This window comes from Pseudomonas sp. R45(2017) (genome assembly GCF_002112305.1).
Taxonomy (GTDB): Bacteria; Pseudomonadota; Gammaproteobacteria; order Pseudomonadales; family Pseudomonadaceae; genus Aquipseudomonas; species Aquipseudomonas paraglycinae.
The window spans coordinates 452,474-505,408 of sequence record NZ_NEHH01000003.1; the positions used below are offsets into that span (position 1 = coordinate 452,474).

Annotated in this window: 65 protein-coding genes and 1 pseudogene (2 of these 66 only partly in view); 32 read left to right on the forward strand and 34 right to left on the reverse strand. The window is 59.9% G+C overall.

The genetic code is table 11. From position 1 onward, the window contains the following. Both CAF74_RS09285 and arcD read right to left on the reverse strand, forming a co-directional pair. On the reverse strand, positions 1-388 hold the 5' portion of the coding sequence (locus CAF74_RS09285) for an Hsp20/alpha crystallin family protein (RefSeq protein ID WP_085746149.1). Its footprint begins 155 nt before the window's first position; 388 of the gene's 543 nt are visible here — the first part of the coding sequence; the start codon lies at positions 386-388; its stop codon lies off the left edge, out of view. An 89-nt stretch (positions 389-477) separates the two neighbouring features. After that, positions 478-1,968 carry an arginine-ornithine antiporter gene (gene arcD, locus CAF74_RS09290; RefSeq protein WP_085746150.1) on the reverse strand — a complete coding sequence of 497 codons (1,491 nt, stop codon included), beginning with the start codon at positions 1,966-1,968 and terminating at the stop codon, positions 478-480. Positions 1,969-2,360: 392 nt separating this feature from the next. Between arcD and CAF74_RS09295 the strand changes: the two genes are divergently transcribed. The 3 genes from CAF74_RS09295 (at position 2,361) to CAF74_RS09305 (ending at position 4,826) form a co-directional block, all read left to right on the forward strand. Continuing rightward, positions 2,361-2,573: a hypothetical protein gene (locus CAF74_RS09295; RefSeq protein WP_085746271.1), complete on the forward strand. Its 213-nt coding sequence runs from the start codon at positions 2,361-2,363 to the stop codon at positions 2,571-2,573. Further along, positions 2,570-3,820 carry a DUF4010 domain-containing protein gene (locus CAF74_RS09300; protein ID WP_085746151.1) on the forward strand — a complete coding sequence of 417 codons (1,251 nt, stop codon included), beginning with the start codon at positions 2,570-2,572 and terminating at the stop codon, positions 3,818-3,820. The genes CAF74_RS09295 and CAF74_RS09300 overlap by 4 nt, the downstream gene beginning before the upstream one ends. A gap of 88 nt (positions 3,821-3,908) precedes the next feature. Further along, positions 3,909-4,826, forward strand: a complete 918-nt coding sequence (locus CAF74_RS09305; RefSeq protein WP_085746152.1) for a universal stress protein — start codon at positions 3,909-3,911, stop codon at positions 4,824-4,826. Between the two features lie 49 nt (positions 4,827-4,875). On the opposite strand, the gene CAF74_RS09310 is transcribed toward CAF74_RS09305, so the two are convergent. Further along, positions 4,876-5,439 (reverse strand): GNAT family N-acetyltransferase, encoded by a 564-nt coding sequence (locus CAF74_RS09310; protein WP_085746153.1) that lies wholly within the window; start codon positions 5,437-5,439, stop codon positions 4,876-4,878. Positions 5,440-5,643: 204 nt separating this feature from the next. On the opposite strand from CAF74_RS09310, the gene CAF74_RS09315 reads away from it, so the two are divergent. The 6 genes from CAF74_RS09315 (at position 5,644) to CAF74_RS09345 (ending at position 10,029) form a co-directional block, all read left to right on the forward strand. After that, positions 5,644-6,591 carry a universal stress protein gene (locus CAF74_RS09315; RefSeq protein WP_085746154.1) on the forward strand — a complete coding sequence of 316 codons (948 nt, stop codon included), beginning with the start codon at positions 5,644-5,646 and terminating at the stop codon, positions 6,589-6,591. Then, the gene (locus tag CAF74_RS09320) at positions 6,588-7,472 is read left to right on the forward strand and encodes a universal stress protein (protein ID WP_085746155.1); all 885 of its coding nucleotides are present in this window, start codon (positions 6,588-6,590) and stop codon (positions 7,470-7,472) included. The genes CAF74_RS09315 and CAF74_RS09320 overlap by 4 nt, the downstream gene beginning before the upstream one ends. Before the next feature lie 89 nt (positions 7,473-7,561). Beyond that, entirely contained in the window at positions 7,562-7,864 is a 303-nt protein-coding gene (locus tag CAF74_RS09325; protein ID WP_085746156.1) for a helix-turn-helix transcriptional regulator, read from the forward strand. A 63-nt stretch (positions 7,865-7,927) separates the two neighbouring features. Next, positions 7,928-8,923, forward strand: coding sequence for a zinc-dependent alcohol dehydrogenase family protein (locus CAF74_RS09330; RefSeq protein ID WP_085746157.1), 996 nt, complete (start codon positions 7,928-7,930; stop codon positions 8,921-8,923). Next, positions 8,920-9,249, forward strand: coding sequence for an antibiotic biosynthesis monooxygenase (locus CAF74_RS09335; protein ID WP_085746158.1), 330 nt, complete (start codon positions 8,920-8,922; stop codon positions 9,247-9,249). The genes CAF74_RS09330 and CAF74_RS09335 overlap by 4 nt, the downstream gene beginning before the upstream one ends. A gap of 417 nt (positions 9,250-9,666) precedes the next feature. Continuing rightward, positions 9,667-10,029, forward strand: coding sequence for a DUF6124 family protein (locus CAF74_RS09345; RefSeq protein WP_085746160.1), 363 nt, complete (start codon positions 9,667-9,669; stop codon positions 10,027-10,029). 67 nt (positions 10,030-10,096) lie between these two features. Here the strand turns inward: CAF74_RS09345 and CAF74_RS09350 are convergent, their stop codons facing one another. Further along, positions 10,097-10,453, reverse strand: coding sequence for a hypothetical protein (locus CAF74_RS09350; protein WP_039767675.1), 357 nt, complete (start codon positions 10,451-10,453; stop codon positions 10,097-10,099). Between the two features lie 172 nt (positions 10,454-10,625). On the opposite strand from CAF74_RS09350, the gene CAF74_RS09355 reads away from it, so the two are divergent. Together CAF74_RS09355 and CAF74_RS09360 are read left to right on the forward strand one after the other, a co-directional pair. Beyond that, complete coding sequence (locus tag CAF74_RS09355; protein WP_085746161.1) at positions 10,626-12,155, forward strand: DUF2235 domain-containing protein; 1,530 nt, start codon at positions 10,626-10,628, stop codon at positions 12,153-12,155. Continuing rightward, positions 12,155-12,811, forward strand: coding sequence for a DUF2931 family protein (locus CAF74_RS09360; protein WP_085746162.1), 657 nt, complete (start codon positions 12,155-12,157; stop codon positions 12,809-12,811). The genes CAF74_RS09355 and CAF74_RS09360 overlap by 1 nt, the downstream gene beginning before the upstream one ends. Positions 12,812-13,320: 509 nt before the next feature. On the opposite strand, the gene CAF74_RS09370 is transcribed toward CAF74_RS09360, so the two are convergent. The 3 genes from CAF74_RS09370 to CAF74_RS09380 form a co-directional block, all read right to left on the reverse strand. Next, positions 13,321-13,938 (reverse strand): LysE family translocator, encoded by a 618-nt coding sequence (locus tag CAF74_RS09370; RefSeq protein ID WP_085746164.1) that lies wholly within the window; start codon positions 13,936-13,938, stop codon positions 13,321-13,323. A 110-nt stretch (positions 13,939-14,048) separates the two neighbouring features. Beyond that, a complete protein-coding gene (locus CAF74_RS09375; RefSeq protein ID WP_085746165.1) occupies positions 14,049-15,152 on the reverse strand; it encodes a DNA alkylation repair protein in 1,104 nt (367 codons plus the stop codon). 2 nt (positions 15,153-15,154) lie between these two features. Then, a complete protein-coding gene (locus CAF74_RS09380) occupies positions 15,155-15,760 on the reverse strand; it encodes a glutathione S-transferase (RefSeq protein WP_085746166.1) in 606 nt (201 codons plus the stop codon). A 409-nt stretch (positions 15,761-16,169) separates the two neighbouring features. Between CAF74_RS09380 and CAF74_RS09385 the strand changes: the two genes are divergently transcribed. From CAF74_RS09385 to CAF74_RS09395, 3 genes are all read left to right on the forward strand, one after another. Continuing rightward, a complete protein-coding gene (locus tag CAF74_RS09385) occupies positions 16,170-16,574 on the forward strand; it encodes a TraR/DksA C4-type zinc finger protein (RefSeq protein WP_039767046.1) in 405 nt (134 codons plus the stop codon). Between the two features lie 609 nt (positions 16,575-17,183). Next, positions 17,184-18,407, forward strand: a complete 1,224-nt coding sequence (locus CAF74_RS09390) for a methyl-accepting chemotaxis protein (RefSeq protein WP_371857331.1) — start codon at positions 17,184-17,186, stop codon at positions 18,405-18,407. A gap of 113 nt (positions 18,408-18,520) precedes the next feature. Further along, positions 18,521-18,724, forward strand: a complete 204-nt coding sequence (locus tag CAF74_RS09395) for a hypothetical protein (protein ID WP_039767042.1) — start codon at positions 18,521-18,523, stop codon at positions 18,722-18,724. Between the two features lie 6 nt (positions 18,725-18,730). Here CAF74_RS09395 and CAF74_RS09400 read toward each other — a convergent pair whose 3' ends face one another. Both CAF74_RS09400 and CAF74_RS09405 read right to left on the reverse strand, forming a co-directional pair. Further along, positions 18,731-18,967, reverse strand: coding sequence for a DUF2789 family protein (locus CAF74_RS09400; protein ID WP_039767041.1), 237 nt, complete (start codon positions 18,965-18,967; stop codon positions 18,731-18,733). Positions 18,968-19,006: 39 nt separating this feature from the next. Then, complete coding sequence (locus CAF74_RS09405) at positions 19,007-19,270, reverse strand: hypothetical protein (protein WP_085746168.1); 264 nt, start codon at positions 19,268-19,270, stop codon at positions 19,007-19,009. 408 nt (positions 19,271-19,678) lie between these two features. On the opposite strand from CAF74_RS09405, the gene CAF74_RS09410 reads away from it, so the two are divergent. The 3 genes from CAF74_RS09410 (at position 19,679) to CAF74_RS09420 (ending at position 21,488) form a co-directional block, all read left to right on the forward strand. Continuing rightward, positions 19,679-20,149: a hypothetical protein gene (locus CAF74_RS09410; protein ID WP_007950541.1), complete on the forward strand. Its 471-nt coding sequence runs from the start codon at positions 19,679-19,681 to the stop codon at positions 20,147-20,149. Further along, positions 20,146-20,343 (forward strand): hypothetical protein, encoded by a 198-nt coding sequence (locus tag CAF74_RS09415; RefSeq protein ID WP_085746169.1) that lies wholly within the window; start codon positions 20,146-20,148, stop codon positions 20,341-20,343. The genes CAF74_RS09410 and CAF74_RS09415 overlap by 4 nt, the downstream gene beginning before the upstream one ends. Positions 20,344-20,471: 128 nt before the next feature. Further along, the gene (locus tag CAF74_RS09420) at positions 20,472-21,488 is read left to right on the forward strand and encodes an ABC transporter substrate-binding protein (RefSeq protein WP_085746170.1); all 1,017 of its coding nucleotides are present in this window, start codon (positions 20,472-20,474) and stop codon (positions 21,486-21,488) included. Between the two features lie 114 nt (positions 21,489-21,602). On the opposite strand, the gene CAF74_RS09425 is transcribed toward CAF74_RS09420, so the two are convergent. Both CAF74_RS09425 and CAF74_RS09430 read right to left on the reverse strand, forming a co-directional pair. Continuing rightward, positions 21,603-23,735 carry a TonB-dependent siderophore receptor gene (locus tag CAF74_RS09425; protein WP_085746171.1) on the reverse strand — a complete coding sequence of 711 codons (2,133 nt, stop codon included), beginning with the start codon at positions 23,733-23,735 and terminating at the stop codon, positions 21,603-21,605. Positions 23,736-23,828: 93 nt separating this feature from the next. After that, positions 23,829-24,215 (reverse strand): DUF2946 domain-containing protein, encoded by a 387-nt coding sequence (locus tag CAF74_RS09430; protein WP_085746172.1) that lies wholly within the window; start codon positions 24,213-24,215, stop codon positions 23,829-23,831. Between the two features lie 94 nt (positions 24,216-24,309). Here CAF74_RS09430 and CAF74_RS09435 point away from each other — a divergent pair, with 94 nt between their 5' ends. Beyond that, entirely contained in the window at positions 24,310-24,750 is a 441-nt protein-coding gene (locus CAF74_RS09435) for a DUF3995 domain-containing protein (RefSeq protein WP_085746173.1), read from the forward strand. Here the strand turns inward: CAF74_RS09435 and CAF74_RS09440 are convergent. The 7 genes from CAF74_RS09440 to CAF74_RS09470 all read right to left on the reverse strand — a co-directional run bounded on the left by CAF74_RS09440 (position 24,747) and on the right by CAF74_RS09470 (position 31,831). Continuing rightward, positions 24,747-25,109, reverse strand: a complete 363-nt coding sequence (locus CAF74_RS09440; protein WP_007950534.1) for a Na+/H+ antiporter subunit G — start codon at positions 25,107-25,109, stop codon at positions 24,747-24,749. The two genes, CAF74_RS09435 and CAF74_RS09440, sit on opposite strands and share 4 nt — an antisense overlap. Continuing rightward, the gene (locus CAF74_RS09445) at positions 25,106-25,384 is read right to left on the reverse strand and encodes a K+/H+ antiporter subunit F (protein ID WP_011334688.1); all 279 of its coding nucleotides are present in this window, start codon (positions 25,382-25,384) and stop codon (positions 25,106-25,108) included. The genes CAF74_RS09440 and CAF74_RS09445 overlap by 4 nt, the downstream gene beginning before the upstream one ends. After that, complete coding sequence (locus CAF74_RS09450) at positions 25,381-25,869, reverse strand: Na+/H+ antiporter subunit E (protein ID WP_085746174.1); 489 nt, start codon at positions 25,867-25,869, stop codon at positions 25,381-25,383. The genes CAF74_RS09445 and CAF74_RS09450 overlap by 4 nt, the downstream gene beginning before the upstream one ends. After that, positions 25,866-27,545: a monovalent cation/H+ antiporter subunit D gene (locus tag CAF74_RS09455; protein WP_085746175.1), complete on the reverse strand. Its 1,680-nt coding sequence runs from the start codon at positions 27,543-27,545 to the stop codon at positions 25,866-25,868. Before CAF74_RS09455 ends, CAF74_RS09450 begins: the two co-directional genes overlap by 4 nt. Then, positions 27,542-27,886 (reverse strand): Na+/H+ antiporter subunit C, encoded by a 345-nt coding sequence (locus tag CAF74_RS09460; RefSeq protein WP_003192163.1) that lies wholly within the window; start codon positions 27,884-27,886, stop codon positions 27,542-27,544. The genes CAF74_RS09455 and CAF74_RS09460 overlap by 4 nt, the downstream gene beginning before the upstream one ends. Then, a complete protein-coding gene (locus CAF74_RS09465; RefSeq protein ID WP_085746176.1) occupies positions 27,886-30,786 on the reverse strand; it encodes a monovalent cation/H+ antiporter subunit A in 2,901 nt (966 codons plus the stop codon). Before CAF74_RS09465 ends, CAF74_RS09460 begins: the two co-directional genes overlap by 1 nt. Before the next feature lie 106 nt (positions 30,787-30,892). Then, positions 30,893-31,831, reverse strand: a complete 939-nt coding sequence (locus CAF74_RS09470) for a DMT family transporter (RefSeq protein WP_085602922.1) — start codon at positions 31,829-31,831, stop codon at positions 30,893-30,895. Positions 31,832-31,916: 85 nt separating this feature from the next. Between CAF74_RS09470 and CAF74_RS09475 the strand changes: the two genes are divergently transcribed. The 3 genes from CAF74_RS09475 (at position 31,917) to CAF74_RS09485 (ending at position 35,575) form a co-directional block, all read left to right on the forward strand. Then, on the forward strand, positions 31,917-32,480 hold the full coding sequence (locus tag CAF74_RS09475; RefSeq protein WP_007950529.1) for a helix-turn-helix domain-containing protein: 564 nt from the start codon (positions 31,917-31,919) through the stop codon (positions 32,478-32,480). A 216-nt stretch (positions 32,481-32,696) separates the two neighbouring features. Then, positions 32,697-34,100: an LLM class flavin-dependent oxidoreductase gene (locus CAF74_RS09480; RefSeq protein ID WP_085746177.1), complete on the forward strand. Its 1,404-nt coding sequence runs from the start codon at positions 32,697-32,699 to the stop codon at positions 34,098-34,100. A gap of 59 nt (positions 34,101-34,159) precedes the next feature. Beyond that, on the forward strand, positions 34,160-35,575 hold the full coding sequence (locus CAF74_RS09485) for an FAD/NAD(P)-binding protein (protein WP_085746178.1): 1,416 nt from the start codon (positions 34,160-34,162) through the stop codon (positions 35,573-35,575). A gap of 64 nt (positions 35,576-35,639) precedes the next feature. Here the strand turns inward: CAF74_RS09485 and CAF74_RS09490 are convergent, their stop codons facing one another. The 5 genes from CAF74_RS09490 to ppnN all read right to left on the reverse strand — a co-directional run bounded on the left by CAF74_RS09490 (position 35,640) and on the right by ppnN (position 39,639). Next, positions 35,640-35,888 carry a hypothetical protein gene (locus CAF74_RS09490; protein WP_039767006.1) on the reverse strand — a complete coding sequence of 83 codons (249 nt, stop codon included), beginning with the start codon at positions 35,886-35,888 and terminating at the stop codon, positions 35,640-35,642. A gap of 108 nt (positions 35,889-35,996) precedes the next feature. Continuing rightward, on the reverse strand, positions 35,997-36,731 hold the full coding sequence (locus tag CAF74_RS09495) for an ABC transporter substrate-binding protein (protein WP_085746179.1): 735 nt from the start codon (positions 36,729-36,731) through the stop codon (positions 35,997-35,999). Positions 36,732-36,892: 161 nt separating this feature from the next. Next, a complete protein-coding gene (locus CAF74_RS09500) occupies positions 36,893-37,315 on the reverse strand; it encodes a hypothetical protein (protein ID WP_085746180.1) in 423 nt (140 codons plus the stop codon). A gap of 151 nt (positions 37,316-37,466) precedes the next feature. Then, the gene (locus tag CAF74_RS09505; protein ID WP_085746181.1) at positions 37,467-38,204 is read right to left on the reverse strand and encodes a response regulator; all 738 of its coding nucleotides are present in this window, start codon (positions 38,202-38,204) and stop codon (positions 37,467-37,469) included. Between the two features lie 61 nt (positions 38,205-38,265). After that, a complete protein-coding gene (ppnN, locus tag CAF74_RS09510; protein WP_039766997.1) occupies positions 38,266-39,639 on the reverse strand; it encodes a nucleotide 5'-monophosphate nucleosidase PpnN in 1,374 nt (457 codons plus the stop codon). Positions 39,640-39,849: 210 nt separating this feature from the next. Here ppnN and CAF74_RS09515 point away from each other — a divergent pair, with 210 nt between their 5' ends. Beyond that, positions 39,850-40,371 carry a DUF3087 domain-containing protein gene (locus tag CAF74_RS09515; RefSeq protein ID WP_085746182.1) on the forward strand — a complete coding sequence of 174 codons (522 nt, stop codon included), beginning with the start codon at positions 39,850-39,852 and terminating at the stop codon, positions 40,369-40,371. Here the strand turns inward: CAF74_RS09515 and CAF74_RS09520 are convergent. After that, positions 40,368-40,754 (reverse strand): DUF2784 domain-containing protein, encoded by a 387-nt coding sequence (locus CAF74_RS09520; protein WP_085746183.1) that lies wholly within the window; start codon positions 40,752-40,754, stop codon positions 40,368-40,370. The two genes, CAF74_RS09515 and CAF74_RS09520, sit on opposite strands and share 4 nt — an antisense overlap. Before the next feature lie 151 nt (positions 40,755-40,905). On the opposite strand from CAF74_RS09520, the gene CAF74_RS09525 reads away from it, so the two are divergent. Genes CAF74_RS09525 through CAF74_RS29245 form a run of 3 tightly spaced genes read left to right on the forward strand, consistent with a single transcriptional unit; the run spans position 40,906 to position 42,102 of the window. After that, the gene (locus tag CAF74_RS09525; RefSeq protein WP_045121617.1) at positions 40,906-41,604 is read left to right on the forward strand and encodes an AzlC family ABC transporter permease; all 699 of its coding nucleotides are present in this window, start codon (positions 40,906-40,908) and stop codon (positions 41,602-41,604) included. Beyond that, positions 41,604-41,915, forward strand: coding sequence for an AzlD domain-containing protein (locus tag CAF74_RS09530; protein WP_164872179.1), 312 nt, complete (start codon positions 41,604-41,606; stop codon positions 41,913-41,915). Before CAF74_RS09525 ends, CAF74_RS09530 begins: the two co-directional genes overlap by 1 nt. A gap of 40 nt (positions 41,916-41,955) precedes the next feature. Then, the gene (locus CAF74_RS29245) at positions 41,956-42,102 is read left to right on the forward strand and encodes a hypothetical protein (RefSeq protein ID WP_165369550.1); all 147 of its coding nucleotides are present in this window, start codon (positions 41,956-41,958) and stop codon (positions 42,100-42,102) included. Positions 42,103-42,148: 46 nt separating this feature from the next. On the opposite strand, the gene CAF74_RS09535 is transcribed toward CAF74_RS29245, so the two are convergent. From CAF74_RS09535 to CAF74_RS09550, 4 genes are all read right to left on the reverse strand, one after another. Then, a complete protein-coding gene (locus CAF74_RS09535) occupies positions 42,149-42,421 on the reverse strand; it encodes a hypothetical protein (RefSeq protein WP_085605099.1) in 273 nt (90 codons plus the stop codon). Positions 42,422-42,689: 268 nt separating this feature from the next. Then, on the reverse strand, positions 42,690-43,370 hold the full coding sequence (locus CAF74_RS09540) for an SOS response-associated peptidase (RefSeq protein WP_085746184.1): 681 nt from the start codon (positions 43,368-43,370) through the stop codon (positions 42,690-42,692). Between the two features lie 53 nt (positions 43,371-43,423). Next, the gene (locus tag CAF74_RS09545) at positions 43,424-44,263 is read right to left on the reverse strand and encodes an ABC transporter permease (protein ID WP_011334671.1); all 840 of its coding nucleotides are present in this window, start codon (positions 44,261-44,263) and stop codon (positions 43,424-43,426) included. Between the two features lie 61 nt (positions 44,264-44,324). Beyond that, positions 44,325-45,311, reverse strand: coding sequence for an aliphatic sulfonate ABC transporter substrate-binding protein (locus CAF74_RS09550; protein ID WP_085746185.1), 987 nt, complete (start codon positions 45,309-45,311; stop codon positions 44,325-44,327). Positions 45,312-45,603: 292 nt separating this feature from the next. On the opposite strand from CAF74_RS09550, the gene CAF74_RS09555 reads away from it, so the two are divergent. The 3 genes from CAF74_RS09555 (at position 45,604) to CAF74_RS09565 (ending at position 47,950) form a co-directional block, all read left to right on the forward strand. Continuing rightward, on the forward strand, positions 45,604-46,551 hold the full coding sequence (locus tag CAF74_RS09555; RefSeq protein ID WP_085746186.1) for an ABC transporter substrate-binding protein: 948 nt from the start codon (positions 45,604-45,606) through the stop codon (positions 46,549-46,551). Between the two features lie 134 nt (positions 46,552-46,685). Then, entirely contained in the window at positions 46,686-47,585 is a 900-nt protein-coding gene (locus CAF74_RS09560) for a polysaccharide deacetylase family protein (RefSeq protein ID WP_085746187.1), read from the forward strand. A 122-nt stretch (positions 47,586-47,707) separates the two neighbouring features. Further along, positions 47,708-47,950, forward strand: a complete 243-nt coding sequence (locus tag CAF74_RS09565; RefSeq protein WP_085746188.1) for a DUF1652 domain-containing protein — start codon at positions 47,708-47,710, stop codon at positions 47,948-47,950. A 3-nt stretch (positions 47,951-47,953) separates the two neighbouring features. Here CAF74_RS09565 and CAF74_RS09570 read toward each other — a convergent pair whose 3' ends face one another. Continuing rightward, positions 47,954-48,316: an NUDIX hydrolase gene (locus tag CAF74_RS09570; RefSeq protein ID WP_085602944.1), complete on the reverse strand. Its 363-nt coding sequence runs from the start codon at positions 48,314-48,316 to the stop codon at positions 47,954-47,956. 197 nt (positions 48,317-48,513) lie between these two features. Here CAF74_RS09570 and CAF74_RS09575 point away from each other — a divergent pair, with 197 nt between their 5' ends. Further along, positions 48,514-48,702: a DUF2188 domain-containing protein gene (locus tag CAF74_RS09575; RefSeq protein WP_085602946.1), complete on the forward strand. Its 189-nt coding sequence runs from the start codon at positions 48,514-48,516 to the stop codon at positions 48,700-48,702. Positions 48,703-48,761: 59 nt separating this feature from the next. Here CAF74_RS09575 and CAF74_RS09580 read toward each other — a convergent pair whose 3' ends face one another. Beyond that, positions 48,762-49,001, reverse strand: coding sequence for a hypothetical protein (locus CAF74_RS09580; protein ID WP_007950501.1), 240 nt, complete (start codon positions 48,999-49,001; stop codon positions 48,762-48,764). Positions 49,002-49,177: 176 nt separating this feature from the next. On the opposite strand from CAF74_RS09580, the gene CAF74_RS09585 reads away from it, so the two are divergent. Further along, a complete protein-coding gene (locus CAF74_RS09585; protein WP_041475321.1) occupies positions 49,178-49,513 on the forward strand; it encodes a hypothetical protein in 336 nt (111 codons plus the stop codon). 64 nt (positions 49,514-49,577) lie between these two features. Here CAF74_RS09585 and CAF74_RS09590 read toward each other — a convergent pair. Continuing rightward, a pseudogene (locus CAF74_RS09590) lies at positions 49,578-50,036 on the reverse strand (Rrf2 family transcriptional regulator); the annotation flags it as partial. A gap of 98 nt (positions 50,037-50,134) precedes the next feature. On the opposite strand from CAF74_RS09590, the gene CAF74_RS09595 reads away from it, so the two are divergent. Further along, entirely contained in the window at positions 50,135-51,340 is a 1,206-nt protein-coding gene (locus CAF74_RS09595) for an NAD(P)/FAD-dependent oxidoreductase (protein ID WP_085746190.1), read from the forward strand. A gap of 55 nt (positions 51,341-51,395) precedes the next feature. Here CAF74_RS09595 and CAF74_RS09600 read toward each other — a convergent pair whose 3' ends face one another. The 3 genes from CAF74_RS09600 to CAF74_RS09610 are packed head-to-tail and all read right to left on the reverse strand — an operon-like array spanning position 51,396 to position 52,676. Continuing rightward, positions 51,396-51,674, reverse strand: a complete 279-nt coding sequence (locus CAF74_RS09600; protein WP_085746191.1) for a Rho-binding antiterminator — start codon at positions 51,672-51,674, stop codon at positions 51,396-51,398. A gap of 4 nt (positions 51,675-51,678) precedes the next feature. Further along, positions 51,679-51,936: a DUF2024 family protein gene (locus CAF74_RS09605; RefSeq protein ID WP_085746192.1), complete on the reverse strand. Its 258-nt coding sequence runs from the start codon at positions 51,934-51,936 to the stop codon at positions 51,679-51,681. Beyond that, positions 51,936-52,676, reverse strand: coding sequence for a hypothetical protein (locus CAF74_RS09610; protein WP_085746193.1), 741 nt, complete (start codon positions 52,674-52,676; stop codon positions 51,936-51,938). The genes CAF74_RS09605 and CAF74_RS09610 overlap by 1 nt, the downstream gene beginning before the upstream one ends. 115 nt (positions 52,677-52,791) lie before the next feature. Here CAF74_RS09610 and CAF74_RS09615 point away from each other — a divergent pair, with 115 nt between their 5' ends. Beyond that, positions 52,792-52,935 carry the 5' portion of a MarR family winged helix-turn-helix transcriptional regulator gene (locus CAF74_RS09615; RefSeq protein ID WP_085746194.1) on the forward strand. Its footprint extends 423 nt past the window's final position, so only the first 144 of its 567 coding nucleotides appear in the window; its start codon is at positions 52,792-52,794; the stop codon falls past the right edge of the window.

The window sequence follows — 52,935 nt, forward strand, 5'->3', positions numbered from 1 at the left end:
GACGCTCGCTGAGGTGATAGCCCTTCCTTTTTTCCTCCTTGTCCTCTTTCTTCTCCCCCTTGATGATCAGGTTGCCGTTGGACAGCTTGAGCTCGATGTTCTTTTGATCCATGCCGGGCAACTCGGCCGTGATCTCGAAACTCTTGTCCTTTTCGGTGATGTCCACGGCAGGCAGGCCGTGGCTGCTCAGTTCGCGCCGCCAGAAGGGTTCGACATCGAACAGTCCACGGCTGAACGGCGACAGCGCCGAACCGCGATTGAAATCTTCGAACAGGCGATCAACCTGTTGCCGGAGTTTTTCCAGAGGGCGCCACGGGTCTGATGGCAGGGGCAGCTGGCTCGATTTGTCCTCGGGATGGATCGGCATTTTTTTCACGGAATTGCTCATTTTGACGACTCCTCTCAGATGAAGGGCAGGCTGCAAATGTCCTGTACGCGAGTCCACCCTGGAAAAAAAATACGGCGCGGGCACTGGCCTCAAAGCGTCAGTGCCCCGGTCCACAGCATCCAGCCGGCGAAGGCCGCCGCCGTCCAGATGATGATCAGCAGTCCCGTTTCGGGGCCGTTGAGCGGTTGTCCCTGGCGCGATTTCATGCTGGCCAGGTAAATCAATGAGCCTGGGGCATAGAGCAAAGCGCTGAGCAGCATGTATTTCGGCCCGGCGGCGTACAGCAGCCACACGCAGTACAGGGTGGCGATCAGGGCAATGGCCACGTCGCGTATTTGCAGGCCCAGATGTCCCTCGTAGGTCTGCCCTTGCCAGGCCAGCTTCAGCGCATAAAGGCCGCTGAACAAGTACGGCAGCAGAATCATCGAGGTGGCCAGGGAAATCAGCGCCAGGTAGCTGGCGCTTGAATACAAAGTCAGCAACAGAAACAGTTGAATGCAGCCATTGGTGATCCACAGGGCGTGATTCGGCACGCCACGGCTGTTTTCCTCGGCCAGTGCGCCCGGCATGACGTTTTCCCTGGCTGGCGTGAATACCGATTCCGCCGCCAGCAGTGTCCAGGCGAGCAGGGCTCCGCCCACCGAGATGATCAAGCCGATGCTGATCAGAACGGCTCCCCAAGGTCCTGTCGCAGCTTCAAGCACACCGGCCATGGATGGATTTTTCAGGGCTGCCAGATCCGGTTGCCTGAGAATGCCCAGCGACAACAGAGACACAGCAATCAGCAGCAACAGGGTGATGACAAAACCAATAACCGTGGCGCGTCCGACATTGGCCCTTTCTGCCGCCCGGGCGGAAAACACGTTGGCGCCTTCGATGCCGATGAATACCCAGACCGTCACCAGCATTGTGCTTTTGACCTGGTCAAGGGTGCTGCCCAGCGCCGGCGAACCCCAGAAGTCGACGCTGAAGGTTTGACGTTGAAATGCCGCGATCACCAGGCCGATAAACAACAGCAACGGCACGATTTTGGCCACGGTAGTCAGCGCGTTGGCGCGTGCTGCCGTGCGCATCCCGCTGAGGATCATCCAGTGCAGCGACCACAACACCACAGACGCCCCGACAATCGCCGCCGTGTTGTTGCCTTCGCCGAACAGTGGAAAGAAGTAACTTAACGCGGCAAACAGAATCACCAGGTAGCTGACGTTGCCGATCCATGCGCTGATCCAGTAGCCCCAGGCCGAATTGAACCCGAGGTATTCGCCGCCCAATGCCCGGCCGTAGGCAAATACGCCGTTATCCAGCGCCGGTTGACGGTTGGACAGTGTCTGGTAAACCAATGCCAGCGAGAGCATGCCGACACCGGTGATCAACCAGCCAATCAGAATCGCCCCGGCGCCCGCACTGGCCGCCATGTTCTGCGGCAGGCTGAAAATGCCGCTGCCGATCATCGAGCCGACCACCAGCGCAATCAGCAGGCTCAGGGACAGCCGTTTGCTCTCGACTTTTTGCAAACGGCCCGTCATCGGTTGACCGGTGGGAGGAACAGTTGAATGCGTGCCTTGCAGGTGCGTAGCCATGGGAGCCTCCGGGAAACGAGGTGGTATGCACTCACCGAATGCGTTGGCGTGAATGCTGACTCTAATTTCTGCGGGAACACTCAGACGCCGTTTGATCTAGATCAGAAAGAACAAACACCGTGTTTTTGCCTGGGCGCCGCCACGATGTGAGCGCTGACACAGGGATTACCCTGACCGTTTGCGGCGTGGATTGTTGATCATTATCAAGTGTCGGACACGTAGCCCGGCGCAGTCTGGTTCAGCGCCCACCCCGGTACATGACTGCAATGTTCAGCCTGACGCTGAGGCGCAATAGCATCGGCGACAGCCTATTCATGGCGAGCTCACGACACTGCTTCGAAGGACGTAACGGTGACTGCATGACGGATTGCTTTCGGCGATTGGAGGTGATGATGAACATTGAAATCAGTGGACCGAGCGACGATCAATGGATCGTGCGAATGGATGCATTCGTGGTCAGGTTTGACAGCAAGGTCGCTGCGCAATCTTTTGTCGATCAGCTCAAGGCACGGATCGATGCGCCTCATGTGTGGCCAACGATTGTCGATACAGCGCCGGTTGCACGACCCAGGGTCACGCGCGCCGGTGACCCCGTCGCGCTATGAACGACGCACTGGGTCTGGCGGGGGCCGCCGCAGCGCTGGGTATCGGCATGCTGGTCGGTCTGGAGCGCGAGCGGCATAAAGGGCGCGGCGACAGCCGTGCCTGTGCCGGGTTGCGCACGTTCGCGATCACGGCGCTGCTGGGTTACGTCGCGATGCAAGTGGGCGGCGCACTGCTGTTGGGTATTGTGGGCGGCTGTCTGGCGCTGCTGATCAGCGTGGCTTACTGGCGCAGCCTGAGCACTGATCCGGGGCTGACCAGCGAAGTGGCCTTGCTCACGGTGCTGGTACTGGGCGCGCTATGCGGCACAGCGCCGGAACTGGCAATCGCCATTGGCGTGGTCATGGCGGGGCTGCTGGCTTACCGGCAGAAACTCCATCACTTCGCCCGCAGCCAGTTGAGCGAAGCGGAGATGCGCGATGGGTTGGTGCTGCTGATCGCAGCATTGGTGGTGTTGCCGCTGACGCCTGACCGGTTCATCGGTCCCTACTCGGCACTCAACCTGCGCACCCTCTGTACATTGACCGTGTTGCTGATGGCCGTCGGCGCCATCGGGCATATCGCCGTGCGCACGCTGGGTGTGCGCTACGGCTACGCGGTCAGTGCCATCGCGTCCGGTTTCGCCTCCAGCACCATGACGATTGCGGCGATGGGGCATATCGCCCGCAAAGACCCGGAGCACCTCAAGGTATTGAGTGCGGCGGCCCTGCTGTCGAACCTGGCCACGGCGGCGCAGGTCGCGCTGATCCTCGGCGCGGTCGACACCGCGCTGTTGCCGCACCTGTGGGGGCCGTTGCTGGCCGGGTTTGGCGTAACGCTGCTGTTCAGCCTGGGCCTGCTGTTCCCCAGGCTCGCGGTCGCTGCGAACCAACCGATCAAGGTCGGCGGGGCGTTCAATCTCAAGCTCGCGCTGGCGGTCACGTTGACCATGGCCGGCGTGACGTTTTTGTCTTCGTTGATGCTCGATCACTTTGGCGAGGCGGGCGTGATGCTGACTGCCGTGCTAAGCGGATTCGCCGATGCCCATTCTTCCACGGCTTCAATCGCCACGCTCGCCAAGGGTGGCCTGTTGGCTTACAGCGCCATTGCGCCACCCGTGTTGCTGGCGGTCAGCAGTAACGCGTTGAGCAAGTGCCTGGTGGCCTGGATCAGTGGCGGACGACGCTTCGCCGCGTATGTCATACCCGGTCAGATTCTGCTGACCGCTGCCATGTGGGCCGGTCTGCTGGTGGATCGAGCGACGATTTGACCGGACACTGACAAAAATCAAAGTGGTGGTCGGTAAAAGGGGCAGCCTGAGACTCATTCCCTGCCATCGCTCAATGCCGAGGTGCACCATGTCACAGGAACCCCGCCTGCTGCTGATCGCTCCGCCCACCATGAACCACACGCCGGCATTCGATCGTGCCTTGGCATTGGCGCAGGCGCTGCAAAGACCGCTGCATATCGTGGCATTCGATTATTTACAGGCGCTGGCAGTGGCCGGGCTGTTTGCCCCCGAACAGGTGGCCGTGGCCCGTGAAGCCTACCTGGAGAAGCATCGCCACTGGCTTGAAGAACAGGCGACCCGGATGTGTGGACACGGGATCGTTGTCACGAGCGAAGTGGTCTGGGTCCAGGACCCTTACGCGGAGATTCTGCAATTCATCAATGAGATACCGTTGGTGGTGATCATCAAGGATGCTCATGAAGAGTCGGCCTTGAAACGGGTGTTCTTTACTCCGCTGGACTGGCAACTGCTGCGCGATTGCCCGATCCCGGTACACCTCGTGACAAACGCCTTGAACCCTCGCCCCCGTCATGTTCTGGCGATCATCGACGTGCTGCGCAGCGAAGATCAGGATCTGGTGTTCAACGACCAGATTATCGATGCCGCATCGAAGCTGGCCGAGGTGTGCAATGCCCGGCTGCAGTTGTTGCACGTTTACGATTGGACCGCCGCCTATGCGCAGGACTTCGGGTTTGGTGCGTTGCCGCTGGCCACCGGTATCTACGAGGCACTGGGCACGGCGCAGCATGAGGCGTTTGCCGCGATGGCCGAGCGTCATGGCGTGTCGAAGGAGTGTCGTCATTTCATCGAAGGTGCGCCGGTACCGGCCATTTGCCGATTCGTCGAAGAGCAAAATGTCGACATGATCGTGGCGGGTACGGTGCAGCACCTGGGTCTGACCAAACTGCTGGGCACCACCGCCGAACAACTCTTGCACCGGGCACCGTGCAGTGTGTTGGCGGTCAAGCCGGGCAGGGGACTCTAGCGTCGGAGCACCGGCGATCGCCCGTACGGACGTTCGCCGGCGGCAGAGGCTACAAGTACAGGCTGTGAATGACCTGGCGGGGATCGTCAGGGTCATTGTGCCGTTCAAACCCCAGCGTCCGGGCCAGGTCACGCATCGGGGCATTGCTGGCAGCATCGACCGAATACATCCGATGCATTCCATTCTTGCGTGCCGCCGAGATCAGGTGCTCCATCAACAGGGTCCCCAGTCCCAGGTGCGTCCATTCATCGGCGACGGTAACGGCGCATTCGCACTCGTGTTCACCCGTGGCGGCATAGCGGCTTACGCCGATCTCGATCAATTGGCCGTTGTCGTGCACCAGCGCCACGTAGGCCAGGCGCAGGCGATTATCGGTGTCCATCAATTGATCCAGCATCGTGCCCGACGGTTCGTTGATCTGCGCCAGAAAGCGCATGTGTCGCGACTCCGGAGACAAGCGTTTGATGAACGCATATTCGCGTTCCCGATCCTTTTCCGAAAGGGGCCGGATCAGCACATGGCGACCGTCCCTGAGTGCTTCGATCCAGTGTTGCCCGGCGATCGAGGCATAGGCATTGGCGGCTCGTTCGTTGTGGTCTTTGACGGTGAGCATGAGGAGACCCTCCTTGCGGTTTTAAAGACGGGTGCGGGACACAGCGCCCTGCAGTCGCTTTCTTTCTACGCCGCTCAATGGGCAGGAATCTGATCTGGGTCAGAGACCGGCGATGTTGAATGGTCCGAAGTTGATGTAAATCAACTGTGCACCAGTCGCGCAGGCTCAGTCTCAAAGACTGCGGTTGTCTTGCGGAGGTGTGTAATGGGGCAATATCAACGTTTGCTGCTGGTCGCCGACCAGACCCTGCATCAGACGCCCGCCATGCTGCGCGCGGTGGCGCTGGCCAAGGCGAGCGGGGCGGCGCTGGACGTTCGGGTCTTCGCTGAACCGGCACCCGTGGTTCACCTGTGGGAGGACAAAATCGATGAGGTCGGGTATCAGCGCTATCTGCGCCACCACCGTCGCTGGGTAGCCGATCAGCTTGAGCTACTCTCGGAACAGGGACTGAAGGTGACGGTGAACGTGGTGTTCACCACCCACGCGCTGCTGGATATCCTGCGGGCTGTCGCAGACCTCAAACCTGATTTGCTGATCAAGGATGTGACGCTCGAACCCCTCCTGAAGCGGGTTTTCATAACGCCGCTGGATTGCCATTTGCTGCGCGAATGTCCGGTGCCTGTGCATCTGGTCAACGAGGTCCGTTACAGCCTGCCGCATCGGATCGTGGCGGCCGTGGATCCGTTCGATCCCGAGACCCAGATCAGCGGTCTGAATGACACCATCATTCAGACTGCCAACGCGCTGGCCGCGCAATGTGACGCGCCCATGCACCTGCTCTACGCTTATGACCTGTCACCGGCCTTCAATGGCGACGCGCCGCTGGTCGGTGCCGGATGGGGAGTGGATTTTGTCGAGGAGCTGCGGCAGTCCCTGCATCAGGCGTTCATCAATCTGGCCGATCGCTACGGGATCCCGCCTGAGCGACGCCATTTTGTAATGGGCCTGCCAGTGCCTGTCATCAGCGAGTTTGTCGAGCAATACGTGGCGGATGTGGTCGTGATGGGCACGGTGCACCGCGCAGGTATTGATCGGTTGATGGGCAGCAATACTGAACGGGCGCTGTATTCGGTACCCGGCAGCATCCTGGCGGTGGGGCCGGTCGTTCGAACCGAAGTGCAAAGTCCTGGATCTGACGAGAGGTCTCTATGAGCCAGTATCAACGGTTATTGCTGATCATCAATCCGCTCCTGCGCGAGTCCGCTGCGATCAACCATGCCGCGGCGCTGGCCAAGGCCAGTGGCGCGCGCTTGCACATATTGGCGCTGATTCCCTCGCTCGACGGTTTGTCGCTGCTGGAAACAGGCAACCGGTCACAGGCACGCGAAGCATTTCTTGAGGAACACCGGCAGACGCTGGAAGCCCGGGCGGTCAATCTGCGCGGCAGGCGGATCGAGGTGACCACCGAAGTGGACTGGGCCGCTGATGTGGAGCAGCGCATCCTTGATCACGTCAAAGCGTATGGGCCCGATCTGCTGATCAAGGAAATCGAACAGGTGTCGGCCCTCAGGCGCGCGTTTTACACGCCGCTGGACTGGCAATTGCTGCGCGATTGTCCGGTACCTGTGTATCTGGTGGGCGGAAGCGGCTATGTATTGCCTCGTAAAGTGCTGGCGGCGGTCGAGGTATCGGATACCGAGTCCGCCGACAACTCGTTGAACGAGCAGATCATCCGGCAGGCCAGTGCCCTGGCCATTCAGTGCGACGCCGAGTTGCACTTGCTCTATGCCTGCGATATTTCCGCCGCGTACCTGGCGGACATGGGAGGATCGCCCTTGGCCGAGCTGACTCGGTCACTGCGCGAGGACCTGCAAAAATCGTTTCTTCGACTGGCCGGGCAGTTCGGTGTGGCCTCCAGTCAGCGCCACTTCGTTGAAGGCCGGCCAGTCACTGTGCTGAGCGAGTTCGCCGACGAGCAGCATGTCGATGTCATCGTGATGGGAAGAGTTCGCAACCGGGGCTTGAGCAAATGGTTGGGCAGTACCACCGAGCACATTCTTTACCAGGTACCTTGCTGCGTTCTGGCGGTTTGACGAGCGTTGCCGGGCTCTCGGCAGGCGAGATGCTTTCCGTTGGTCAATCAGCGTATTGACATATCGAACAATCTCGATATTCTCGCCGCATGGACCTGATCGAAGTATTCAAAGCACTCTCAAACCCGGTACGGCTTGAAATCCTGAAAGGCTTGAAAGACCCCGTAAAGAACTTCCCTCCGCAGGAAGAGGGCGACGTTCACACGGTGGGCGTGTGTGTGAGCAGTATTCAAGAGGGCATCGGACTCTCGCAGTCAACGGTGTCCGGTTATCTTGCAACGCTGCAGCGTGTGGGCCTGGTTGAAGTCAGGCGCATCGGTCAGTGGACCTACTACAAGCGCAATGAAGCCAACATCAGCGCCTTGGCCGAGGTCATAGGGAAAGAGCTGTAAAAAAATTTACCGCATGATATCGAGATATCTCGATATCCCTTATTATCGATACGAGGATTCAACATGAAAGCGATGCTGCTTGAATCATTTGGCAACCCGGAATCGTTCACACTTTGCGACGTACCCAAGCCCGTGCCGAAAGCGGGGCAAGTGCTGGTCCGGGTACACGCCACCTCGATCAATCCATTGGATTATCAAGTCCGACGCGGCGACTATCAGGATCTGGTGCAACTGCCAGCCATCACCGGACATGACGTCTCCGGCGTAGTCGAGGCGGTTGGCCCCGGCGTGACGGCTTTCGCGCCGGGCGACGAAGTCTGGTACACGCCGCAAATCTTCGACGGCCCCGGCAGCTATGCCGAGTATCACGTAGCATCCGCCAGCATCATCGGCAAAAAGCCTTCCTCGCTGAGCCACCTCGAAGCGGCCAGCTTGAGCCTGGTGGGCGGGACGGCGTGGGAAGCCCTGATCGTGCGGGCGGCGCTCAGAGTGGGGGAGAGCATCTTGATCCACGGTGGCGCAGGCGGCGTCGGACACGTCGCCATCCAGCTCGCCAAAGCGATGGGCGCCAAGGTGTTCACGACCGCGCGTGCAGCAAACGCCGAGTTCGTCCGCCGCATGGGCGCCGATGTGATCATCGACTACGAAAAAGAAGACTACGTCGAAGCCATCCTGCGAGAAACCAATGGCCTCGGAGTAGACGTGGTATTCGACACCATCGGCGGCGACACACTCGCGCGCAGCCCCGACGCCCTCGCACAACTTGGCCGCGTGGTCTCGATCGTCGACATCGCCAAACCACAAAACCTCGTTCAGGCGTGGGGCAAGAACGCGAGCTATCACTTCGTTTTCACCCGCCAGAACCGCGGCAAGCTCGATGAATTGAGTGCCCTGGTGGAACGCGGTCAACTGCGGCCACATGTTGGCGCGGTGTATTCGCTTGCGGAGATTGCGCTGGCCCATGCTCGGTTGGAAAGTCCCAACAATGGTCTTCAAGGGAAGATTGCGATTGCTGTTGTGCCGGCGCCTCGTTCGGGTTCTGTGGGGGATGCGTCATGATTTATGAGATCGCTTTGTTGCCTGTTCACGCAGAACGTGTTGATGAGTTCCGACGTGCATTTGCCGAGGTTGCACCTTTGCTCCGCCGCGCGAATGGGTATGGCGGGCACATGCTTGCGCAGGGGATTGAAACGCCGGAGCGGTTCAATTTGATCGTGCGGTGGGAGTCTCTTGAGGCTCATACGGAGTTTGAGGCGGGGGAGGATCACAGGGTCTTTATGTTGGGGCTGGAGGGGTATTTTTCGGAGGCGCCGCAGGTTTATCACATTGAGGGGGCGGCTTTTACTGCGGGTGGAGATGATGGGGCTCTTTGGCCCGGAAACTGAAACTTGCGTTTGTGATGAGGGCGCCGGACTGGGTGACAGTCCGGCTTTTGTCCGGAATTAAACGCTCTGCGCTTTGGTTGTTTAAATCAGTCCTGCTGTCACACCCGGATGCCCACAGCGCCTTGCGCCGTCCCCTACACCTAAGACAGAATCCGCCGGCTTGTGCGTCTGGCCCCCCGACCGTAACTTGATTCCCGTCACTGCCCATCAGTGATCGGGTCTGCAAGCCCGCCGGAAAACCAGTCGCACAGCCTGCCAAAAGGACGCTCGTTCGCGCCCGCGCAATGGCGGCTTTGTGCGGGAGACCCTCGGGTCTGCCGGGTGCCTGGTTTCCCGGTCTTGCAGACCCGCACATGGCTGCCACCCATCATCTGCAAGTGATGCTGGTAGCTCCTAATCAAAATCAGGAGTTTCACCATGATCAAACCGACACCGAACCCCCCGGAAACCGATCCGGTTTCACCCTACAGATTCCCCGACTCCCGAACCCTGAACGAAGCCGCCGAACGCGCGCTCGATCATTACCTCACTCCGCAGCAACGGATTATGGGGAGTCACCACAAGCACGACCCGATGTACTTGGCGAATCCGGCGTACGACACCGAATCACTGCTCGCCAATGCCAGCGAATCCCTAGGCTCGGCCAGCGAAATGCTCAACAACTTTGCGGCCACGCTGGAGCCCGCTCACCGTAAGACTGCGATAGGGATTGCGCAGATTGTGATGCTCGGAGAATTGGCGGTGAATCAGGCGTTGGATAACGTCGAACTGAAGACTTAAGGCTGTCCTTCAGTAAAAAGGGAGCAGATTCACTACCTGAATCTGCTCCCTTTTTTGTTCGTTAAGCTCAGCCGTTGGCGTTTGCTCTCTTTTCCGCCGTCACGATGCAAGCCTTGTAGAAATTGGAATGGAAATCGCTGATCGCTTTCTGCTGCAAGCTCTCGCTTGAGTATTGAGGAATCTCGTACGCCTCGCGGATCAGCGACTTGAACACCTCACCTACATACTCGTTCTGCTTACCTGCCGCTTCGGCCAGTTCCAACACCGAAGCCATGGGCACGCCTTGCTGCCTGGTTTTCATGACCTGTTTGGCCGAGTTTTCTATTCGTTGGCACTCTTCGAGCTCTTCCTGCGGTACGGGAGAGGCAAGGGCGGAAAAACTGATGGCGAAGGTTACTGCTGCTGCCAGACATTGTTTGTGCACGAGGTGTCGTCCCTGGTTTTGAGGCTGAACCATATCATTCGTGGCTCGGCGCCACCATTGCAGGCAAGGAGTAAGAGGGCCAGGTGCTGGCATGCGGCCACGCCTTGCGCCCCCCGATTTCCGCTGTCACCCTTCGGCCCGTTCTTCAAGGATCAGAAGAAGGAATCAAGGATTGAGTGGCTACATCCCCAACCCGCCTAAAAACTATCGCAACAAAGGAACCGACCCCGTCGATATTCATGCCCAGCGTTGGGCTGAGTATGAGAAACACGGGAAGGAACCGGCATCTGCACGTGAAAAAATTGGCATAGCCCTGCGGATCGGAGTGTTCTTCGATGGTACGGGGAATAATGCGAATAACGCGGCGGCCGGGCTTCTGTGTGGTGCTCATCATCCGATTGCTGCTCAAGACATTGATGCGAGTTGCAAGCCGTATATGGGTGATCCGGATAGTAGTTATGGCAACGATGTCAGCAATATCAAAAAGCTGAGTGAGCTGTATGACGCGGTTCCTGTAGCGCAAGGGGGACGAGCCTCCCGCGTTGTCTACGTCGAGGGCATCGGTACGCGATCTGGCGAAAAAGACAGCACACTCGGTGCTGGTACCGGGCGCGGAGAAACAGGTGTCGCAGGGCGAGTCGAGTCCGTGTTTCCCATGATCCAACAAGCGATCAATCGAGTCCTGGAAGATAACCCGGACAGTGAAATCACCTCACTGACGTTCGATACGTTTGGTTTCAGTCGTGGCGCCGCAGCCGCACGGCATTTCGCCAACGAAATTGTTCGCACCAGTCGCGGCCCTCTTGGTCATGTACTGCGAAATCTACCGAGAGCATTCGGTCCTAGATTCAATGACCAGTATAAAAGCGACATCAATATGGGGTTTATCGGCTTATTCGATACAGTGCCCTCGATTGCTGGTTGGTCGAATTTGGGAAACATCAAAAGTCCAATTGCGACGGGTATCAAGCTTTACCTTGATCGTCGTTTTTTCAGTGATGTCGCTCAGTTGGTTGCTCGTGATGAATGCAGAGCCAACTTCGCACTCAGTCGCGTCAAACCTGATCATCTGGAGATTATTCTGCCTGGAGTGCATTCCGACATCGGCGGAGGGTATCTGGAGGAAGCGCAGGAGTGTGTTCTTGTTAGCCCAATGCAAACACTGATCGTGCCACTGAACACCGACGTCGTGACTAGCTCGATCTACAGCGATGCGGTTAATGTTAGAAACCAGTGGTTATCCAAGGGATGGCCTGCAGACATGCTTGAGATTGTGACTCCAGAAGCGCTTCTGGTGCCGAATAGTCCGCAAGATCGGCTGAGTCCAAGCGCTAAACGTGTTTACGCAGCTGTACAGCTCAAGCGTCCGGTGAGTGGCGTGCTATCCAGGGTTTACCTGAGAGTGATGCATCATCTGGCAAAAGAGAAAGGCGCTCGATTCAACGATATTCCTGACACTCCGGATTTGGCCGTCCCCGCAGAACTTCAAGCTTTGTGTGATCGGTTCGTTGCGGGTGACTACAGCACCACGCCTGAAGAGGAGCAGTTGCTGAAACTCAAGTACATTCATATGTCCGCAAACTGGAACCATCCACTCGGCCGCAGAGATGGCAGCGGACTAAATGCGGTATACATCAACGCCCCGACCGCCGATGCCATCCGCGTGCTACACCCACACGTACCTGATTGGACGCTTTGGTAATGAGAGTTTTTGTAACCCTGTTTTGTGCTTTGTTCATGACTGGCTGTCAGTCTGCGGACCCGCTGTCTGCCAAAAACGACCCTAAGTCCGAGTCGTGGGAGCTCGCGTTTACTGAGCCTTACTATATGAAGGTGTGGGTGGAGGACAGTGCCGTCGAAGATATAAACGGCAAGCTGTTCAAGCGTACGGGAGGAGGTACAGCTGCTGGCGGGGAGCCTGAAGACGGTAAAGAATCTGCACGAGGCTGGCACGCATTGGGCGCTGCTGCAAAGCCAGTGATTGGTGCCGATCTCCCCAAACGCATTTACGTGCGTTGGCAATCGATTGTCGAACCTCAGACCTATAGTGTTTGGTTGGATGTGCCTGAAGAGGCCAGGCAATTAATGAGGACGTCGGTCAATCAGCGTTGTCCGGAAACTCCGAAGGAGCAAGCGAGTTATTCCGCTTCTATCTACCTGGGGCTGGCTCCCGGTGGGGTTGTACAAGTCTGGGTCAGGGACTCGTGTCACCATCCAGTGAAAGTGGCCAGGGCCAACGCCGAAATCGAACCGTTAGGTCCGAGTCAGGGTAAGAACCAAGGGCGTTACGCTTATCCGGTTAGTGAAAAGTCCAAGCGTTATATCGAAAAATTCGGCATTCCGTATGGCAGCTGGTAAATCTTGGAAAACGGGAGCGAGTCGGAAAAAAATAGGGCGGCTCTTTTGATAACTAGATGCGTCCCATTTTTTGCATTTCTTTGAAACGATCCTTCTATGGTGATCGAATACTGGATGCCACTTTGAAGATAATAAAAACTACTCGCTTTGATGACGTCGACCACGACCTCGGGTATGAGTATCGTGGTTATAACTACGAAATACAGAGCGAAGAGGATACGTTTCTGATCAGAATTTACGATGACGAACCCGGACAGGCAACGGTGGTACGTCCGGCTTCGATGTGTAAAAACAAGAACCTCAGAAAGCTTGTCGAAATCTTACAGTCCGAGCTGGGAGTGTCCAGGGTCTCGCTTTACAAGGGGGATATAGGTTCTTACGCCGAGATCAATCTTGATAGTTTGACATTCCTTCCAGCCTGAAGCCTGCCGCGAGAAAATGCCACGTGTGTTTACAGGATCTGGGCCAAAAGCAGTCCGAAAGTAAATATATCCGCATCCCTCCCTGACTCATTGAACAAGCTGCCGGATCCCCAGAGACAAAATCAAACCACCGCATAATTGATCAATAGCTTTTTTCCTCCTTCGATACGCTGACGCGATGTCAGGTTGCGAAAGAGCGATTGCGACCATTCCATACCAAGTCATTGAAACCACCACTACGACTGCCAGCATCGACAAAAACGTGCTTGTTGACACGTGGGCGGGGGCTGCCGCTGAGAAAATAGCGGCGTAGAAGGCCATGGATTTTGGGTTGCCGATGTTCGTGATGACTCCCTGAATGAACGACTGCCGAAAGTTTCCGACGGCAGCATCATTATTGGGGGCAAGCGCGGTCTTTCCGGCATTTAGCAACAGTCGGAGTCCAAACCACATCAGATAGGCGGCCCCCAGAACTTTTACGATCAGCGCCGCCCAAGGAAACGCAGCAAATACAACGCCGATACCTGCTATTGCACAGGTGGCCCAGAGTAAGTTGACCAATACAATGCCTGCCACCAAGGCCAAGGCTTCTGGCCGCGACGCAGCTACCGCTTTGTGGACTACCGCAACGAAATTGGGTCCTGGAATAACGACACCGGCCAGGTAAACCAAAAAAACTGTCAAAACAGCGGGACCATCGATCATGTGCGTTCCTTTGCGAGCTCAGTAGTTGGAGAGGTTATCATTCGGTTCAAGATCCAACGTACCTGCTACTTTCGGTTGTCATCCGATGAGCAGACCATTTTTGACGCTTATTAAGTGATGATGTCAACGGCAGTACTCCCCAACCGCTCCCCATTAACAACCACATGCACCGTATGTACCCCCGCATAGTGCTTGCGCGTAGTGAAATCCTTAATCACCTGTCGCCGCGCCACAACCTCACTCCCAAACCCCGCCAACTCCAACGTCTTCAACTTGAAAACCTTGGCCGAAGTCCCGCCATTCGCCTTCACATAGTCAATCGCATAATCAATCACCAACCGCTGTTCAACTGGCACCAACGATCGCACGGTAAACGACAGAGTGATCGTATCCCCAAGCCGCACAACCGCCGGCTCCACCTTCACATCCAGCAATTCAACCTCAGCCTTCGCCCCAGCGCCTATAACCGTGAGCGCCCGAGAATCCCCCTGTTTGATCAAACTCCGCAACGCATGTTTGGCAATCCACGCCGTGTGCTTGTTCTCCAGCGACCACCCCTCAACCGTGTCCAGCACCCACTCCGGATGTTCTTTCGTCACGTCGTTCAAATGATTCGCCACGGATTTGCGCACGTACAAACTTTCATCGGCCTTCAACCGATCAAGAATCCCGGCGGCCAGGCGTGGATCAGCCTGCACTGGTTCCAGTCGAAACGACCACGGCAGGCGAGGGCGGCTGCCTTCGCTGGCGAGTCTTCGGACGTGGTGGTTTTCGTCTCGGGTCCAGTCGTGCATCAGTTCCAGCGAGCGTTCCAGGTCGCTGCGCAGGAAGTGGCGGATGGCGAATTCGGAGGAACCGAAGGTGGTGAAGTATTTCAGGGCCTCCATGGAAGCGTCGAACGCGTGCGCGCCGTAGCACGCGACGTAGTGCGGCAGGCACATGCTGACGAAGCCGCTGTTCAGTCGCGGGGCAAGTTCGCGCAGGACAGCGAGGGAATCTGCGTAATCCAGCGGTAGCACGTGATGCAGGCTTTCGCTGACGCGGGCCATGCGCTGCATGACGGAGAGGTCGGCGAGGCCGTCGTTGGCGTGCTTGAGAAACGCCTTGGCCTTGAACGCCGGGTACACGGCGCTCATTTCTGTGGCGATGTGTTGCAGGCGTTCGGCGTTGAAGATTTCTTTGAGGGCCGGGGCGGCGGTTTCGGTGGCGCTCATGGTCAGGTCATCGGGGTGTCGATGAACGCCTGGGTGCTTTCGGCGTACGCGGTGTATTGGGCGATGCGCGGGAAGTGATCGGCGTCGATCTGGTCGGGGACGACGAGGCCGGTGAAGCTCCAGGCGACGGCGAGAGTGATGCCGTCCTGCTGGAGAGGGCCGTCGGTGGGCAGTGGGTGTTTTTCGAGTTCATGTTCAAGGGCGGTGAAGGCGGCGGCGAGTTGGCCTTCGACGCGTTTGACCCACGGCTGGTATTGAATGTCGGCCGGGCGCAGGTTGCGTTCGTAGTAGAGCTGCACGGCTTTTTCGCAGGCGGCGAGGCCGAGACCGATCAGGCGCAAGGCTTTGGCGCGTTGCGGCAGGTCGGCGGGCAGCAGGGTTTTGCCGGACAGGGCTTCGAGATAGTCGAGGATCAGGGTCGAGTCGATCAGCACTTCGCCGTCATCAAGGATCAGGGTCGGCGCCTTGACCACCGGGTTGATCTGCTGGAAACGTTCGAAGTGGCGGAACACCGAGACCGGGTCGTGTTCCATTTCGACCCCCAGGCATTTGGCAGAGATCGCCACGCGGCGCACGTAAGGGGAGTCCAGCATGCCGATCAGTTTCATGACGCGTTCCTTCAAGTCGAACCGGGGAGGGCATAACGTAGCCGAGGTTGGGGGGATTTGTCAGTCTTTGCGAGGGGAGGGTTTTGCGTTCAGTGACCGTAACGAATTGCGACAAAGCGCCGCTCGTCCGACGTTTGTCTTCTATATACAGCCGCTCGACTGAATTTCTTGCTATAAACGCACTCCGATGAGCGCTGTGAAGCCTGTGTCAGAGCAGTTTCCGGGCCTTGTCGGACAAATTCCCGGTATTTACAGTTGCTGAGGCCTCAAACGGGCCTTAGACTGCCGCCCCTTCGTAAATTGAGTGCCGGGTGGCGTTTGCAATAAACGATGCCTTTCCGATGACCGCAGGCGGTTCGCCGGAACGCTCCCTAATTCGCCTTAATGCACGTTTTTTATAGAGATATCAATGACAAAGGACAAGTTGCTGGCCATGCCGGCAGATGACTACATGAATGCCGAGCAACACGCTTTCTTTCAAGAGCTGTTGCAGAACATGAAAGTCGAAACCCATGAGCGCATTGAGCAGAACCGTATTGCCATCGAAAGCCTGGACACCCCGGCTGACCCGGCGGACGCCGCATCGGTGGAAGAAGAGCGCACCTGGCTGGTAAACGCGATCGATCGCGACCAGCGCATGCTGCCGCAACTCGAGCAGGCCCTTGAGCGTATCAAGGAAGACAGCTTCGGCTGGTGCGACGACAGCGGCGAGCCGATCGGCCTGAAACGCCTGCTGATCAGCCCGACCACCAAGTACTGCATCGAAGCTCAAGAGCGTCACGAGCAGATCGACAAGCACCAGCGTCAGGCCTGATTCCTGAGGCGACCCCTTCAATGCGGGTCGTCGCGAAAAGATCGCAGCCTTTTGCAGTTTCTACATGAACTGCAAAAGGCTGCGATCTTTGCTTTTTCTCGTCTGCCGGAAAGTCTCCCCGCCATTCCATTGACCTGCCACAGACCCACGACTAACGGACCATGGATAATGGCGTTGTAGTGGCGTTTAATGCAGTCACAACAATGAGAACAAGCGTGGGGTAACGAAATGACGAGAGATGGATCTCTGGTTGCGGCTCTGCCTGCACCAGTTGTTTTGCCGAAGAGTCGCTGGCTGACGCCGACCCTGCAAAGCATCGCCCTGATGCTGTTGCTGGCCGGGATGAGCCTGGGTGAATGGCCCTTGTACATCGGCATGCCGCTGGCGGTGCTGATTGTCTGGCTGCCGCGCCTGCGTTCCCGGGCGGTCCCCGATGCGCAACCGGTCGACAGCAGCAACGCGATGTCCGAGCTGACTCGCGACCTTTCCTACACAACCAGTCATAACGCGCTGTCAGCCGCCGGCGTTGCGTTTTCCGTCAAAGAGCTGGCCGGCAAGCTGCAATCGCAACTCGACGCCGCCGCGCAGATCGTTAATAACGCTGAAGTCATGATCGCCACTGAGCAAGCCACTTCGCAGCTCAGCCGTGAAGCCTTGGGCGCTGCCAGCGAAGCCCATCACAGCAGCGCAGCAGGGCGCACCGAACTGGTGGACTCGATCACGCGCATGCATCAACTCAGCCAGCGCGCCAATGCCAGCCGCGAACTGATCGAAGCCTTGAGCCAGCGCAGTGATGACATCCAGCGCGTGACGCTGGTGATTCAGTCGATTGCCAGTCAGACCAATCTCCTGGCATTGAACGCCGCCATCGAAGCGGCCCGGGCCGGCGAGCACGGTCGCGGTTTTGCGGTGGTCGCGGACGAAGTACGCGGTCTGGCGGCCCGTACTGCGACGGCCACCGGCGAAGTGGGCGAGATGGTCGCCGACATCCAGCAACGCACGGCGCAGGTGGTGGAGCAGATCCGCCAGCTCTCCGACGATTTGCACACGGGCGTCGAGCAAGTCGAACACACCGGTCAGCACCTGGAAAACATCGCGCGACTGGCTGCCGGCGTAGAAACCCAAGTCGGCGAAATCGCCCGAGGCGCGGAAACCAATCGTGAACAGCTCGACAGCCTGTTCACTGCCATCGAACAGATGCGCAGTGATCTGGCGATCAGCGACCAACAGACCCGACGCTTGGCCGAGGCCGCCGTGCAGATGGAAGGGCAGGCAGAAACCATCAGCGAACGCCTGGCCGAAGTCGGGCTGGACGACTATCACCAGCGCATCTACGACCTCGCCCGCGAAGGGGCCAGCCAGATTGCCGCGCGGTTCGAGGCCGATGTCGAGCAGGGACGCATTAGTCTTGAAGACCTGTTCGACCGCCAATATCAACCGATTCCCGACACCCAGCCCGCCAAGTTCCAGACTCGTTTCGATCGCTACACCGATCAGGTGCTGCCGGCCATTCAGGAACCGTTACTGCCGCGTCACGAAGGTCTGGTGTTCGCCATCGCCTGCACGCAGCAGGGTTATGTGCCGACCCACAATCAGGCATTCAGCCAACCGCTGACCGGTAATGTGCAGGTCGATACCGTCAACAATCGCACCAAACGCAAATTTGCCGACCGCACCGGAATCCGTTGCGGCAGCCACCAGCAACCGGTGCTGTTGCAGACTTACACCCGCGATACCGGCGAGTTGATGCACGACCTGTCGGTGCCGATCATGGTCAAGGGCCGGCATTGGGGCGGGTTGCGTCTGGGCTACAAACCCGAAAATCCGCGCTGAGGCATTGTTGCCGGAACTGCAATTAATCTGTGCAGCGGCGTTGCTGTTTCCTCTTGATCCAAATCATTAACATGCCCACATAGTTAGGTTGCTAATGAAGTTGGGAGGTCAACATGCAATGCAGAGTCGATGTCGCGGTGATGATCGGCAGCGGCGTACCTGCCGGGCTGCGCGCGATGGGACAAAGTGTCTGCTGGGTGGTGCTGCTCAATGGTGAACGCCGCGGCACCGCTTTCGCGAGTCGTAATGAAGCGGAAGAGTGCAGGGCCGCATGGCTTGCGCAATTGAGCGCTGAAACCGGTGACAGCCTGCACTGATCAAGATTACTTGCCCCGGTGCAGGCGCACATTCAGCTCATCGACCATGATGGCTTCCTCGCCATCGGCCCGTAGCCACTCCTTGAGCATCTGCGCCTGCTGCGGGCTCCAGAAGTCGGCGTCGATCAGCTTGGTATCGGCGTCCAGCGGATGGGCTTCGATGAAGTCGTCGATCGCCGTTTCCTCCGAAGGCAGCCCTAATTGATCGAACAGAGTTGTCAGGTTGTAAGCAGGCAGTTCCATGGTGTACTCCTTGAAGGATGGCGGGGTCGGTCACTCTCTTTATCTGAGGTGCTCGTCGGCCAGGAGTTCGATCCGCGATTCCAGTGAACGGGCGAGGGCGCAGGCGGCGTTGTGATCCTCGCGGAAACCTCTGACAAGCCCCGTCGACTTTTCCCTGATATGGAAAAAGCCATTGCCCGCCGGGATCACCTGAAACAACGGTGCCTGACCGCAAGACTCGATTGTAGGAACAGTCTCAAAGCCTGGAGTGTTCAGGACAAAGGCAGGTTCGTGAGTCACGGCAAAATGCGTCATAGTGCACATATGAAGTCCTTTTCATGGATTGACCCGCATTTACAGGGTGTTGCGGGTAGTCGTGAACAGCATCGCTGCTCTAGAATCGCCAACACCTGTTGACGGCATGGCACTATCTAAAGCAATTTTTTGCGTGCGATATGTCGGAAAAGTGATTTTCTTGGTGAGTTTTTTCCCTAAAGTTCGTAGTCAGTTTTCTCTGGCTGAACGTGACGCGTTTTCCTTCAACATTTGGAGAACGTCTTTGCAGGTTTCGTGAGTGGCATTCCAGTAGTCTTGTGCAACTCGCGTTGAATGAGCACTTCGCTCGCTCAGGCGTATATTCGAGTCATCGCGCAACACCTTCGGCCTGGCCGATTTTTTCTGCCGTGCGCGCTTTTCGCGTACGGCACTCTTTTCAAGTGTGGGGATGTTTCTTTGGCAGTCAGTAACCTCGATATGCATGCTTTGTTCGTGCTGGGTGATTTGCGGGCAAAGCTGGTCAAGCAGTTTCAATCGCGTTTTGTTTACATCACCGAGCAAAACGCCGAAGGCATTTACGTTGCCGAGATCGACACCGAAAGCGCATTGGTGGTCGATGACAAACCTGGCCTCAAGCTCAAGGTCGGTGATCATTTCAGCGCGTCGGTGCTGCCGAGCCGTGAAGGCGGCAAGATGGACATCCGCTTTCGCGAAATCAAAATGACTGTGTACGGCTTGGGCGACTACGCGTTCGTCACCACGGCCGACGGCCATGCCATTGTGTTCAAGGAAGGCCACAGCGCGGTCACCGTGTTCGCCGCCAATGAACAACTGCAGGAAGGCCTGACCAAGACCCTGAAAGCCGTCACCGCCAAAGCCGCCAAGTGGCGCAAGGGCGAACTGGTGACCTTCAAGGCCAGCGAGTGAGCCGCGCCGATTTCCATTTGCAGAACCTCGACAGCGCCCGTGAAGAAGCACGTCGATTGTTCACTGCAAAGGCCGAAATGAAGAGCGCCTGGCTGGGGTGGGTCGCCTCGCAGATCTACGCCTTGCAGCCTGCGGAATACGCCAGCATGGTCAGACGCGAGCTGAAGAACCTGCAGGAAATTTCTGAAAAGTAGCCTCATCCGTGTCATGCCCCTGAAAAAGCAGGAACCTCGTCTACAGTCAGTTGACTGAGTATTCAGAGGCTTGCGGTCTTCTGTCAGGCCATCCTGCTATTGCTGTGAACAGCACGAGGTGCAAAAGCATGAACGGATTTCGACGGTTGCTGGCCGCTGGCCTGACCTCCTTCGGCTTGATGACGGCGGTGCCTGCGGTGAGCGCGGCACAGGCGCCGATCCACTTTGCCGACCTGAACTGGGAAAGCGGCAGCCTGATCACCGACGTCCTGCGGATCATCGTCGAGAAGGGTTACGGCCTGCCGACCGATACCTTGCCGGGCACCACCATCACCCTTGAGACTGCGCTGGCCAACAATGACATTCAGGTCATCGGCGAAGAGTGGGCCGGGCGCAGTCCGGTATGGGTCAAGGCCGAGGCCGAAGGCAAGGTCGTCAGCCTGGGCGACACGGTCAAAGGCGCCACCGAAGGCTGGTGGGTGCCGGAGTACGTGATCAAGGGCGATCCGGCCAAAGGCATCAAGCCATTGGCGCCGGAGCTGCGCAGTGTCAGCGATCTAAAGAAGTACAAGGACGTGTTCAAGGATCCGGAAACCCCGAGCAAGGGACGGTTCCTCAACAGCCCGATCGGCTGGACATCGGAGGTGGTCAACAAGCAGAAGCTCACGGCTTATGGCTTGCAGGATGATTTCGTCAATTTCCGCAGCGGCTCCGGTGCGGCACTGGATGCGGAAATCAGCTCATCGATCCGTCGGGGCAAACCGGTGCTGTTCTATTACTGGTCGCCGACCCCTCTGCTCGGTAAGTTCAAGCTGATCCAGCTGGAAGAGCCGCCTTTTGATGCCGAGGCCTGGAAAACCCTGACCGACGCCGATAACCCCAATCCGAAACCGACCCGTTCACTGGCCTCTAAGCTGTCGATCGGGGTGTCCACGCCGTTCCAGAAGCAGTATCCGCAGATTGCCGAGTTTTTCAGCAAGGTCGATTTTCCGATTGATGACCTGAACAAGGCGCTGGCCGAAATGAGCGAGAAACACACGGCGCCCCGGGATGCGGCGGTGGCGTTCATGAAGGCGCATCCGGATGTGTGGCAGGCGTGGTTGCCGAAGGATGTGGCAGATAAGGTTTCAGCTGATTTGAAATAGAGGCCGTAACGACGGGCCTTATCGCGGGCAAGCCCGCTCCCACAGGTTTTTCGGTGTGCTCTGAGCTTTGAAAACACATCGATTCCTGTGGGAGCGGGTTTGCCCGCGAAGCTTTTAGAAGCGGGTTTGCACAGCCAGCTCAAAGGTGCGCGGTGAGCCGAGGTAATACGCCGGCGATACATGGGCGAACTCGGCATACACCTCATTCGTCAGGTTGCGCACCCGCCCGGTCACGGTGGTGTGCGAATCCACCTGGTAGCTGAGGAAGCTGCCAAACAGCGTGTACGACGGCACGGTCATGGTGTTGGCCGTGTCGGCGAACACCGATGCCACATACCGAGCATCGACCCCGCCTTGCCATTGCGGCGAGAAATCGTAGGTCAGCCACAGATTGCCGACCCGGTCCGGCACGTTGGTCGGTGTGTTGCCTTTGCGGGAAACCACTACGCCGGCGGCGTTCTTTTCGTTGAACTCATCGTATTGCGCATCGACCCAGGCGAAGTTGCCTTCGGCCAGCAGCTTGTCGGTGATCCTGAGCGAGCTGGCAATCTCGATGCCCTTCGAAGTCTGTTGGCCGACCGGAATGCTGCTAGTCGGGTCCATCGGATCCGTCACCGCGAAGTCCTTGCGCTCGATGGTGTAGGCGGCCACTGTCGCCGAGCCGCGCCCGTTCAGGTAGTCGAACTTGCTGCCGATTTCCCATTGCTTGCCGGTCGAGACATCGAAGTCCTGGGTGCCATTGGGTTGCTCGGCGGCGTTGCTGTATTGCACGTACACATTGGCTGACGGAATGAACTGGTATGTCAGGCCGATGCGCCCGGTGACCGGTTCCCAGCTACGTTTGAGATGGCGCGGGTTACTCGCGGTCACCGTGCGATGGTTGGTCACGTCGAGGTCGATATCGTCGTACCGCAGGCCAGTAAGCAGCGAGAGCTTGTCAGTCAGTGCCAGGCGGTTTTCGGCAAACAGCGCTTTGGTGGTGATTTCGTTGGTCTTGTCGCTGACGAAACCCGGCATCGTTCCGGGAATGTCATAGAAATGCCCCGGTCGGTAGTTGTTCGGGTTCACCGTGCTGGCGCCTTTGACGTTCAGCGGCGAGTTGGTGGTCTGGTTGACCTTGTACTCGAATCCGCCGGACCAGGTGGTGTCGAGGCCGAACAGGCTGTTGTCGTGGCGCAGTTCGAACTGGTTGCCGTTCTGCTCGCCCTGGTGTCGCACCTGATACGCAGTGGAGCGGTTCACGGCGCTGTTGTCGGCGTTGTATTGATAGGTTTCCAGGTTGCGGTAATCGCGCTGGCTGTCGAGGTGATAGAGGGTGTTGCGCAGGGTGGTGCTGTCGTTGATCCGGTAGTCGATGATCGAGCGCACCCAGATGGTCCGCTGCTCGTAGCGGCCGTCCTCGACGTTGTAGTTGTTGAAGCGGTTGTGCTTGCCGATTTTCAACTCGCCGGCCTTGGGGTTGAGCACCGGCGTGCCCCAGTACGGGCTGTCCTCGTGTTCGTCCTGATATTCCAGGGCCAGGGTGTGCGACAGGTTCGGCGTCAGGTCGCTGAGCAGCGAGAACGCCACGCTCCAGGCATCGCGCTCTTGGCGGTCGATGTAGCCGTTGCTGGTGTTGTGGCTGACGTCGAGACGCGCGTAATGCTGCACCTCGGCGCCGGGTTCGGTCAGCGCGTGGTTGAGGCCGAATGCGGTTTCGGTAGTGTCGTAGGTGCCGTAGCTGACCCGACCTTCGATGGCTTGCTCGTCGCGCGTGGCCAGTTTGGTCACGTAGTTCAGCGAGCCACCGACCGAGCCTGCGCCGTTGATCAGCGACGAGGGGCCGCCGACCAATTCCACCCGATCATAAATCCATGAATCTACGGGGCGAGCCAGGCCGCCGGAAACGTTCACGCCATTGAACATCTGGGTGATCTGGCTGCTGGTAAAACCGCGATAGGAGACGAACCCGCCAAAGCCCGGCGGCGCACTGGCGTTCACCCCCGGCAAGGTGTTGGCCGCGTCCTGAAAGTTTTGTGAACCGTGACGCTCGATGTCATTGCGGTTGGCGATCGCCACCGAGGCCGGAGTGTCGCGTACGCTCAAACCAAGGCGCGAGGCCATGCCGCTGGACTGGTCGAGGCTCAGGCCCGGTTCGACGCCGGACTCGCCGTCAATGGTGATCGGCGCCAGATCCACGGTGGATTGCGCCCAGACGTTGACGGACAGGCAGCCGCAAAGGCTCGCCAGCAAGGTAAGTTGTTTCATCGATTGAATCCTGAATACTTGTCTAGGAGTCAGCGCACAGGCGAACGCCGCGCGTTGGCGCAGTAGGCTGACAAATCAAAAAGGCAAGGACACTCAGGCGAGGGGCGGGGCGCGAGGGTTGGCCGAAGGCCAGATAAAGCGGGCAGGGAGGTCGGCGCTGACGATGACCGGCAGCGGCGGGCTGTGTTGTTCCGGCAGGATCGCCAGGGTCAGGCTGGAGTTGAATGCCGGACCCATGCCACCGGTAGAGCACAGCGGGCAGCCGAAGGCCTTGGCCAGAGTCGGCAGTTTTTCTTCGGCGGGACTCGAGGCGAGCGGCGCTTGGGTGCTCGGGTCGACGGCGCAGAACTGGCCGCCGATACCGTTGAGCTGCATGCCGACCATTTGTCCGTGACCGATGCTGCAGGCGAACACGTTGAACAGGACGCAGCAATAGAGCATCCAGGCCAGCAGTGAGCGATCGGTACGGGTGAATTTCATGGGGCGGCACTTTACCGCACCGCCGACCGGTCGTGCACATGGAAAAATGCCGACTAGGATGTTTTGTTCAAATCCCTTTAAAGGATTCTCGACCATGACCTTTGTGTTGGCTCAATGGCTGGTGGCGATATTTGCGGTGATCAGCCTGATGCATGTGTATTGGGCGATGGGTGGGCAGTGGGCGGCCGTGGCGGTGGTGCCGCAGGTTCCGGTTGACAACGGCGGACTGACGCTCAGGCCGGCGTTCAAGCCGTCAGGCTGGATCACGCTGGTGGTGGCGGCAGCCCTGCTACTGATTGCCGCACTGGTGTGCATGCGAGTGGGGTGGTGGCTGCCCGCCGTGCATCACTGGGCGCTGCAATGGGTGATCAGCGCGATTGCGCTGCTGATGTTTGCGCGGGCAATCGGCGATTCGGAGCTGGTGGGGTTTTTCAAGGAAGTGAAGGGGTCGCGATTTGCCCGGCTCGACACTTGGGTTTACTCGCCGCTGTGTCTGATATTGGGAGCCGGGCTGTTGGCTGTCGCCTGGATCTAACTGCCGGTTTCAGTACGCCGGCTGCTGACCTCGGCCGGCACGTCATCCCCGGCCATGCGCTTGCGGAACAATGCCGCCCGCGCCAGCAGCAGGGTGGTCACTGGCACGGTGATCGAAAGCAGAATCGGGATCAGCCATGCGTGCAGCACCGGCCCGGATTTGAGCGCGGAAAAACAGATGATCGACGCCAGCGCCACGCACCACGCGCCCAACGTCGAGGCCAGCGCCGGCGGGTGCATGCGCTGGAAGTAATCTTTCATCCGCAGCAGGCCGGTCGCGCCGATCAGGGCGAACACGCCGCTGAGGACCAGCAGGATCGCCACCGGGATTTCCACCCAGAGAGACAGTTCAGCGTTCATTCGATCACCTCGCCACGCAGGAGGAACTTCGCCAAAGCAAACGAGCCGACGAAGCCGAACAGCGCGATCAGCAGCGCCGCTTCGAAGTAGGTGTCACTGGCATAACGAATCCCCAGGGTCAGCATCATCAGCATGGCGACGATGTACAGGTAATCCAGTGCCAGTACCCGGTCTTGCGCCGACGGGCCTTTGAACAGGCGTACCAGCGTGAGGACCATGGCCAGTGAAAACAGGAACAGCGTCAGCAGAATCGCGTTCGACAGCAGCGGGCTCATTCGAAAATCTCCATCAACGGCCGCTCGTAAGTGACCTTGAAGTGCTGGATGAATTGCGCCTCGTCATCCAGATTCCAGACGTGCAGCAACAGAACGCTGCGATCCAGCGCCAGCTCCGACCACACCGTGCCGGGCACGACCGTACAGATCATCGACAGCGCCGCCAGACCGTTGGCATCGCGAAGGTCCAGCGGCACCTTGATGAAGCGTGAACGAAGCGGCCGACGACCGGCGTTGAGAACGCCCCAAGCCACTTGCAGGTTCGAGACGATCACATCGCGCCCGACCAGCAGAAACAATCGCAGGATCGTGCCCGGGCGGCGGATGTGAATCCGTTGCGGGCGCAGCTTGCGCATCATCAGTGGAGCGCTGAAACCGAGTACGGCACCCAGCAGCAGATTGCCCGGGCTGACCGACAGGTTCAGCACCAGCCAGAGCAACCACAGCGCAAGCGACAGCCAAGGAGCAGGAAACAGACGTTTCATGGTTGCACCTCCAGCAGCGCAGCCTTGGCTTCCGGGCTGGGTATGGCGCGGGTGCCGAGCACCGCCATCACGTATTGCTGCGGATTGTTCAGGGCATCTGCGGCTGCCTGGGTGTAACGCAGCAGCGGTTCAGCCTTGAAGGTCAGCGCGATGCTCAGGCCGAGCAGCAGGAAAATCGGCGTGCATTCCAGTTTGCGCAGCAGCGGCGACGGTCGCTCTTCAGGCGACCAGAAGCGCTGGATGCCCAGGCGCGAGAACGCCATCAGCGAGCCGAGTCCGGTGAGGATCAGCAGGGCCAGCAACGCCCATGCGGCATTCGAGATCGATTCGCCGGCGCCGAGGCCCAGCGGGTTGAGCAGGGCGCCGATCAGGCTCAGCTTGCCGATGAAACCGGACAGCGGCGGCATGCCAATGATCAGCAGCGCGCAGGCAATGAAGCTCAGGCCGAGGAAGGCCATGGTCCACGGGATCACCTGACCGACCACGGCTTTCTGATCGTCGTCGAGGTTGATGCCCTTCACCGGACGCTGCCACTCCTGCGGACGCGGCAGCAGTTCGTTTTCGTCTTCCAGCGGCACTTCGATGGCGGTGCGCGAACGTTCGATCAACTCGGCCAGCAGGAACAGCGCGCTCAGCGCCAGGGTCGAGCTGACCAGATAGAACAGCGCGGCGCCAATCAGGTTCGGCTGGGCAAAACCCACGGCCGACAGCAGGATCCCCGCCGACACCAGAATGCTTAGGCTAGCCATGCGTTCCAGGCGTTGCGCGGCAATGATTGCCACGCCCGCACCGGCCATGGTCGCCATGCCGCCGTAGATCAGCCAGTCACCGCCGAAGTAAGCCGAAGCGCCCGCTTGGCCCGAGAACAGCAGCGTCCACAGACGTAGCAAGGTGTAGACGCCGACCTTGGTCATGATCGCGAACATCGCCGCCACCGGCGCGCTGGCCGACGAGTAGGCCGGCACCAGCCAGAAATTCAGCGGCCACATGCCGGCCTTGGCCAGGAACGCCACGGCCAGAATCCCCGCGCCGGCGTGCAGCAGGCCACGGTCGGCCTCCGGCACCAGCGGGATCTTCAGGGCCAGATCCGCCATGTTCAGCGTGCCGGTCACACCGTAGATCAGCGCCGCGCCGATCAGGAACAGCGACGACGCCAGCAGGTTGATCGAGATGTAATGCAGCCCCGACGACACCCGCGCCCGGCCCGAACCATGAAGCAACAGGCCGTAGGACGCCGCGAGCAGCACTTCGAAGAATACGAACAGGTTGAACAGGTCCGCCGTCAGGAATGCGCCGTAAAGGCCCATCAACTGAATCTGGAACAAGGCGTGAAAGCTCGACCCGGCGCCGTCCCAGCGGGCCATGGCGAACAGCAGGGCGCTGACGCCGATGATCCCGGTCAGCACCAGCATCAATGCCGACAGACGATCGACCACCAGCACGATGCCGAACGGCACCTGCCAGTTGCCCGGCAGATAAACCCCAATCGAGCCGGGCACGCCGGTGGTCTGGGTCCATTGCAGCAACATCACTGAAATGCCGAGGCCGAGGAGGCTGGAGAACAGGTTGATTTTCGCCTTCAGTGGTCGGTGCTTCTCGCCGAGCATCAGCATGATGGCGGCGGTCAGCAGCGGCAGCAGGATCGGTGCGGCGATCAGGTGAGTCATCGCCGTCATTCCTTGGGCTCCCTTCCGTCAACGTGGTCGGTGCCGGTCAGGCCCCGTGAGGCCAGCAGCACCACCAGAAACAAAGCGGTCATGGCGAAGCTGATGACGATGGCCGTCAGCACCAGCGCCTGGGGCAGCGGGTCGGTGTAATTGAGCAGATCCTGCGGCACGCCGTCCTTGATGATCGGCTCCTTGCCGATGAACAGGCTGCCCATGCTGAAGATGAACAGGTTGACGCCGTAGGACAGCAGGCACAGGCCCATCACCACCTGGAACGTCCGTGGCCGCAGAATCAGCCAGACCCCGGAGGCGGCGAGCACGCCGATGGCGATTGCGATGACTTCTTCCATCAGACGGCTCCTTTGGCGGCAGCGGTTTTGTGGCCCCGGACCGATTGGTGGGCGAGGGCGGTGAGGATCAGCAAGGTCGAGCCGACCACCACGGCGTAGACGCCGATATCGAAGAACAGCGCGCTGGCGATATGGATGTCACCGAGCAGCGGCAAGCTGAAATGCCAGGTGTGGGTGGTGAGGAATGGATACCCGACCGCCATCGCCCCGAGCCCGGTGACGGTGGCGAACAGCAGGCCGGTGCCCATCCAGCGCAGTGGGCGCAGGCTCATTTGCGCCTCGACCCACTGGGTGCCGGCGACCATGTATTGCAGGATGAACGCCACCGACATCACCAGACCGGCGACGAAACCGCCGCCCGGCTGGTTATGCCCGCGCATGAACAGGTAGAACGACACCACCAGCGCAATCGGCAGCAGCAGGCGCACCAGTACCGCCGGCACCATCATGAAACCGAGCGCGGTGTCGCTGGCCGAACGCGGGTTGACCAGATCGGTGACCACGTCGGGGGCGAGCAGGCGCTGCTGAGCCGGCAGTTGCAGGCTTTCTTTCGGCGGGCGGAAGCGACGCAGCAGGGCGAATACGGTCAGCGCTACGGCGGCGAGCACCGTGATTTCGCCAAGGGTGTCGAAACCACGGAAATCCACCAGCATCACGTTGACCACGTTGCTTCCGCCGCCCTCGGGCAGGGCGCGGCTCAGGTAGAACGAAGAAATGTCGTTCGGCGTCTGGCGGGTCAGCATCGCGTAGGACAGCAACGCCATGCCGCCACCGACGGCAATCGACAGCAGCAAGTCGCGCAGACGCCGGACCCGCGCCTTGCGCAGGCTGCTTGGCAGTGGCGAAACCTCTTCGATCCGCCGTGGCAGCCAGCGCAGGCCGAGCAGGATCAACACGGTGGTCACCACTTCGACCACCAGTTGCGTCAGGGCCAGATCCGGCGCCGAGAACCAGACGAAGGTCACGCACGTCATTAGCCCGCAGACGCTGACCATGGTCAGGGCCGCGAGACGGTGATACTTGGCCTGCCACGCGGCGCCGAGGGCGCAGGCGATTGCCAGCAGCCACAGGGTCACGAACACGATCGAGCCAGGGATCTTCGGCCGGTCGCCCCAGCTCAGGCTGCTGTGCAGCATTGGGATCAGGCCGGCCAGCACTGCCGCCAACACCATCAGGAACAGCTGGGTTTGCAGACGCTTGGTGCCGATGCGCCGCTCCAGCCGCCGGGCCAGGCGCATCATCGCCACCAGACTGCGCTCGAACATTCGCTTGCCGTTGAGGCGGCCCGCCAGCGGCGGACACTTGAAGCGGCCGCGCTTGAGCTGGTTGCGCAGTAGCAGATACAGCACGATGCCGCCGGACATGGCGATCAGGCTCATGATCATCGGTGCATTGAGGCCGTGCCAGATCGCCAGGCTGTATTCCGGCAGCACGCCACCCACCACCGGCAAGGCGGCAGCGGCCAGCAACGGGCCTACAATTTGGGCCGGGAAAATCCCCACCAGCAAACAGGTGAAGACCAGCACCTCAACTGGCGCGCGCATCCAGCGTGGCGGTTCGTGCGGGGTGTGCGGCAGGTCGGTGGCGGTCGGGCCGAAGAACACATCAACAGTGAAGCGCAGTGAATAGGCCACGCTGAACGTGCCGGCAATCGTCGCGACGATAGGCAACGCGGCTTCGACCCACGCCGTGGCGTTGATGAACACGGTTTCGGCGAAGAACATTTCTTTCGACAGGAAACCGTTGAGCAGCGGCACCCCGGCCATGGATGCACTGGCCACCATCGCCAGGGTGGCGGTGAACGGAATCAGTTTGAACAGGCCGTTGAGTTTGCGGATGTCGCGGGTGCCGCTTTCGTGGTCGATGATCCCCGCGGCCATGAACAGCGAAGCCTTGAAGGTCGCGTGGTTGAGAATGTGGAACACCGCCGCCACGGCGGCCAGCGGGCTGTTCAGGCCGAGCAGCAGCGTGATCAGGCCGAGATGGCTGATGGTCGAGTAGGCCAGCAGTCCTTTGAGATCGTTCTGGAACATCGCGCAGTACGCGCCGAGCAATAGCGTGGCGGCACCGGCGCCGCTGACGATGTAGAACCATTCTTCGCTGCCGGACAGCGACGGCCACAGCCGGGCCAGCAGGAAAACCCCTGCCTTGACCATGGTCGCCGAATGGAGGTACGCCGAAACCGGTGTGGGCGCCGCCATCGCGTGCGGCAGCCAGAAGTGGAAGGGGAACTGGGCGCTTTTGCTGAGGGCGCCGATAAGAATGAGGGGAAGCAGGATAGGGTAGAGTGCATGTGCGCGAATCAGATCGCCGGCGGCCAGGACCTTGTCCAGGTCATAGCTGCCGACCACATGGCCGAGAATCATGACCCCCGCCAGCAGACACAACCCCCCCGCACCGGTGACCATCAACGCCATGTACGCACCACGGCGCGCGTCGTGGCGGTGGTGCCAATAGCCGATCAACAGGAACGAGAAGAGGCTGGTCAGCTCCCAGAAGAACACGATCTGGATCAGGTTGCCGGAGATCACCAGCCCCAGCATGGCGCCCATGAACGCCAGAAAGAACGCAAAGAAACGCGGCACCGGATCGTCCGGCGACATGTAATAACGGGCATATAAGGAAACGAGGGTGCCGATGCCCAGCACCAGCATCGAGAACAGCCAGGCGAAGCCGTCCATGCGCAGGACGAAGTTCAGGCCCAGGCTGGGCAGCCACGTGAATTCTTCGCGGATCACGCCGCCGTGGGCGATCTGCGGGTATAGCAGCGCGACCGAGACAGTCCCGACCAGTGCGACCAGACCTGCCAGCAGGGATTCGGCGTTACGTGCGTTGTGCGGCAGCACGGCTGCCAGACAGCTGCCCAGAAAAGGCAGAAGCAGTAGAACTATCAGGGACATAGGCTTCTAATCTGCGGAAGTTTGTGAAGCATCATACGTGCCAGCTCCCGGATCGCCAAACGCGAGGATGTCTCTGAATCCTACAAAGTAGCCGTAAAACCCGCGTTTAGCCTTCGGTCTCGTGCTCCAATTCTTCCGTGACCGTTTGTGTCTCTTTGCCTTTGGTCTTCAATTCACTGACGATCACTGCCGCCACGATCAGCCCCGCACCCACCAATGCAATCGCTGGCAAACGCTCCCCCGCGATGCGCCCGACGATTCCGGCCCACACCGGCTCACCGGCGTAGATCAAGGTCGCTCGGGTCGGCGAAACACTTTTCTGCGCCCAGTTCATCGCCACCTGAATCGCCGCACTCATCGCGCCCAGGCCCAGAGCCGTACTCAGCAACAGCCACGAGAAGTCCGGAATCGCCTCGCCGGTCGGTACCACCATCAAAAACGACAGCACCGAAGTCGTCGCCAATTGCACAACGGTTACGCGACGCACATCGACCTGCCCGGCATAGTTGCTGATCAGGATGATTTCGGCTGCTATCGCGATGGCGCTGATCAGCGTGGCGATTTCACCGGGGCTGAAATTCAGCGAAGCACCGGACGGCCCGGAAAGCAGCATCAGCCCGGTAAACGCCAGCATGATGCCAATGCTCGGCATCAAACCCGGGCGCCGGCCGAGAACCAGCCATTGCAGCAGAGGCACGAACGGCACGTACAGCGCGGTGATGAACGCCGACTGGCTGCTTGGAATGCTCTGCAAACCGACAGTCTGCAAACCGTAACCGAGCAGGATCGCAACGCCGATAAAGGCACCGGCCTTGAGTTCGAACAGGGTCAGCTCACGCAGGTGCTTCCAGGAGAACAGCGCAACGATGCCCGCGGCGGCAGCAAAGCGCAGGCCGACGAAAAACATCGGACCGCTGACGGTCATCGCGTGCTGCACCAGCAGGAAGGTGCCGCCCCAAAGCATGGTGATCAGCACCAGCACGCACTCGGCTTTGCTGAACCGGGAAAACCGCAGGGGAGTTTGAGGGGAGTTGGCTGACGTCATGACCTTGCGCACTTTTAAGGAGGGGACGCACAATGCGCCAAATGTTGCGCAGTATACTGCCCAACCCCAGCCAGTGAGCAATATAGTGCACAAAGATTCCGTTCAGCGGGCTTCGGTCCTGCAACACGTCAGCCAGAACGTCCGACGCCTGCGCCACGCCGCCGACATGAGCCAGACGGCCCTCGCGGAAAAGTCCGGGGTCAGCCGGCGGATGCTGGTGGCCATCGAGGCCGGCGAGAAGAATGTCAGCCTGACCACCCTCGACCGCGTCGCCGAAGCCCTCGAGGTGGCCTTCAGCGATCTGATCCAGGCGCCGGATAACCGCGATCCCGGCCGTATCAACGAACTGGCCTGGGCCGGCAGCATCCCCGGCAGCAAAGCCGTTTTGCTATCCAAGGCCAACGCCACCCGAGCGGTGGAACAGTGGGAGTGGTGCCTGCAACCGGGTGAGGTCTATCCCTCGCAACCGGACGCCGAAGGCTGGAGCGAACAGATTTTCGTGTTCGAAGGCTGCCTGACGCTGATGCTCGGCGATCAACCTCAGCGCATCGCCGCTGGGGAGTTTTTCATGTTCGCCAGCAACCAGCCGCACACCTATCGCAATGACGGGGAAGTCGCGGCGCGGTTCGTGCGCAATGTGGTGATCTGACTGTTGCAGGGCCGACAGCGGATAAACAGATTGCTCCATCCTGCGTGCAGACTGCTTTAGGTTGTTATCTCAATCTATTGATAAATAAAGAAAATATATTCAGGCATGACTCCTGCTATGGGTTCTGGATCCTCATCCGGAAACCACGGAGTCGCCTCACATGATCGCTTCAAATCAAACCGCTAAACGCCTCCTGAACATCGGGAGTAACGTCTGATGCCCCGCGAAATCCGTCTCAACGCCTTCGACATGAACTGCGTCGGTCATCAGTCGCCGGGCCTGTGGGCTCACCCTCGGGATCGCTCCTGGCAGTACAAGGATCTGGAGTACTGGACCGATCTGGCGAAAATCCTTGAGCGCGGCAAGTTCGACGGTTTGTTTATCGCCGATGTGCTGGGCATCTACGACGTGTACAACGGTAATGGCGAGGCAGCCATCCGGCAGGCGGCGCAGGTGCCGGTCAACGATCCGTTGCAACTGATCCCGCCGATGGCGCTGGTCACCGAGTACCTGGGGTTTGGTCTGACCGCTTCGTTGTCCTTCGAGCATCCGTATCCATTCGCACGACGCCTGTCGACCCTCGATCACCTGACCAAGGGCCGTGCCGGATGGAACATCGTCACCTCTTATCTGGAGAGCGGCGCGAAGAACATCGGCCAGCAAGCCCAGACCGAACATGACGCACGCTACGACTTCGCCGAAGAATACCTCGAGGTCTGCTACAAACTCTGGGAAGGCAGTTGGGAAGAGGGCGCGATTCTGCGCGATCGCGAACGGCGGATCTTCAGTGACCCGAGCAAAATTCACGAGATTCGCCACCACGGGAAACACTTTCAGGTGCCGGGCATTCACCTTTGCGAACCGTCGCCGCAGCGCACGCCGGTTCTCTATCAGGCGGGTGCTTCCAGCCGGGGCAAGCAGTTTGCCGCCGAGCATGCCGAATGCGTTTTTGTCGCTGCCCCGTCGAAAGTGCTGCTGAAGAAAACTGTGGCCGACATCCGCCGCCGCGCCGCCGAGGCCGGGCGCGATCCGTCGAAGATCCTGATCTTCAACCTGCAAACCGTGATCCTCGGCGAAACCGACGCCAAGGCCAAAGCCAAATTCGAAGAATACAAATCCTGGGTCAGCTACGAAGGCGCGATGGCGCTGATTTCCGGCTGGACCGGCATCGACTTCAGCCGCTTCAAACCGGACGAACCGCTCAGGCATGTGCACACCAACGCGATTCAATCGGCGGTCGAGGCGTTTTCCACGGCGGATCCGAACAAGGTCTGGACCCCCAACGAACTGGCCGACTGGGTCGGCATCGGCGGGTTCGGCCCGTTGTTCGTCGGCAGCCCGGAAACGGTGGCGGACCTGTTGCAGGAATGGGTCGACGAAACCGACGTCGACGGCTTCAACCTGGCCTACGCGCTGACCCACGAAACCTTCATCGACGCCGTGGAATTGCTGGTGCCGGAGTTGCAGAAGCGCGGTGTCTACAAGACCGAGTACGCGCCGGGGACCTTGCGCGAGAAGCTGTTTGGCGAAGGGCCGAGACTGCCGGAGGTTCATCCGGGCAGCGGCTATCGAAACCTCGGCGAGCTGCATCGGCAGGAGAAAAAAGTCGCGTCCGTCTAGACGCCTTCGCAGCGTCTGAATGACACTGCCTTGAGCAAACCCTCTGCAGCGAGAACGGCATGACTCAAACCGATACGACCGCACTGCGTCACGCCGACATCCTGATTGTCGGCGGCGGCCTCAGCGGCACGATGCTGGCGGTGCAATTGCTGCGTTTGCCGGGGCGCAGAAAGATTCTGGTGATCGAGCCCCGGGCCGAGCTGGGCCGGGGCGAAGCGTACAGTGCGGTGGAACTGGGCCACACGCTTAACGGCAACGCGGCGCGGATGAGCGTCGATCCGGACAATGCCGATGACCTGACCCAGTGGCTGACCGCTCACATCGCCGGTGGCGGCTGGCCGGAGTCGGATCAGCAACATGTGCCGGTCAGCGAACTGTTTCCACCTCGGGGGCTGTTTGGCATGTATGTGCAACAGCGTCTCGCCGAAGCGCAGCAGGTTGGCGCGCAACACGGTTCTACGGTCGAGCATGTGCGCGCCGAAGTGGTCGATGTTCAGGCCTCCAGTGATTCCGTGCAGCTCACCTTGAGTAACGGTCAGCAATTGCTCGGGGCTTTTGCCGTGTTGGCGACCGGGATGTTCCCGGCTGCCCGCACCCCGCAAAAGGAGTCCAGCGGCCTCAACGCGGCGGCACTCGATCCGTGGGATGTCGCGGCCATGCGCCAGCTCGATCCGCAATCGACGGTGCTGATCATCGGCTCGGGCCTGACCATGGTCGATGCCGTGGTGTCGCTGGAGCAGGCCGGGCATCGCGGGCCGATCGAGGTGTTTTCCCGGCACGGGTTGTTGCCCCATGTGCGTCGGCAACCGCCCGCGTGGGTGGACTTCCTCGCCGAGGATCACAGCATTCGCACACCACGCCAGTTACTGCGCGAATTGCGCCGGCATTGCCGCGACGCCATCGCACAGGGCATCGACTGGCAGGCGCCGCTTGACACCGTGCGTGCGCACATCGGCCGGTTATGGAGTCAGGCCAGCGATGTGCAGCGCCGGCAATTCGTGCGGCATGTGCGGCCGTGGTGGGAAAGTCATCACCATCGTTCGCCGCCGCTGAGTGCGGAACTGGTCGAGCGTCTGCACCGGGAAGGGCGATTGCGCATTCATGCGGCGTCTTACAAGGGTCTTGAGCCTGCATCGGGCGACGGCGTGAGTATCCTCATTCGCCCTCGCGGTGAGGCCGAAACCCGCGTAGTGCAGGGCGCGGCGTTGATCAATTCCAGCGGCATCGAATACGACTGGCGCCGGGTCGCGCGACCTTTGCCGCAGCAGTTGCTGGCGCGCGGTCTGGTTCGTCCAGGGCCGCTGGCACTGGGGATCGCGGCAGAGGTGGACGGTGCGGTGCTGGATGTCGAGGGCCGGGTCTCGAACCGCCTGTTTGCCATGGGCCCGCCGTTGCGTGGCATGTGGTGGGAAAGCACCGCCGTCACCGATGTGGCGTTGCAGGCCAAGGCACTGGCCGCGCGACTGGTTCGCTGATGCCCAAATGCAAGAAACCCCGCTTCGGCGGGGTTTCCTGTTTCTGGCAGCTCAAACCGATCACTCAGTAGCGCTGATATTTGGAACCGAATTCCGGGCGATTTTCCGCGACGTACAGTTTGGTCTGTTCGGCGTTCTGTTGCAGTTTGAGGCCTTGGTGTTCGGCGTCGTTGCTGACGGTGTCGACGTTCAGGGTGCCGGACTGGCCGACGGTCGCCGCCGCGACAACCGGGGTGCTGGCGTGTGGGGCGGCGATGGCGGAGGTGGCGCCAATCAGAGAAACAATGAAGCCGAGTGCGATGATGTCTTTCATGATGTTGCTCCAGAGAGTGGGGAGAAGATGGGGCCCACTGTAGTGCTGGAGGGGTTTGATGTGAAAACACCCTTGCGCATAGTTGTTATCGAAGGTGTTGATGCGCGATCAGCGCGGTAGGGTATTGCTCAGCCAGCGCTGGCGCAGTTGCTCCAGACGACCGTCGGCCCGCAATGTATCCAGCGCCTGCTGCCAGCGTGCGACCTGTTCCGGATCGGTCTGCGGCGAAAAGGCAATGTAGGTGTTCTGTTTCATCAACGGGATCTGGTACTGCAAGCGTCCCGGCTCCATGCCTTGTTCGCGGGCGAGGGCGGCTTTGGACCAGGTATCGGAGACCACGAAATCGGTACGCCCCAGGCTGAACAGTCGCATCATCTGCTCCGGGGTTTCCACGCCGTAGAGGTTGTTCAGGTCTTGCCCTTGCAGATAGCTGTAGACCAGCCATTTGCGCGGTACGGTGATCCGGCCCAGGTGATCGGCTTCACGCAGGCTGTGCACGGGAGGCTGGAGATTGTCGCGGGCGTATAGCGCGGTTTCGACTTCGATCAGCGGCCCGACCCATTGATAGCGATCGTCGCGCGCATCGGTACGCAGCACGGTGAATACGCCGGTGTCGGGCGTGTCGCTGGCCATGCGCAGGGCGCGCAGCAGCGGGACTTGTTGCAGATGGATGCGGTCGCCGGTCTGGGTCGCCAGAGCCTGCACCACGTCCACACCGAATCCTGCGAGCTGATTGCCTTGCATGAAATGCAGGGGCGGGTGGTTGTCGGTGAGCAGTTGCAGATCCGCCGCAGTGGCCGTCAGGGCCAGCATTGACAGCAGACAGGCGGCAAATCGTTTCATGGATCGTCCCTGAACAAAACAATCGCGCAGCTTAGTACGAGCCATGACGGCTGTCGTGGGGAAACAGCGGGGCTTTTGTGTCAGAGAACAAGGCTTATCGGTAGTGATCGCTGCGGGGGCAGAGCGCCCCCGGCAGGAATCGACAACGGCGGTACAAACGATCAGTAACGCTGGTACTTGGAGCCGAACTCGGGACGGTTCTCGGCGACCAGTACGCTGCGGGCCGAACGTTCGCGCAGTTCCTGTAAGCGATCGGCACCCCCTTCGGCGACGCGTTCGCGCAGCTCTTGCAAGCGGTCCGCACCGCCCTCGGCGACGCGCTCACGCAGTTCCTGCAAACGATCCGCGCCGCCTTCAGCCACGCGTTCGCGCAGTTCCTGCAAGCGATCCGCGCCGCCTTCAGCCACGCGTTCGCGCAGTTCCTGCAAGCGATCCGCGCCACCTTCGGCTACGCGATCCTTCTGCAGGTTTTCCGAGCCGTATTCGGCAACCAGCGGCTGGGAGCTGGCGGACGCCAGGTCGGCCAGGGCCAAACCGCTGAACAGGCTGATTGCGAGTACCAGGGATTTCGAGGACTTGAACATGGTGCTTCTCCTTGCGTTTGAGATGAGTGAACCAGTGCTTTCTGGTGGGTTCATTCAAACGCGAGGGTGTATCGCTGATATGTGGTGTTGCGGCCCGAAAACGCGGATTACGTATCTGCGCGGCGAATTTATACAGAGCGATACAAATCCGTCAGGATTCGGCGAGCATCTCCACGGCGAAGGAGAAAACATAACCCTCGTTGCGCACGGTCTTGATGTAGGTCGGCTCGCGGGAGTCGTCCAGCAGACGCTGGCGCAGGCGGCTGACCAGCAAATCGATGGAGCGGTCGAACAGGTCCGCGTCGCGACCCTGGGTCAAATTCAACAACTGATCGCGGCTGAGCACCCGTTGCGGATGATCGAGAAACACCCGGAGCAGGCGATATTCGGCGCCGCTTAGGGCGACCATGGTGTCGTCTTCATCGAGCAGGTGTCGGGCGGTGGTGTCCAGGCGCCAGCGGCCGAACGCGAGCAGGCGTCCGGTTTCGGTGATCAGCAGATTGGGCGGCAGCATTCGCGTGCGGCGCAGCACGGCGTTGATCCGCGCCAGCAATTCGCGGGCAGCGAAGGGTTTGGTCAGGTAATCGTCGGCACCCATTTCCAGGCCGAGGATGCGGTCGGTCTGGTCGTCGCGGGCGGTGAGCATCAGGATCGGGATCGCCTTGTGCTTGCCGGCGCGCAGTTCGCGGCACAGCACCAGCCCGTCATCGCCGGGGAGCATGATGTCGAGCATGATCAGGTCGACCGTGTTGGCTTCCAGAAAACTGCGCATCTGCCGGCCATCGGCGACCACGGTGCTGCGCAGGCCGTTCTTGGTCAGGTAATTGCCGACCAGCTCGCGGATCTCGCGGTCATCGTCGACGATCAGGATGTGGTTGATGTGATCCATGGTTCGCTCTTTTTATAAGGAGTGCCCGAAGCGTTGCGCTTCGGGCACTGGTCGCTTCTAGTCAGGACACCACGCGATAGCACGGCACATACGCCGCGCCACCCGGCAGTTTCATCCGGTGCTGGGCGACGAAGGCTTTGAGCAGCAGATCGAGGGGCTGCATGATCGCGGCGTCGCCACGGATCTGATACGGCCCGTGTTCCTCGATCAGGCGGATGCCCTTGTCCTTGACGTTGCCGGCGACGATCCCGGAGAACGCGCGGCGCAGGTTGGCCGCCAGTTCATGGGGCGGCTGATCGCGGTGCAGCTTGAGGTTGGCCATGTTTTCGTGGGTCGGATCGAACGGGCGCTGGAAGCCTTCGTCGATCTTCAGCAGCCAGTTGAAGTGGAACGCGTCGGCGCGTTCGCGGCGGAACTGCTTCACGGCCTTGAGGCCCGCCGTCATCTGCCGCGCCACTTCGGCCGGGTTGTCGATGATGATTTCGTAGTGCTTCTTCGCCGCTTCGCCGAGGGTGGCGGTGACGAAGGCGTCCAGTTGTTCCAGGTACGGCGCGGCGTGTTTCGGCCCGGTCAAAATCACCGGGAACGGCAGGCCGGCGTTGTCCGGGTGCATCAGGATGCCCAGCAGGTACAGGAATTCTTCGGCGGTGCCGGCGCCGCCCGGGAAGATGATGATGCCGTGGCCGACGCGGACGAAGGCTTCCAGGCGTTTTTCGATGTCCGGCAGGATCACCAGCTCGTTGACGATCGGGTTCGGCGCTTCGGCAGCGATGATGCCCGGCTCGGTCAGGCCCAGATAGCGGCCGCCATGAATGCGCTGTTTGGCGTGGGCGATGGTCGCGCCTTTCATCGGGCCTTTCATCACGCCCGGGCCGCAGCCGGTGCAGATGTCGAGGCTGCGCAGGCCCAGTTCGTGGCCGACCTTCTTGGTGTATTTGTATTCTTCGGTGTTGATCGAGTGGCCGCCCCAGCACACGACGATTTTCGGCTCGACGCCCGGACGCAGGGTGCGCGCGTTGCGCAGCAGGTGGAAGACGTAGTCGCTGATGCCTTGGGAGGTGCTGAGGTCGATGCTCAGGGCATCGAGTTCGTTTTCGGTGTAGACGATATCGCGCAGGGCGCTGAACAGCATTTCCCGGGTGCTGGCGATCATTTCGCCGTCGACGAAGGCGTCGGCCGGGGCGTTCAACAGCTCCAGGCGCACACCGCGATCCTGCTGGTGGATACGGATTTCGAAGTCTTTGTAGGCTTCAAGAATGGTTTTTGCGTTGTCGACATGGGCGCCAGTATTGAGGATGGCCAGGGCGCACTGGCGAAAGAGGGTGTAGGTGCTGCCGGTTCCGGCCTGGCTCAGTTGCTGAACTTCACGTTGGGAAAGGGTTTCGAGGCTGCCTTTTGGGCTGACCGAGGCATTGATTACGTGTCGTTGGGTCATGCAGTGATCCTTAAAACGATGTCATTGCCGGCATGGTCAATGGCATCCGAATAGTGTGTATCCATGAATGAAGATGGCACGATCTGCGTGGTATCGCCATGTCCCCGTTGGACGTAGAAAAGATGAAAAGGCGCTCCAGCATAGCTAAATCCGCCTCAGAGGCGATAATGCGCAGCCTCTTTTTAACTCAAGCCATGGAAGCCTGTCGCGATGTTCGAGATTCAACCGATCGATGCCATCACTTATCGCCAGCAGACCCGGCGCAGCACGCTGATCATCGCGGTGCTGTTCCTGGTGCTGGCGATGGCGTTTTCGACGGCGGCGGTGGCGCTGTTCGGCGAGCCGGGCGGGGATAACCTGCGGTTCAATGTCGGCGGGGTGTTTGGCGCATTTCTGCTGACGGCGGCGTTGCTGCGCGGGCGTTTCTGGAATCAGACCTGGATGGCCCCGGCGGTGTACGGCTGGCGGCTCAAGCGCAGCCTGATGAGCGTCACCAACGTGATGCATCAGGTGACGGCAGCGGTGGAGAAGGGTGATCCGGTGGCGATGAAGGTGCTGCGTTTCTATCACCTGGGGCTGACCCAGATGCATGAACTGGACGGTAACTCCAGCGATCACGCGCAATTGCACCGGGAAGTCGAAACACACAAGACGCGGATGGAGGCGCTCGGTCTGGATACCGATCAGACGCGCCTCGATCCGGCCTGGCTGGAAACCTTGAAAGCGCGTTAAAACGGAATGCGCGCGCCGCGCCGCAGTTTCAAGCGGCGAATCAGGCGCCCGTAGACCAGCAGGTTGACCACCAGCACCACGCTGCCCAGCACCAACTGAATCTGCGGGGTCAGCCCGGCCGGGTAGATGATCGGCCAGATGTAATGTTCGATGAAGCCACCCGCGTATTCGGTTTGCCCGGCAGCGTGGCGCATCAGGTTTTCCCAATAGGTCAGCGGACAGGTCAGGTGCAACACCTCGACCGCCACGCCCCAGGCCGCCGCCGGCAAATGCAGCCACATCAGCCGCGGCCACTTGAGCACCAGCAGCCCGCCGAACAGCACAAACAGAATGAACAGCAAATGAAACAGCACCAGCCCGTCGGCGGCTATTCGATACAGCATGTCGTCTCCCTGACGCGTGTGTGAATGGTTGCCATGTTACGCCGGTAAATGACTGACGGAAGGATTTGCGCCAACTGCGCAAGATTGTTCAAGCCATGAACGGGCGTTTGCTGGCAGAGTCCGGGGCCTTGTCTCACGGTTGAAGCGTGTTATGTCTGACTCATTAATGCCGCGCAGTGCCTTCCTTCGCGGAGCCGCGGCGATCATGCCGTTATCGCTGGCGACCGCGCCGTGGGGGCTGCTGGCCGGCTCCATGGCGATCGAAGCCAACCTCACACCGCTGCAAGGGCAGGGCCTGTCGAGCATCGTGTTCGCCGGCGCTGCGCAATTGGTGGCGATCGGCATGCTCAAGGGCGGCGCGGGGATTTTCTCGATTCTGCTGACCACGCTGCTGCTGACTTCGCAGCATCTGCTTTATGGAATGAGCATGCGCCACGTGATTTCGCCGTTGCCGGGGCGCTGGCGTATCGGTCTGGGCTTTTTGCTCACTGATGAACTGTTCGCTCTGACCAGTCAGCATGATCGTCAGCAGTTCAACCGCTGGTACGCCTTGGGCGTGGGTCTGACGTTTTACATCGCCTGGAACCTCTTCACCCTGGCCGGCATCGTGCTCGGCAGCAGCATTCCGGGGCTTGAGCATCTGGGGCTGGACTTCTCGATTGCCGCGACCTTCATTGCCCTGATCACCCCGGTGGTGCGCAATGTGCCGACGGTGGTCTGCGTGGCGGTGTCGCTGTTCTGCTCGGTGCTGTTCAGCTACTGGCAATGGGGTTCGGCGCTGGTGCTGTCGGGCCTGGCCGGCATGACCGCCGGGTTTATCTGCAACAAGCTGTATCGGGAGCGCACATGATGGTCTGGGCAGTGATTTTCGGCATGGGGATTCTGGTGTTCCTCAACCGTTACGTGTTTCTCGAACCGCGCCTGCCGGTGCGTTTGAGCAGTAACGCGCGGCAGTTTCTCGGGTTTGCCGTGCCGGGCATGTTGACCGCGATTTGCGGACCGATTGTGTTCATGCCGGACAAACAACTGAATCTGCAGTGGGATAACCCTTATCTGCTGAGTTCATTAGTGGCAATCGGCCTGGTGATCTACACGCGTAATACATTGCTTAGCATGCTATTGAGCATGGCGTTCTTCTTTCTATTGCGCTGGTGGCTTTAAGTTCTACGCTTAATGGATGAATTCCATTAGCGAGGTGAACATGGCAACCGAGCAGAAACGTCCCGAAAAAGATGACGAGCCGAGCGAAGAAGAGATCGAGCGGGAGAAACACAAGGAGCAGACCTGGAAGCATGACGACAGCCGCGAGTTGTCCGACCGTGATCAGGAACGCCCGCTGAAACCCTGAACGCCACAACGAAAAAGCCCCGCGATTGCGGGGCTTTTTCGTTTCATCAAAGATCGTCCAGCTGCGTGAAATCGGGGTGGGAGGCCCGATAACCCAAGGTCTTGTCGATCCAGGCATTCAGCTCGTTGACCATCACCGGCGGGTGGCAGGGATAGTTTTCGAGGGTGGCGCGCAGGATGCGGTCTATATCGGGTACGTCACGCAGGTTTCGAGTCTTTATGTAGTGGCCGATAAAACAGTCGAGTTGAAAGCGTTCTGTCGTGGACAGATGAATACACTCCAGGCCTGTGACCTGTTTGATTGCAAAATCGTCGCGCAACTTAGTTCTCTGCAAGGCTTGTTAAGTTTGTGGGGTATTCCTGGTTTTGCTGACTCTTTGGTCAACTGGTATGCCAAAAGGAAATGCGGCGCGCATGCTATCCGTAGTGTTTGTAAATGTATGTATGACGGTTGAAATGTCAGACAGGCGGTTAGTTCAATCAAACGACTGTTTATGTTGAATGTTTCGCGTTTGAAACACCGGGTGTAACGCGCAGGATTCAATTCGTGGATTCCTGCTCTTGATAACGCACCGCATCGGCATTTATTTACGTCACCGCTTCAATCAATTCAGACCCCTGATTGCGGGAGTTGCCCACCGCTTTGCCGACTTTGTGCCATTGGAACGCTTCGCTGGGTTCGGCTTCGAACAGCAACATCTGCTCGGCGCGCTCGGTGGGCGTGGCGGGATCGAGCCATTCCTGCACCTGATCGGCGCGCAGCACGATCGGGCGCCGGTCATGCACATCGAGCAAGCCACCTTCGCTGTCGGCGGTGATGATGACGAAGCCGTCGTCTTCCCGTGAGGGTTCGCCGGGTATCGGAAACTGGCCGATGGCGGCGCAGAAAACCGGTTGATGGTCGGCGCGACGAATCAGCCACGGCTGTCGGCTCTTGTCGGGTGCATCGACCCACTCGAACCAGTTGTCGACCGGCACGATCAGTCGATGGCGCCAGATCGCTCGAAAGAACGGCCCGTGGGCGACTTTTTCCACCCGCGCGTTGATTGGCGCAGCGCGATCCTTGGCCCAGTGCGGGCGCCAGCCCCAGCGCAGATTGTCGGCGTATAGCCGTTGTTGGTGCTGATGGAGGATCGCCAGCGACGTCGTGGGCGCAGCGTTGTAATGCGCCAGCGGTGCGTCGCCGGCGTGATTGATCAGAGCATCGGGAATGCTCAGCACCGCGACGAAATCGTGGATGCCACGGTATTGCGACAGTCTTCCGCACATCGGCCGATCCTCCGGCGAACAGCTGCCTGAAGGCTTCAGCTTAGTTGCATGGTTCAATCCTTGCTGCCCTGGCCGGTGAACGCGTCGCGCCAGACCAGCCAGCGGCGTTCCAATATGGCCAGCAGGCCATCGCTGAGTTTGCCGAGCAGTGCCAGGACGATGATCGCGGCCAGCACGATGTCCGGTCGCGAAGTCTCGCGACCGTCACTGAGCAGGTAACCCAGCCCTTTGGTCGCCGCGATCAGTTCGGCCGCCACCAGAAACATCCACGACAGGCTCATGCCGCTGCGCAATCCGGTAAACAGACCGGGCAGGGCAGCTGGCAACAGAATCCGTCGCACCAGTTGCAGCGGACTGAAACCGTAGATATGCCCGACCTCCACCAGTTTGCGGTCGATGTTGCGAATCGCCGCGACCACGTTGACGTAAACCGGGAAGAACGCGCCGATGGCGATCAGGACGATTTTCGAGGTCTCGTCGATCCCCAGCCACAGCAACAACAGCGGCACCCAGGCCAGGCTGGGAATCGAACGCAGCGCGGCGAAGGTCGGTTCCAGATAGGCCTCGGCTTCGCGGCTGAGGCCGACCCATGCGGCGAACACCAGCGCCAGACTCGCGCCGATGGCAAACCCCAGCAGCACGCGAATCAGACTGGCGCCGATGTGTTTCCACAAGGCACCTTCGGCCAGATCTGTAAGGGTCAGGGCAATCTCGCTCGGCGCCGGCATCTGGTAGGACGGCAGCCAGCCGATGCGTACGATAAATTCCAAGGCGATCACGATCAGCAATGGCAGGGCCAGGCCCTTAAGGCGCCGGCGCCAGAGCGGATTCAGCAGTGGGAGTTTTCGCCGTGGTGCCGACAAGGCGAGGCGGGCGGGCAAGTCGTTGCTCATGGACGGTTCTCCGCTCACGACAAATCCGCGACGGGCGCGGACTTGTCATGAGCCTGATCGGTTACTGGGCGGCGGCGACTTGCTGGAAACCGGTGTCGATCAACTGATCGATGACCTGATCGACATTCACCCCACGGCGCACCAGTTCTTCGGAGACCAGAATCGGCGCGGCGGCTTTTGAGGCCAGCACGTCCCTGGCGGTCAGTTGCGGGCTGCTCAGGTCGGTGCGCGACAGTTGCAGCTTGGCCACGTCCAGCGGCAGGCCGGATTCGCTGGCGAGCAACTTGGCCAATTCTTCGGGGTTCTTCACCGACCACTCGCGGGCCTGCTCATAGGCCTTGATCACGGTGTCGATGGTTTGCGGGTGTTGCTTGGCGTATTGCTCGGTAACGCTGACCACGCCGTAGCTGTTGAAGTCGCGATTGCGGTACAGCAGGCGCGAACCGGCCTGCACCTGGCTGGCGGCCATGTGCGGATCGAGGCCGGCCCAGGCGTCGACATCGCCTTTCTCCAGCGCGGTGCGGCCGTCCGGGTGTTGCAGGTGCACCAGTTCCACATCGTCCTTTTTCAGCCCGGCCTGTTGCAGGGTGCGCAAGGTGAACAGGTACGGATCGGTGCCTTTGGTAGCGGCGATTTTCTTGCCCTTGAGGTCGGCGACGGACTGGATCGGCGAGTCCTTGCGCACCACCAGCGCGGTCCATTCGGCGCGGCTGTAGACGTAGACCGATTTGATCGGGCTGCCATTGGCGCGGCTGAGCACGGCAGCGAGGCTGGCCGACGAGGCGAAATCCACGCCGCCGCTGTTGAGGTACTCCAGCGAGCGGTTGCTGCCCTGGCTCAGCACCCAGCTGACTTTGCTCTGGGGCAGGGCTTTTTCCAGGTAGCCCAGATGTTTGAGCGCCAGGCTGACCGGCGAGTAATAGGCGTAATCCAGATGCACTTCGGCCGGCGGCGCTTCGGCAGCGTGGGCGAAAGGGTGCAGGCTCAGGGCGACTGCGCAGGCCGCGAGCAGCGTTTTGACGCGGGAAAACGGTAAGAGGGATTTCATGGGCACGCTCCGGCAAGGCAACAGATTCTTATGTCCAAAAAGATACTTTTATCGAATGCTTCCTGCATGAATGGAATATTGCAGGCTCTGTGCCATGTGCGCCTTGTCCCGTATTTACGGGGTCTAACGCCGGTTTTGCAGGTTTGAAGTGTTGCAGGGAGAACACTGTGCCGAGCCACTGTTGCTCGGCCAACAGTGCGGCGGGAAGGTGCTGAGCTTATGCGCTAATCGAATTTCAAATCTGATTTGTAAGAGCGTTATGGTCTATAAAAATCCCTCTGCAGGACTCGCCATGAAGCTCTCACGTTTCCTACGCGCCGCGTTGACCAGCGCACTGTTTGCCACGCCATTGACCTACGCTGCCGAACCCTTGGTCCTGCACGTCGGCGACCAGAATTACTACAACATCCGCGCGTCCATAGAGGCGTCCGGCGTGTTGAAGGACGCGCCTTACACGGTCGACTGGAAACACTTCCAGGCTGCCGCGCCATTGGCCGAGGCGTTGCAGACCGGATCCCTGGATCTGGGTTTCCTGGGGGATTCGGGGTTTCTGTTTCTGGCTGCCAAACAGGCGCCGGTGAAACTGATCGGGGTGTCGCGACAGAACCCGGACACCATCGCCCTGTTGGTGCCCAAGGATTCTCCGGTGAAAACCATCGAGGACCTGAAGGGCAAAAAAGTCGCCTACTGGCCGGGTGCCTGGAGTCAGCAATTGACCTTGCGGGCACTGGAGCAGGGCGGTTTGCCGGAGAACTACGTCGACTTCGTCAAGCTGATGCCGATCGATGCAGCCGCCGCGCTACCGCAAGGCAGCATCGATGCGTTCCCGGTCTGGGAACCCTACATTTCCCAGCAGATCGTGTTCTCCGGTGCGCGGCCGATTCTCACCGCGAAAAACCTGATGCCGGGTTTGAGCGCCATCGCCGCGTCTGCGCCGTCCATCGACAGCAAGCGCGAAGCGATCGCCGATTTCCTCGGGCGCCTGAAGCAGGCCCGGGCCTGGGTCGACAGCCACACCGACGAATACGCCGACCTGTGGGCGAAGAAAGCCAACCTCGATCAGCAGGTTTCGCGGCACTGGTTGCGCCAGGCGCACATGACGGTCGGCCCGGTCGATCAACAGGCTGCCGCCGATCTGCAAAGCACCGCCGACTTCCTGTTCAAGGTCAAGACGCTGCCGGCTCCGCTGGCCACGGCGGGGATCATCGACAGCTCGTTTCAACAGGCACTGGCACGCTGAGCGAGCGCCGGAACCAAACCCCGTGTATCTTTATCCAACCTCGGCCCATCTCAATGGGTCGCAGGGAGGCAGCAGCGGCGAAGGAGTTTTGCCAATCGACAACATGACCGCAACGGTCGGGCTCAAGGCAAAACATGACACAGTGGTTCAAGCTTTTCTGCGCGATGGTGGTGGCCGTCGGGCTGGCCGGGTGCATCGCCGCTCCCATCGAAATGACCGCGCAGACCGAGGCCCGGCTCAAGGCTCAGGCGCCTGTGCGATTCCTGTTGACCTTCGATGACGGGCCCAGCGCTTCCAGTCTTTTCAACCCGACCGACACCGTGCTCGACAGCCTCAAGGACAACCCGCTGCAGCCGGGGATCAAAGCGGTGTTTTTCGTCCAGACCCGCGCGCCGCGAGCGGGCAACAGTGAGATCGGCCGGCAGGTGATGCGCCGCGAGCACGCTGAAGGGCACATTCTGGGCTTTCACACTGCGACCCATTGGCACACCAATCATCGATTGCTCGACCCGGATGAGCTCGAAACCACGTTGACCAACGGCTCGGCGGACATCGCGGCGATCACCGGCGCGCCGCCAACATTGCTGCGTCCGCCGTTCTGGAACTACGACAAACGCACCTTCGCCGCCTATCAGCAGCACCACATGCAGGTTTTGCTGACTGACCTGAGCGCCAACGACGGCAAGATCTGGGGCTTCAACGCCAGCCCCCGGCGGCGGGCGAACATGCTGCGTCAGCTGTCGGAAGTCCGGGAACGGATTGCCCTCGGTGAATTGCCAACGGTGGACGGGGTGATTCCGGTGGTGGTGACCTTCCACGATCTCAACCGCTACACCGCCCGCCATACCCGCGAGTACTTGCAGATTCTGCTCGACAGCGCCGCCGCCACCGGCGTGCGACTGGCGGACAAACCGTTCTATGAGGATCGCGCAGCACTGGAAAAAGCCGCGCTGGCGCGCACGGTGGGCGAGTCGTCGAAGCCGGTGAATCTGCCGGGGATCTGGAACTGGATTTGGGACCATGACGCGCATTGAGAGTGGCGACTTGAAGATGTGAAGCGGTTGGCAAATTTTGCGGGTGTCGGTGAGAGCAAGGCGACAAAAGCTCATCTATGCTGATCGGGTCGCCCGAGCCTGCGCCTGTGAGGCGTGCCCCCATGATTGCCATTACCGACATTTGCCGCATCGTCGAATCCGGCTTTTCGCCGCTGTATTGCGATTGCACCGAAACGGCGCAGGGCCTCTTGCAGATCAAGGTTTACGAACCCGACAGCGGGCGTGTCAACCTGTTGCTCAACGGGGTGTCCCCGGAGCATCTGGTCAGCATTCGTGACATCTCCAATTTTATCGGTGAATTGCGCACGGAAATGAGCGCCGGACGCCGAGCGTTTGCCGGCTGAGAGTCAGAGGCGTCGTTGAAAGGCGCGGACGATGCTCAGCGTGGCGTCACTGACGTTCAGATTCTGCACCGCATCGAGCGGGTGCCAGAGACAGTCGACGATTTCATTCAGCGGGCGAACCTGATCGATGTTCAGCACCGATGCCTCGTAGACGTGGTGGCGGGTGCTGCCGTTCTGCAATTCCATCAGATAAAGCATGTCATCGCTGTCCAGCCCGGTTTCCTCCTTGAGTTCTCGGACGGCGGCTTGCGCGCGGGTTTCTCCCGGTTCGACGGTGCCCCCCGGAAGCGTCCAGCGGCACCTGGGTTTGCGCACCAGGAGAATGTGTCGATCCTGTTCGCAGATGACGGTTGCTCGTACTTTCATGTGTTACCCGATTGCCGGTTGTCATAAATCTGTCATGAATTAGCAATATTTGGGCCGCTACCGGTTTAGAGCTTCTGAGTGCCTGGAAGCGGCAAAAGTGCCGGAGACTTGACGCGGCCGCGGTGCGACGTTCGGTCGGCACGGCGGTGCATTGCGGGTGTAAGGTGAAAAAGTTCGTTATCAGACAGGAGGTGCCTATGAGCATGGCGATGCTGAACAAAATGCACATGAATGGCTACGACGTACTCAGTGTGAACAACGGCCCGTGGCGGGTCTGCACGCAGGGTGACCGGCTCGCTTCGTTTGCCAGTCGCGAGGAAGCGCTGGCGTACGCCGCAGCGCTGCCGGGATACAAAAGCCGCGCACGCGGCCGCAAGACAGACTGAAGGTCTGTGAAGAAAAAGCCCCGGATGTCCGGGGCTTTTTGTTGTGGACCGGGTGGGTTTCAGTGGACTTTGGTTCGGCTGATGGCGCGGGCTTTCACTTCCCGGGCATACAGTTGCAGGCGTTCTTCATCGCTTTGCAGCACTTCGCAGGATCGCAGTACCGCCTGGGCGTCCGCCTCGTTGCCCGACTGACGCAGTTGCTCGGCGATGCGCTTGAGGTCCACCGCCGACCATCTCAGATCCGATGCCACGCTTTGCAGGTCACGCTGAAGTTCGTGTTCGTATTCATTGAGCCGCATGATCACCTCCGGAACATTCTCGGTAAAACAGAGTAGCCGCATTTTTCTGGTGTGGGGCAAGGTCTTCTGTCGGTGAGCTGAATGGCCCGGTTTTCGGGGAGTACCGGCAGAGCGCTACGATGGATGTCCGAACAGTTACAGGGTACATTTGCGTTTTTTCAGATGAAGGAATCACTATGCGGATGTTGATCGGAGGGATGCTGATGGCGGCATTGGCCGGTTGTTCGTTGCCTGCGTCACTGGTGCCGGGCGAGCCGAATGTCAGTAAGACCAGCGACAAGACTCCCAAGGACTACGCCGCATGTGTATTGCCGCTATGGCAGCAGGACGTTGCCAAGACGTCCCAGACAGCGATTTCCAATGGCTACCGGATCACCGCGCCGAGCATCGTCACCGCCGACGAGATTCTCGATGTGGTCAAGTACAAGGACGGCAGCCGCGTTTCCCTGTACCAGGGGCCGCCGTGGGCGAAGTCCGGGTCGTTGCGCAAAGCGGTGCGCGACTGCCTGTAATGGCGAAATAAAAAAAGCAGAAACCGGAGATCGGTTTCTGCTTTTTTTTGCCTGCTGATCGGGCTCAGTCCGAGATGTCGGTGAGCGGAATGCCGGCGCCGCCAGTCTTTTTTTCCCGACGATCCTGCATCCAGTCTTCCACTTGGCTATTGAAGCCCGCCGGCGCCTTGCGCCCGACCTTTCTGGCGATGTCGAGGATGGTCTGCTGGGCGAGGGCTTCTTCCATGCGCTTTTGCGCGGTCATCATCGCGGCGTAAATCGAGCAGGTGCCGTCCAGCGCCCAGTCCGGCGGGGAGCCGTCGAACAGCGCGCAGCGTCCGCGAATGTCCCGGCATTCGAAAATGTTCTTGGGACCATCGATGGCATTGACGATGTCGAGCAGGGTGATTTCGTCCGCCGGACGCGCCAGAGTGAAGCCGCCGCGCACACCGCCGGTGGATTCCACCAGTTTGCCTTTGGCCAGTTTGGTGAAGATCTTCGCCAGGTAATCCAGCGGCACCCCTTGCAGCTCTGCCAAGTCAGCAGCCTTCCGCGTTCTTGAAAAATACAGCCGAGTCCGCTCCCGATGATGTGAATCCTTCAACCTCATTCAGTGACTTGGCTTCGTGCCTGGAGAGAACAATGAAACAGCACATTCTGGTAATCGGCGCAGGTTTCGGTGGCATGTGGACGGCGTTGAGCGCCACGCGTCTGGTCGACATTCACAATCGGGACAACATCGACGTGACCGTGTTGGCGCCGCAAGCCGAGCTGCGCGTTCGTCCGCGTTTCTACGAGCCGAATGCCCACACGCTGGCGGCGCCGCTGGGCGATCTGTTCGACGCGGTCGGCGTCAACTTCATCAAAGGCGCCGCGAACACCATCGACGTACAGGCGAAAACCGTGGGCTACACCGACGCAGCCGGTGCGCAGCAGGTGTTCAACTACGACAAACTGGTACTGGCCTCCGGCAGCGGCCTGGCCCTGCCGGACACCCCGGGCGTGGCGCAATACGCGTTTGACGTCGACCAGATCGAAGCTGCGATTCGCCTGGAAAATCACCTTGATTCGCTGATTGGCCTGCCTGAAAGCCAGGCGCGCAACACCGTGGTCGTCGCCGGCGGTGGTTTCACCGGCATCGAAACCGCCACTGAAATGCCGGCGCGTCTGCGGGCTGTGCTGGGCGCTGATGCCAAGGTTCAAGTGATCATCGTTGACCGTGGGCAGAAAGTCGGCGCTTCCATGGGCGAAGCCATCAGCGTGTCGATTGCCGAAGCGAGCAAAGAACTGGGCGTTGAATGGCGATTGGGTGTGTCGGTGCTGTCGGTCGATGAAAACGGCGTGACCCTGTCGGACGGCCAGCGCATCGAGGCAAAAACCGTCGTCTGGACCACCGGTGTGCGCGCGAGCTCCCTGACCGAACAGATTCCTGCCGAGCATGATCGTCAGGGCCGTCTGCACGTTGATGCCAACCTGAAAGTCATCGGCCAGGACGACATCTTCGCCACCGGCGACGTGGCTTATGCCGCCACCGACGATATCGGCAACTTCGCCCTGATGACCTGCCAGCACGCGATTTCCCTCGGTCGTCACGCCGGCAACAACGTCGCGGCGCAGATTCTGGGTGTCGACCCGACGCCGTACAGCCAGCCGAAATACGTGACCTGCCTCGACCTCGGCGCCTGGGGCGCGGTGTACACCGAAGGCTGGGATCGTCAGGTGAAACTGGTCAAGGAAGAGGGCAAGTCGCTCAAGACCCAGATCAACACCCAGTGGATTTACCCACCAGCTGCTGACCGTGCCATCGCGCTGGCGGCTGCGGATCCGATGATCCCCGTCGTCGCGTAAAACGGCGTGTCACAGAAAATCCCGCCCGGTTGACGCCGTGCGGGATTTTTTTTGTTCAGATTCCGCAGACCTCTCCGGTAAGTACCACCCGACCGAACTCGGCGTTGGTCTCCTGAGGTGTGATGGCGAGCAGTTGGTCGAGGCGAATTTCCTGTTGCGCGCCTTGTTGCTCGATCACCAGGAATTCTTCTTTGTCACTGCTGGTTCGCGTGGTCACGGCCCGGGCCACCAGCCGCTGACCGTCGATCAACTCGATGTCCAGCTGATAGCCGCGCAGGCAGGCGATTTCCAGGTAGTCGTGCAGATCACAGTTCAACGGCTGATAACGGGTCATGGCGTTACTCCTCGAAACCTTGCAGGGTGATGATGAAATAGCCGTCTTCGGCGATGGCCTTGGCGACCTGCGGATTGGCCGGCTCGCTGTGGCAGAACAGACACTGGCTCTGGGAAATGTCTTCGTCCTGCAAGCCGTTGTCCATCAGGAACTGCCGGGCGTAGGCCTTTGCCGCTTCGGTTTCGCGATCGGTCAACACGTCGAAATGAAGATAGCGGCCATCTTTGGTGCGCACGTGGGTATCGAATACTTTGACGAACATTATTGGCTCTCCTGCATTTTCCAGGTGCCGGGCAGCGAGAGGTTGCCCGAGGCGATGTCGTAGACGCTGCTGACACACAGCAGCGGGTTGTGCAGGTCGGCATTGACCTTCAGCGCTGCGGTGACGCCGTCATAGTTGAAGCTTTGCGGGAAACCGACGGCAGCCAGCGGCACGCGGATCTGCGCGGCGTTCTGTTTCACACTCAGGTCGTAGCCGGGGGAGTCGATGTAAATCGGCGCGCCGGGCCAGGTCGCGGGCAGTTTCGGTTTGGCGTCCTTGGGGATGTCGCGCACTTTCAGGCCACCGGGGCCGCAGCTTTCATCCTTGCTCAGAACCACCCAGTGCGAGTGCCAGAGGCCACCATCGTTGTCCTTCTTGCCATCCTTGTTTTCATCCAGCTGCGGGGTGTCATCGAAGTCCGGGTGCGAGGTCAGGGCGAGGGCGAGAATGCCGGAGTTCGCTTCAAAACCGACGGCGCCGCTGTCGAGGCTGGTGGGCCAGACGTAGCTGTAAACCTCGGCACCGGCGAAAGAACCTTTTGCGGTCGGTACGCGGCTGCCGGCATTGCCATCGACCAATTGTTCGAAGACCAGTGTGTTGCCGTCCTTGAAAACACGGGTGTGAACCAGGTCGAAAGCGGCCTCTGTTTTACCGGGTTCGCTGTGAATGCCTTCAGGTTCGTGGGCCCAGGCTTGTGTTGCCAGAAGCGTGCTGATGGTCAATGCCAATGCGCTTTTCATGGAATGCCTCGATGTGCGTTTAAGTTTCGAATCGACACCGCAATCCTAAGGTGGCACTGTTTTTTGTCAATAAGGTTTTTAAACGATACTATTATCGATCCCATTGAAACAGGCGATGACCGTGTTGTTTGACCTGCTGGAAAGATTGTCCAGCCTGACCCGGGTGTGGTTTCGCGAGCACCCGCTGCTGGCCGAACTGCAACCGATTCAACTCAGCGCGCTGCTGTATCTGGCGCGTTGCAACCGCTATTCGAATACG

Excerpts from the sequence above, each read along its gene's own strand:
- arcD (WP_085746150.1), bottom strand. The coding sequence starts at position 1,968 with ATGGCTACGCACCTGCAAGGCACGCATTCAACTGTTCCTCCCACCGGT.
- CAF74_RS09295 (WP_085746271.1), top strand. The coding sequence starts at position 2,361 with ATGAACATTGAAATCAGTGGACCGAGCGACGATCAATGGATCGTGCGA.
- CAF74_RS09300 (WP_085746151.1), top strand. The coding sequence starts at position 2,570 with ATGAACGACGCACTGGGTCTGGCGGGGGCCGCCGCAGCGCTGGGTATC.
- CAF74_RS09305 (WP_085746152.1), top strand. The coding sequence starts at position 3,909 with ATGTCACAGGAACCCCGCCTGCTGCTGATCGCTCCGCCCACCATGAAC.
- CAF74_RS09310 (WP_085746153.1), bottom strand. The coding sequence starts at position 5,439 with ATGCTCACCGTCAAAGACCACAACGAACGAGCCGCCAATGCCTATGCC.
- CAF74_RS09315 (WP_085746154.1), top strand. The coding sequence starts at position 5,644 with ATGGGGCAATATCAACGTTTGCTGCTGGTCGCCGACCAGACCCTGCAT.
- CAF74_RS09320 (WP_085746155.1), top strand. The coding sequence starts at position 6,588 with ATGAGCCAGTATCAACGGTTATTGCTGATCATCAATCCGCTCCTGCGC.
- CAF74_RS09325 (WP_085746156.1), top strand. The coding sequence starts at position 7,562 with ATGGACCTGATCGAAGTATTCAAAGCACTCTCAAACCCGGTACGGCTT.
- CAF74_RS09330 (WP_085746157.1), top strand. The coding sequence starts at position 7,928 with ATGAAAGCGATGCTGCTTGAATCATTTGGCAACCCGGAATCGTTCACA.
- CAF74_RS09335 (WP_085746158.1), top strand. The coding sequence starts at position 8,920 with ATGATTTATGAGATCGCTTTGTTGCCTGTTCACGCAGAACGTGTTGAT.
- CAF74_RS09345 (WP_085746160.1), top strand. The coding sequence starts at position 9,667 with ATGATCAAACCGACACCGAACCCCCCGGAAACCGATCCGGTTTCACCC.
- CAF74_RS09360 (WP_085746162.1), top strand. The coding sequence starts at position 12,155 with ATGAGAGTTTTTGTAACCCTGTTTTGTGCTTTGTTCATGACTGGCTGT.
- CAF74_RS09370 (WP_085746164.1), bottom strand. The coding sequence starts at position 13,938 with ATGATCGATGGTCCCGCTGTTTTGACAGTTTTTTTGGTTTACCTGGCC.
- CAF74_RS09375 (WP_085746165.1), bottom strand. The coding sequence starts at position 15,152 with ATGAGCGCCACCGAAACCGCCGCCCCGGCCCTCAAAGAAATCTTCAAC.
- CAF74_RS09380 (WP_085746166.1), bottom strand. The coding sequence starts at position 15,760 with ATGAAACTGATCGGCATGCTGGACTCCCCTTACGTGCGCCGCGTGGCG.
- CAF74_RS09385 (WP_039767046.1), top strand. The coding sequence starts at position 16,170 with ATGACAAAGGACAAGTTGCTGGCCATGCCGGCAGATGACTACATGAAT.
- CAF74_RS09390 (WP_371857331.1), top strand. The coding sequence starts at position 17,184 with ATGATCGCCACTGAGCAAGCCACTTCGCAGCTCAGCCGTGAAGCCTTG.
- CAF74_RS09395 (WP_039767042.1), top strand. The coding sequence starts at position 18,521 with ATGCAATGCAGAGTCGATGTCGCGGTGATGATCGGCAGCGGCGTACCT.
- CAF74_RS09400 (WP_039767041.1), bottom strand. The coding sequence starts at position 18,967 with ATGGAACTGCCTGCTTACAACCTGACAACTCTGTTCGATCAATTAGGG.
- CAF74_RS09405 (WP_085746168.1), bottom strand. The coding sequence starts at position 19,270 with ATGTGCACTATGACGCATTTTGCCGTGACTCACGAACCTGCCTTTGTC.
- CAF74_RS09420 (WP_085746170.1), top strand. The coding sequence starts at position 20,472 with ATGAACGGATTTCGACGGTTGCTGGCCGCTGGCCTGACCTCCTTCGGC.
- CAF74_RS09425 (WP_085746171.1), bottom strand. The coding sequence starts at position 23,735 with ATGAAACAACTTACCTTGCTGGCGAGCCTTTGCGGCTGCCTGTCCGTC.
- CAF74_RS09430 (WP_085746172.1), bottom strand. The coding sequence starts at position 24,215 with ATGAAATTCACCCGTACCGATCGCTCACTGCTGGCCTGGATGCTCTAT.
- CAF74_RS09435 (WP_085746173.1), top strand. The coding sequence starts at position 24,310 with ATGACCTTTGTGTTGGCTCAATGGCTGGTGGCGATATTTGCGGTGATC.
- CAF74_RS09440 (WP_007950534.1), bottom strand. The coding sequence starts at position 25,109 with ATGAACGCTGAACTGTCTCTCTGGGTGGAAATCCCGGTGGCGATCCTG.
- CAF74_RS09445 (WP_011334688.1), bottom strand. The coding sequence starts at position 25,384 with ATGAGCCCGCTGCTGTCGAACGCGATTCTGCTGACGCTGTTCCTGTTT.
- CAF74_RS09450 (WP_085746174.1), bottom strand. The coding sequence starts at position 25,869 with ATGAAACGTCTGTTTCCTGCTCCTTGGCTGTCGCTTGCGCTGTGGTTG.
- CAF74_RS09455 (WP_085746175.1), bottom strand. The coding sequence starts at position 27,545 with ATGACGGCGATGACTCACCTGATCGCCGCACCGATCCTGCTGCCGCTG.
- CAF74_RS09460 (WP_003192163.1), bottom strand. The coding sequence starts at position 27,886 with ATGGAAGAAGTCATCGCAATCGCCATCGGCGTGCTCGCCGCCTCCGGG.
- CAF74_RS09465 (WP_085746176.1), bottom strand. The coding sequence starts at position 30,786 with ATGTCCCTGATAGTTCTACTGCTTCTGCCTTTTCTGGGCAGCTGTCTG.
- CAF74_RS09470 (WP_085602922.1), bottom strand. The coding sequence starts at position 31,831 with ATGACGTCAGCCAACTCCCCTCAAACTCCCCTGCGGTTTTCCCGGTTC.
- CAF74_RS09480 (WP_085746177.1), top strand. The coding sequence starts at position 32,697 with ATGCCCCGCGAAATCCGTCTCAACGCCTTCGACATGAACTGCGTCGGT.
- CAF74_RS09485 (WP_085746178.1), top strand. The coding sequence starts at position 34,160 with ATGACTCAAACCGATACGACCGCACTGCGTCACGCCGACATCCTGATT.
- CAF74_RS09490 (WP_039767006.1), bottom strand. The coding sequence starts at position 35,888 with ATGAAAGACATCATCGCACTCGGCTTCATTGTTTCTCTGATTGGCGCC.
- CAF74_RS09495 (WP_085746179.1), bottom strand. The coding sequence starts at position 36,731 with ATGAAACGATTTGCCGCCTGTCTGCTGTCAATGCTGGCCCTGACGGCC.
- CAF74_RS09500 (WP_085746180.1), bottom strand. The coding sequence starts at position 37,315 with ATGTTCAAGTCCTCGAAATCCCTGGTACTCGCAATCAGCCTGTTCAGC.
- CAF74_RS09505 (WP_085746181.1), bottom strand. The coding sequence starts at position 38,204 with ATGGATCACATCAACCACATCCTGATCGTCGACGATGACCGCGAGATC.
- ppnN (WP_039766997.1), bottom strand. The coding sequence starts at position 39,639 with ATGACCCAACGACACGTAATCAATGCCTCGGTCAGCCCAAAAGGCAGC.
- CAF74_RS09515 (WP_085746182.1), top strand. The coding sequence starts at position 39,850 with ATGTTCGAGATTCAACCGATCGATGCCATCACTTATCGCCAGCAGACC.
- CAF74_RS09520 (WP_085746183.1), bottom strand. The coding sequence starts at position 40,754 with ATGCTGTATCGAATAGCCGCCGACGGGCTGGTGCTGTTTCATTTGCTG.
- CAF74_RS09525 (WP_045121617.1), top strand. The coding sequence starts at position 40,906 with ATGTCTGACTCATTAATGCCGCGCAGTGCCTTCCTTCGCGGAGCCGCG.
- CAF74_RS09530 (WP_164872179.1), top strand. The coding sequence starts at position 41,604 with ATGGTCTGGGCAGTGATTTTCGGCATGGGGATTCTGGTGTTCCTCAAC.
- CAF74_RS29245 (WP_165369550.1), top strand. The coding sequence starts at position 41,956 with ATGGCAACCGAGCAGAAACGTCCCGAAAAAGATGACGAGCCGAGCGAA.
- CAF74_RS09540 (WP_085746184.1), bottom strand. The coding sequence starts at position 43,370 with ATGTGCGGAAGACTGTCGCAATACCGTGGCATCCACGATTTCGTCGCG.
- CAF74_RS09545 (WP_011334671.1), bottom strand. The coding sequence starts at position 44,263 with ATGAGCAACGACTTGCCCGCCCGCCTCGCCTTGTCGGCACCACGGCGA.
- CAF74_RS09550 (WP_085746185.1), bottom strand. The coding sequence starts at position 45,311 with ATGAAATCCCTCTTACCGTTTTCCCGCGTCAAAACGCTGCTCGCGGCC.
- CAF74_RS09555 (WP_085746186.1), top strand. The coding sequence starts at position 45,604 with ATGAAGCTCTCACGTTTCCTACGCGCCGCGTTGACCAGCGCACTGTTT.
- CAF74_RS09560 (WP_085746187.1), top strand. The coding sequence starts at position 46,686 with ATGACACAGTGGTTCAAGCTTTTCTGCGCGATGGTGGTGGCCGTCGGG.
- CAF74_RS09565 (WP_085746188.1), top strand. The coding sequence starts at position 47,708 with ATGATTGCCATTACCGACATTTGCCGCATCGTCGAATCCGGCTTTTCG.
- CAF74_RS09570 (WP_085602944.1), bottom strand. The coding sequence starts at position 48,316 with ATGAAAGTACGAGCAACCGTCATCTGCGAACAGGATCGACACATTCTC.
- CAF74_RS09575 (WP_085602946.1), top strand. The coding sequence starts at position 48,514 with ATGAGCATGGCGATGCTGAACAAAATGCACATGAATGGCTACGACGTA.
- CAF74_RS09580 (WP_007950501.1), bottom strand. The coding sequence starts at position 49,001 with ATGCGGCTCAATGAATACGAACACGAACTTCAGCGTGACCTGCAAAGC.
- CAF74_RS09585 (WP_041475321.1), top strand. The coding sequence starts at position 49,178 with ATGCGGATGTTGATCGGAGGGATGCTGATGGCGGCATTGGCCGGTTGT.
- CAF74_RS09595 (WP_085746190.1), top strand. The coding sequence starts at position 50,135 with ATGAAACAGCACATTCTGGTAATCGGCGCAGGTTTCGGTGGCATGTGG.
- CAF74_RS09600 (WP_085746191.1), bottom strand. The coding sequence starts at position 51,674 with ATGACCCGTTATCAGCCGTTGAACTGTGATCTGCACGACTACCTGGAA.
- CAF74_RS09605 (WP_085746192.1), bottom strand. The coding sequence starts at position 51,936 with ATGTTCGTCAAAGTATTCGATACCCACGTGCGCACCAAAGATGGCCGC.
- CAF74_RS09610 (WP_085746193.1), bottom strand. The coding sequence starts at position 52,676 with ATGAAAAGCGCATTGGCATTGACCATCAGCACGCTTCTGGCAACACAA.